The sequence below is a fragment of the Candidatus Spyradosoma sp. SGI.093 genome (assembly GCF_050314555.1).
GTDB lineage: Bacteria > Verrucomicrobiota > Verrucomicrobiia > Opitutales > UBA953 > Spyradosoma.
The window spans coordinates 113,961-169,912 of sequence record NZ_JBNPNH010000002.1; the positions used below are offsets into that span (position 1 = coordinate 113,961).

50 protein-coding genes, 1 other RNA gene and 1 pseudogene (2 of these 52 cut by a window edge) are annotated in these 55,952 nt (G+C 64.5%); 28 read left to right on the plus strand and 24 right to left on the minus strand.

Annotated elements, in window-relative coordinates; genetic code table 11:
• The 6 genes from ACQREB_RS02580 to ACQREB_RS02605 form a co-directional block, all read right to left on the minus strand.
• A protein-coding gene (locus ACQREB_RS02580) for a ComEC/Rec2 family competence protein (RefSeq protein WP_427764943.1) crosses the window boundary here: on the minus strand, window positions 1–1,667 show its 5' portion. 151 nt of this gene lie to the left of the window's left edge; the window shows 1,667 of its 1,818 coding nt (coding positions 1–1,667); the start codon lies at window positions 1,665–1,667; its stop codon lies beyond the left edge, outside the window.
• Window positions 1,655–2,191: a 2-amino-4-hydroxy-6-hydroxymethyldihydropteridine diphosphokinase gene (folK, locus tag ACQREB_RS02585; RefSeq protein ID WP_427764946.1), complete on the minus strand. Its 537-nt coding sequence runs from the start codon at window positions 2,189–2,191 to the stop codon at window positions 1,655–1,657. Before folK ends, ACQREB_RS02580 begins: the two co-directional genes overlap by 13 nt.
• Before the next feature lie 10 nt (window positions 2,192–2,201).
• Window positions 2,202–3,773, minus strand: coding sequence for a hypothetical protein (locus ACQREB_RS02590; RefSeq protein ID WP_427764949.1), 1,572 nt, complete (start codon window positions 3,771–3,773; stop codon window positions 2,202–2,204).
• Window positions 3,774–3,846: 73 nt separating this feature from the next.
• The gene (gene hisC / locus ACQREB_RS02595) at window positions 3,847–4,953 is read right to left on the minus strand and encodes a histidinol-phosphate transaminase (RefSeq protein WP_427764951.1); all 1,107 of its coding nucleotides are present in this window, start codon (window positions 4,951–4,953) and stop codon (window positions 3,847–3,849) included.
• A 590-nt stretch (window positions 4,954–5,543) separates the two neighbouring features.
• Window positions 5,544–6,476 (minus strand): PdxA family dehydrogenase, encoded by a 933-nt coding sequence (locus ACQREB_RS02600; protein WP_427764953.1) that lies wholly within the window; start codon window positions 6,474–6,476, stop codon window positions 5,544–5,546.
• A gap of 258 nt (window positions 6,477–6,734) precedes the next feature.
• Window positions 6,735–7,211, minus strand: coding sequence for a helix-turn-helix domain-containing protein (locus ACQREB_RS02605; protein ID WP_427764956.1), 477 nt, complete (start codon window positions 7,209–7,211; stop codon window positions 6,735–6,737).
• A gap of 139 nt (window positions 7,212–7,350) precedes the next feature.
• Between ACQREB_RS02605 and ACQREB_RS02610 the strand changes: the two genes are divergently transcribed.
• From ACQREB_RS02610 to ACQREB_RS02665, 12 genes are all read left to right on the plus strand, one after another.
• Window positions 7,351–8,352: an MDR family NADPH-dependent oxidoreductase gene (locus ACQREB_RS02610; RefSeq protein ID WP_427764958.1), complete on the plus strand. Its 1,002-nt coding sequence runs from the start codon at window positions 7,351–7,353 to the stop codon at window positions 8,350–8,352.
• Window positions 8,353–8,566: 214 nt separating this feature from the next.
• Window positions 8,567–8,911: a Nif11-like leader peptide family natural product precursor gene (locus ACQREB_RS02615; protein ID WP_427764960.1), complete on the plus strand. Its 345-nt coding sequence runs from the start codon at window positions 8,567–8,569 to the stop codon at window positions 8,909–8,911.
• Window positions 8,912–9,668: 757 nt separating this feature from the next.
• Window positions 9,669–10,010 (plus strand): Nif11-like leader peptide family natural product precursor, encoded by a 342-nt coding sequence (locus tag ACQREB_RS02620; protein ID WP_427764963.1) that lies wholly within the window; start codon window positions 9,669–9,671, stop codon window positions 10,008–10,010.
• A 79-nt stretch (window positions 10,011–10,089) separates the two neighbouring features.
• On the plus strand, window positions 10,090–11,199 hold the full coding sequence (locus tag ACQREB_RS02625; protein ID WP_427764966.1) for an IdeS/Mac family cysteine endopeptidase: 1,110 nt from the start codon (window positions 10,090–10,092) through the stop codon (window positions 11,197–11,199).
• Between the two features lie 149 nt (window positions 11,200–11,348).
• On the plus strand, window positions 11,349–12,749 hold the full coding sequence (locus ACQREB_RS02630; protein ID WP_427764968.1) for a radical SAM protein: 1,401 nt from the start codon (window positions 11,349–11,351) through the stop codon (window positions 12,747–12,749).
• A 362-nt stretch (window positions 12,750–13,111) separates the two neighbouring features.
• Entirely contained in the window at window positions 13,112–13,354 is a 243-nt protein-coding gene (locus ACQREB_RS02635) for a hypothetical protein (RefSeq protein ID WP_427764971.1), read from the plus strand.
• Window positions 13,355–13,483: 129 nt separating this feature from the next.
• Window positions 13,484–14,380 carry a hypothetical protein gene (locus ACQREB_RS02640; protein WP_427764973.1) on the plus strand — a complete coding sequence of 299 codons (897 nt, stop codon included), beginning with the start codon at window positions 13,484–13,486 and terminating at the stop codon, window positions 14,378–14,380.
• Window positions 14,381–14,591: 211 nt separating this feature from the next.
• Window positions 14,592–16,754 (plus strand): NHLP family bacteriocin export ABC transporter peptidase/permease/ATPase subunit, encoded by a 2,163-nt coding sequence (locus ACQREB_RS02645; protein WP_427764975.1) that lies wholly within the window; start codon window positions 14,592–14,594, stop codon window positions 16,752–16,754.
• 47 nt (window positions 16,755–16,801) lie between these two features.
• Window positions 16,802–19,444 carry an ATP-binding cassette domain-containing protein gene (locus tag ACQREB_RS02650; protein WP_427764976.1) on the plus strand — a complete coding sequence of 881 codons (2,643 nt, stop codon included), beginning with the start codon at window positions 16,802–16,804 and terminating at the stop codon, window positions 19,442–19,444.
• A gap of 221 nt (window positions 19,445–19,665) precedes the next feature.
• Window positions 19,666–20,814: an ABC transporter substrate-binding protein gene (locus ACQREB_RS02655; protein ID WP_427764979.1), complete on the plus strand. Its 1,149-nt coding sequence runs from the start codon at window positions 19,666–19,668 to the stop codon at window positions 20,812–20,814.
• Window positions 20,815–20,994: 180 nt separating this feature from the next.
• The gene (locus tag ACQREB_RS02660; RefSeq protein WP_427764980.1) at window positions 20,995–21,351 is read left to right on the plus strand and encodes a hypothetical protein; all 357 of its coding nucleotides are present in this window, start codon (window positions 20,995–20,997) and stop codon (window positions 21,349–21,351) included.
• A gap of 124 nt (window positions 21,352–21,475) precedes the next feature.
• Window positions 21,476–22,855, plus strand: coding sequence for a M20/M25/M40 family metallo-hydrolase (locus ACQREB_RS02665; protein WP_427764982.1), 1,380 nt, complete (start codon window positions 21,476–21,478; stop codon window positions 22,853–22,855).
• 30 nt (window positions 22,856–22,885) lie between these two features.
• On the opposite strand, the gene ACQREB_RS02670 is transcribed toward ACQREB_RS02665, so the two are convergent.
• The 4 genes from ACQREB_RS02670 to ACQREB_RS02685 all read right to left on the minus strand — a co-directional run bounded on the left by ACQREB_RS02670 (window position 22,886) and on the right by ACQREB_RS02685 (window position 25,777).
• On the minus strand, window positions 22,886–23,083 hold the full coding sequence (locus tag ACQREB_RS02670) for a hypothetical protein (RefSeq protein ID WP_427764983.1): 198 nt from the start codon (window positions 23,081–23,083) through the stop codon (window positions 22,886–22,888).
• Window positions 23,080–23,745 carry an RNA polymerase sigma factor gene (locus ACQREB_RS02675; RefSeq protein ID WP_427764984.1) on the minus strand — a complete coding sequence of 222 codons (666 nt, stop codon included), beginning with the start codon at window positions 23,743–23,745 and terminating at the stop codon, window positions 23,080–23,082. The genes ACQREB_RS02670 and ACQREB_RS02675 overlap by 4 nt, the downstream gene beginning before the upstream one ends.
• Window positions 23,746–23,778: 33 nt before the next feature.
• Window positions 23,779–25,140, minus strand: coding sequence for a protein kinase domain-containing protein (locus ACQREB_RS02680; RefSeq protein ID WP_427764987.1), 1,362 nt, complete (start codon window positions 25,138–25,140; stop codon window positions 23,779–23,781).
• Between the two features lie 76 nt (window positions 25,141–25,216).
• Window positions 25,217–25,777, minus strand: a complete 561-nt coding sequence (locus ACQREB_RS02685; protein WP_427764989.1) for a DUF4405 domain-containing protein — start codon at window positions 25,775–25,777, stop codon at window positions 25,217–25,219.
• A 942-nt stretch (window positions 25,778–26,719) separates the two neighbouring features.
• On the opposite strand from ACQREB_RS02685, the gene ACQREB_RS02690 reads away from it, so the two are divergent.
• Window positions 26,720–27,574 (plus strand): hypothetical protein, encoded by an 855-nt coding sequence (locus tag ACQREB_RS02690; protein ID WP_427764991.1) that lies wholly within the window; start codon window positions 26,720–26,722, stop codon window positions 27,572–27,574.
• A 539-nt stretch (window positions 27,575–28,113) separates the two neighbouring features.
• Here the strand turns inward: ACQREB_RS02690 and ACQREB_RS02695 are convergent.
• Window positions 28,114–29,295, minus strand: a complete 1,182-nt coding sequence (locus ACQREB_RS02695) for an iron-containing alcohol dehydrogenase (RefSeq protein ID WP_427764993.1) — start codon at window positions 29,293–29,295, stop codon at window positions 28,114–28,116.
• A 126-nt stretch (window positions 29,296–29,421) separates the two neighbouring features.
• On the opposite strand from ACQREB_RS02695, the gene ACQREB_RS02700 reads away from it, so the two are divergent.
• Window positions 29,422–29,586, plus strand: a complete 165-nt coding sequence (locus ACQREB_RS02700; RefSeq protein ID WP_427764994.1) for a MerR family DNA-binding transcriptional regulator — start codon at window positions 29,422–29,424, stop codon at window positions 29,584–29,586.
• A complete protein-coding gene (locus tag ACQREB_RS02705) occupies window positions 29,538–29,882 on the plus strand; it encodes a MerR family DNA-binding protein (RefSeq protein ID WP_427765540.1) in 345 nt (114 codons plus the stop codon). Before ACQREB_RS02700 ends, ACQREB_RS02705 begins: the two co-directional genes overlap by 49 nt.
• Before the next feature lie 18 nt (window positions 29,883–29,900).
• Here ACQREB_RS02705 and ACQREB_RS02710 read toward each other — a convergent pair whose 3' ends face one another.
• From ACQREB_RS02710 to ACQREB_RS02740, 7 genes are all read right to left on the minus strand, one after another.
• A complete protein-coding gene (locus ACQREB_RS02710) occupies window positions 29,901–30,260 on the minus strand; it encodes a hypothetical protein (RefSeq protein WP_427764995.1) in 360 nt (119 codons plus the stop codon).
• A gap of 16 nt (window positions 30,261–30,276) precedes the next feature.
• Entirely contained in the window at window positions 30,277–30,840 is a 564-nt protein-coding gene (locus ACQREB_RS02715) for a PepSY domain-containing protein (RefSeq protein ID WP_427764998.1), read from the minus strand.
• A 53-nt stretch (window positions 30,841–30,893) separates the two neighbouring features.
• Window positions 30,894–31,430 carry an SET domain-containing protein gene (locus tag ACQREB_RS02720; protein ID WP_427764999.1) on the minus strand — a complete coding sequence of 179 codons (537 nt, stop codon included), beginning with the start codon at window positions 31,428–31,430 and terminating at the stop codon, window positions 30,894–30,896.
• A gap of 2 nt (window positions 31,431–31,432) precedes the next feature.
• Window positions 31,433–32,431: an N-acetylglucosamine kinase gene (locus tag ACQREB_RS02725; protein ID WP_427765002.1), complete on the minus strand. Its 999-nt coding sequence runs from the start codon at window positions 32,429–32,431 to the stop codon at window positions 31,433–31,435.
• Window positions 32,432–32,549: 118 nt separating this feature from the next.
• Window positions 32,550–32,966 carry a hypothetical protein gene (locus ACQREB_RS02730; RefSeq protein ID WP_427765003.1) on the minus strand — a complete coding sequence of 139 codons (417 nt, stop codon included), beginning with the start codon at window positions 32,964–32,966 and terminating at the stop codon, window positions 32,550–32,552.
• 157 nt (window positions 32,967–33,123) lie between these two features.
• Window positions 33,124–34,344 carry a SufS family cysteine desulfurase gene (locus ACQREB_RS02735; RefSeq protein ID WP_427765006.1) on the minus strand — a complete coding sequence of 407 codons (1,221 nt, stop codon included), beginning with the start codon at window positions 34,342–34,344 and terminating at the stop codon, window positions 33,124–33,126.
• Between the two features lie 137 nt (window positions 34,345–34,481).
• Window positions 34,482–36,497, minus strand: coding sequence for a hypothetical protein (locus ACQREB_RS02740; RefSeq protein WP_427765008.1), 2,016 nt, complete (start codon window positions 36,495–36,497; stop codon window positions 34,482–34,484).
• A gap of 109 nt (window positions 36,498–36,606) precedes the next feature.
• Between ACQREB_RS02740 and ACQREB_RS02745 the strand changes: the two genes are divergently transcribed.
• Together ACQREB_RS02745 and ACQREB_RS02750 are read left to right on the plus strand one after the other, a co-directional pair.
• Window positions 36,607–37,416 (plus strand): ribonuclease HII, encoded by an 810-nt coding sequence (locus ACQREB_RS02745; RefSeq protein WP_427765010.1) that lies wholly within the window; start codon window positions 36,607–36,609, stop codon window positions 37,414–37,416.
• 59 nt (window positions 37,417–37,475) lie between these two features.
• A complete protein-coding gene (locus ACQREB_RS02750; protein ID WP_427765011.1) occupies window positions 37,476–38,741 on the plus strand; it encodes a type II secretion system F family protein in 1,266 nt (421 codons plus the stop codon).
• 69 nt (window positions 38,742–38,810) lie between these two features.
• Here the strand turns inward: ACQREB_RS02750 and ACQREB_RS02755 are convergent, their stop codons facing one another.
• The gene (locus ACQREB_RS02755) at window positions 38,811–41,747 is read right to left on the minus strand and encodes a family 20 glycosylhydrolase (protein WP_427765014.1); all 2,937 of its coding nucleotides are present in this window, start codon (window positions 41,745–41,747) and stop codon (window positions 38,811–38,813) included.
• A gap of 215 nt (window positions 41,748–41,962) precedes the next feature.
• On the opposite strand from ACQREB_RS02755, the gene hpf reads away from it, so the two are divergent.
• From hpf to ACQREB_RS02775, 4 genes are all read left to right on the plus strand, one after another.
• The gene (hpf, locus tag ACQREB_RS02760; protein ID WP_427765016.1) at window positions 41,963–42,322 is read left to right on the plus strand and encodes a ribosome hibernation-promoting factor, HPF/YfiA family; all 360 of its coding nucleotides are present in this window, start codon (window positions 41,963–41,965) and stop codon (window positions 42,320–42,322) included.
• A 107-nt stretch (window positions 42,323–42,429) separates the two neighbouring features.
• The gene (locus tag ACQREB_RS02765; protein WP_427765019.1) at window positions 42,430–42,861 is read left to right on the plus strand and encodes a hypothetical protein; all 432 of its coding nucleotides are present in this window, start codon (window positions 42,430–42,432) and stop codon (window positions 42,859–42,861) included.
• A gap of 102 nt (window positions 42,862–42,963) precedes the next feature.
• Window positions 42,964–43,914 carry a ribose-phosphate diphosphokinase gene (locus ACQREB_RS02770; RefSeq protein ID WP_427765022.1) on the plus strand — a complete coding sequence of 317 codons (951 nt, stop codon included), beginning with the start codon at window positions 42,964–42,966 and terminating at the stop codon, window positions 43,912–43,914.
• A gap of 82 nt (window positions 43,915–43,996) precedes the next feature.
• A complete protein-coding gene (locus tag ACQREB_RS02775; protein WP_427765024.1) occupies window positions 43,997–44,737 on the plus strand; it encodes a DNA alkylation repair protein in 741 nt (246 codons plus the stop codon).
• 330 nt (window positions 44,738–45,067) lie between these two features.
• On the opposite strand, the gene ACQREB_RS02780 is transcribed toward ACQREB_RS02775, so the two are convergent.
• The gene (locus ACQREB_RS02780) at window positions 45,068–45,595 is read right to left on the minus strand and encodes a peptidylprolyl isomerase (protein ID WP_427765542.1); all 528 of its coding nucleotides are present in this window, start codon (window positions 45,593–45,595) and stop codon (window positions 45,068–45,070) included.
• Window positions 45,596–45,827: 232 nt separating this feature from the next.
• Between ACQREB_RS02780 and ACQREB_RS02785 the strand changes: the two genes are divergently transcribed.
• From ACQREB_RS02785 to ACQREB_RS02805, 5 genes and pseudogenes are all read left to right on the plus strand, one after another.
• On the plus strand, window positions 45,828–46,337 hold the full coding sequence (locus ACQREB_RS02785; protein ID WP_427765027.1) for a GbsR/MarR family transcriptional regulator: 510 nt from the start codon (window positions 45,828–45,830) through the stop codon (window positions 46,335–46,337).
• A 196-nt stretch (window positions 46,338–46,533) separates the two neighbouring features.
• Entirely contained in the window at window positions 46,534–48,081 is a 1,548-nt protein-coding gene (locus ACQREB_RS02790) for a lipopolysaccharide biosynthesis protein (RefSeq protein ID WP_427765030.1), read from the plus strand.
• 216 nt (window positions 48,082–48,297) lie between these two features.
• A complete protein-coding gene (locus ACQREB_RS02795) occupies window positions 48,298–49,221 on the plus strand; it encodes a nitroreductase family protein (RefSeq protein ID WP_427765032.1) in 924 nt (307 codons plus the stop codon).
• Window positions 49,222–49,392: 171 nt separating this feature from the next.
• Window positions 49,393–49,560: pseudogene (locus ACQREB_RS02800) on the plus strand (4Fe-4S binding protein); the annotation flags it as partial.
• 150 nt (window positions 49,561–49,710) lie between these two features.
• Window positions 49,711–50,646: a Coenzyme F420 hydrogenase/dehydrogenase, beta subunit C-terminal domain gene (locus ACQREB_RS02805; RefSeq protein WP_427765545.1), complete on the plus strand. Its 936-nt coding sequence runs from the start codon at window positions 49,711–49,713 to the stop codon at window positions 50,644–50,646.
• Between the two features lie 188 nt (window positions 50,647–50,834).
• Here ACQREB_RS02805 and ACQREB_RS02810 read toward each other — a convergent pair whose 3' ends face one another.
• Together ACQREB_RS02810 and ACQREB_RS02815 are read right to left on the minus strand one after the other, a co-directional pair.
• Window positions 50,835–51,452, minus strand: coding sequence for a zeta toxin family protein (locus tag ACQREB_RS02810; protein ID WP_427765035.1), 618 nt, complete (start codon window positions 51,450–51,452; stop codon window positions 50,835–50,837).
• Window positions 51,449–51,643: a hypothetical protein gene (locus tag ACQREB_RS02815; protein WP_427765037.1), complete on the minus strand. Its 195-nt coding sequence runs from the start codon at window positions 51,641–51,643 to the stop codon at window positions 51,449–51,451. The genes ACQREB_RS02810 and ACQREB_RS02815 overlap by 4 nt, the downstream gene beginning before the upstream one ends.
• A gap of 129 nt (window positions 51,644–51,772) precedes the next feature.
• On the opposite strand from ACQREB_RS02815, the gene ACQREB_RS02820 reads away from it, so the two are divergent.
• Window positions 51,773–52,924 (plus strand): polysaccharide pyruvyl transferase family protein, encoded by a 1,152-nt coding sequence (locus tag ACQREB_RS02820; protein WP_427765039.1) that lies wholly within the window; start codon window positions 51,773–51,775, stop codon window positions 52,922–52,924.
• Window positions 52,925–52,937: 13 nt separating this feature from the next.
• Here ACQREB_RS02820 and rnpB read toward each other — a convergent pair.
• Window positions 52,938–53,325, minus strand: an RNA gene (gene rnpB / locus ACQREB_RS02825) — RNase P RNA component class A.
• Between the two features lie 59 nt (window positions 53,326–53,384).
• Window positions 53,385–54,542 carry a class I SAM-dependent rRNA methyltransferase gene (locus ACQREB_RS02830; RefSeq protein ID WP_427765042.1) on the minus strand — a complete coding sequence of 386 codons (1,158 nt, stop codon included), beginning with the start codon at window positions 54,540–54,542 and terminating at the stop codon, window positions 53,385–53,387.
• Window positions 54,543–54,650: 108 nt separating this feature from the next.
• Here ACQREB_RS02830 and leuC point away from each other — a divergent pair, with 108 nt between their 5' ends.
• A protein-coding gene (gene leuC / locus ACQREB_RS02835) for a 3-isopropylmalate dehydratase large subunit (protein WP_427765044.1) crosses the window boundary here: on the plus strand, window positions 54,651–55,952 show its 5' portion. It continues 105 nt past the right edge of the window; only the first 1,302 of its 1,407 coding nucleotides appear in the window; the start codon lies at window positions 54,651–54,653; the stop codon falls past the right edge of the window.

Genomic DNA, 55,952 nt, shown 5'->3' on the forward strand with positions numbered 1-55,952 from the left:
GCAAAGCGCGTCTCGGCATCCGCCGGAAGCGCCGCCGCCGTTCCCGCGAACGCCTCCGCGCAGAACATCAGCGCGGCGTCCGCGCGCCAGACGAGCTCCGCGAGCGGCGCGGCTCCGGGCACGCAGAAAAGCGCGGCGGAGACGAGCCCCGCGCTCAGCAGAATCCCGAGAAAGGGAATGAGCGCGAGATTCGCGAGGACCGCGATCGGCGTGAAGACGCCGAAGCTCGCCGCGACGAACGACGCGCCCGCGACGAACGTGCCGAGCGAGACCGCGAACGCCGCGCAAACCTTCCCCCAGAGCGCCGAAGCGAAACGCCGCGCGGGCGAGAGCGCCGCCGCGGGAACGTAGCGGAAAAGCCGCAGCCGCGAGCGCAGAAAATCGCCGAGCGGAACGCCGTAGAGGAAAATCGACGCGACGACGGCGTAGGAAAGCCGGAAACCCGGCTCCGCGAAAAGCGCCGGCTCCCGCCACAGCGCGAACGACGCCGACGCGACCAGCGCGTTCAGCGGCTGAGCCGGGCGCCCCAGCAGACGCGCCGCGAGCAGAAAGACGATCATCGTCCACGCGCGCATCGCCGACGGAGCCGCGCCCGTGAGCCGCACGTAGAACCACGTCACGCCGGCCGTCGCCGCCGCCGTGAACCAGAACGGCGCTCGGTTGTCGGAAAACGAGACCGGAAAAACTCGGGCATAGAAACGTTTTTTTGCTCCACCCCAACGCGGTGCCCGCGCGCGGGAACACACGGCGAAGATCAGCGCCGCGAAGAGCGAGACGTGCAGCCCGCTCACCGCGAAGATGTGCGTCGTCCCCGAAAGCGCGAAGTCGTCGCGCTGTTCCCGCGTCAGCAGCGAGCGTTCGCCCAGAAGCATCGCCGCGAGCGCGCGCTGTTCGCGTTCCCGCGGCGAATCCGGATCGACGAGCTTCGCGATCAGCGCCGCCTTCATCGCCGCGAAACGGCGGGAAAGCGCGGCGTCGAAGCCCGTCGCCGAATCCGAAATTTCGACGTGGTCGCCGCCCGTCGCCCGCGCGCTCACGCGACGGGAACGCAGGAAATCCCGAAAGCCCTCGGAAAGCCGCGCGTCGCCCGCCGCGTCGGCGACGAGGGCGCGCATCCGCAGCCGCGTCCCTTCGAGCGGCGCCGCGGTCGTTTCCGTCTTGCGGAAAACGTAGAAGACGCGCGCGCCGACGAGCGCCGAACAGTCCTCGGAAATCCCGCGCACGCGCGCCAGCCCGCTCCAGGATTTTCCCGCGGAACGGAACGGCGTCTCGACTTCGAGCTCGACGACGGCCTCCGTCTCCGGAAACGCGCTCCAGTCGACGAGGCGCGGCGCGTTCGCGCTCCACCACGCGCCGGCGAGAAAAAACGCCGCCAGCGGCAGCGCGAACGTCCAGACCTCGCGCGCGATTTTTCCGAAGCGGCGCGGGAACGCGGCTCCGTCCGCGAAGCACGCGCCGAGAACGGCGAGCGCGACGGCGACGCCCGAGGCGACGACGCACGCCGCGCGCGGGAGCGCGAAGCCGTTTTCGCACAGCGCGCACGCGGCGAGCTGCGGCAGGAGAATCCAGAGCAGCGGTGCGCGGAAATTCCGGAGCGGAGAACGTTTTTCCGCCGCCTCGTCCGTCCCGTCGGGGGCGTTCCCGAGCGCCGCCTTCAGCGTTTCCATGGGAACGTTCCCGCGCGCCTCACGCCGGACCGGTCCGCGGCGGCGAGCGCGTCGAGCGTCTCGCGGCGCAGCGTCCGCCACGGTTCGCGCGCGAGCCGGGCGCCGCCGCCTTCAAAGATTTCCGCGAGCGGTTCGAGCACGAACGCGCGTTCCCGCCAGCGCGGATGCGGGAGCGTCAGCGACGGCGTCGCGCGCGTCTCCGCCTCGAAAAAAATCAAGTCCAGGTCGCAGGTGCGCGGCGCGTTCGGGAACGGGCGTTCGCGCCCGAGCGCCGTCTCCGTCGCGGCGAGCGTCGCGAGCAGCCTCTCCGGCGTCGTTCCCGCGGGCGCGCTCAGCGCGGCGGCGGCGTTCAGAAAATCCGGCGCGCCCGTCGCGCAGCCGACGGGCGCGGTCTCGTAAAGCGACGACACGGCGAGCACGCGCGCGCCCGCCGCCTCGACGCGCCGCAGCGCCTCGCCGAGCGTTTCGGCGCGGTCGCCGAGATTGGCGCCGAGCGCGACGACGGCGATGCGTTCCGACGCCATGCGGGGAAAATCACTCTTCCGCTTCGGCGCGCGGAGAAACCTTGAAGAGTTCCTCGCCGACGCGCTCGCCGAGCTGAACGTTCAGCGTCATCGCCGAAACCTGCGCGTCGAGATAGCGCGCGAGCTGCGCGATTTCCTCCGACTTCGCGTCCGCCGCGGGAACGTCCTTCCTGAGCGGGCGGACGAAGAGCGCGGAATCGCCCGCGAACAGCATGTCGGAAACGGTTTCGAGACTCGTCGTCTTCAGCGCCTCGAAAAGCGCCGCGCCGTAAGGACGCAGCGCGTCCGGAAAATCGCGCATCGAGAACGCGGGCGCCTCCGCGGGCGTCATGCCGAGCGTCTTCGCGGTTTCGGCGAAGGGCTTGCCGGCGGCGACTTCCCCGCGGAGCGTCTCACCGAGCTCGCGCGCGCGCTCGAAGCGCGCCTTGCCGATTTCCGCGCGCTTCCAGTCTTCGGCGACGCGGGCGCGCACTTCGTCGAGCGCGGGAACGCGAGACGGCTCGTTGCCGCGGAAGAGAATCACCAGCGCGTTTTCGCCGTAGGGAATCGCGTCCGTACGCCAGAGCGTGGAATTGAGCGACGCCGTCACGTCGCGGAGAATCTCCGCGGGAACGGGCGCGTCGGCGGGAACGGAATCCGTCGGGAACGCCGGAATGTCCTTAAAGTCGAGCCCGGACGCCTTGACCGCCGCGTCGAAATCCGGCGCGTCGGGATTGAGCATGTCCTGCGCGAGCTTTTCGGCGAGCATGTCGGACGTCGCCGACGCGACCTGAAGCGAAAGGCGGTCCGCCTTCCAGCGGCGCGCCCAGCCGGCGCGGTTTTTCGCGAGCTCGGCGTCGAGCGCGGCGTCGTCGCGCAGGCTCTTGTCCTGCATCCGCGCGAACGTCTTCAGCTCGGCGTCGGTCGGCTCGGCGATTTTCGCGCGCGCCTCGGCGCTCGGCGCGACGACGGCGTAGGAAAGCCTGACGAGCGGCGCGATGCGGTAGCGCTCGGCGTTCGCGGCATAGAATTTTTCGAGCGCTTCGTCCGAGGCGACGGGCGAAACGGCGATCTTGTCCAGCGCGAGCGAGGCGGTCTCGACCGTCCACCGCGTGTTCAGCTCGCGCCAGCGCAGCGCGACGTCTTCGTCGAACGACGCGGGCGATCCCGAGAACAGCGCGTTGAGCGCGCCGATGCGCCAGGTCTGAATCAGAATCGTCTTGAGCGTGTCTTCGTCCATGCCGAAGCGCTTGGGATCCGGGAGCGCCTCGCCCTCGGCGAGCCCGAAAAAGCGCTGCGCGAACGCGCCGAATTCCTCCTGCGAAGGATTGGGAATCTGATAGGCGTCGGCGAGGTGCTCGAGCACGACGCGCTGCACGAGCGCCGCGCGGTACTGCGCCTCGCTCACGTCGCGACCCGTCGTCAGCGCGACCGCCTTGCGGTACACGTCAGCCTCGCGTTCGTTGAGCTTCACGCCGCAGACTTCGGGAGACCTGCGGAAGCCGAGCAGATCCATCGCGCTGCCCGAGCCCGTGTAGAACACGAACGAGACGACGATGATCACGAGAAGCAGCCCGAACATCAGCCGGTGGTGCTTCGCCATTGTGTTTTGAAAAAATCCGATCATGGGAAAAAGAAGACGTTGCTTGTTTTGTTTCCGGTCGCCCGAGAGCGCCTCAGCGCGTTCCCGCGAGAATCTCGCCGAGCGCCGCGAGCAGGCGTTCGTTCTGCTCCGGCGTGCCGACCGTCACGCGCAGGTGGTTCGGCATGCCGTAGCCCTTCATCGGACGCACGATGACGCCGCGCTTTTCGAGCTCGACGAACGTCTCCGCCGCGTTCGGCACTTCCGTCAGAATGAAGTTCGTGTGCGTCGGCACGTACTTGAGCCCGAGCGCCTCGAAGCCCGCGTAGAGCCGCTTCACGCCCGCGGCGTTCCCGTCGAGCGTGCGCTTCACGAACTCCGCGTCGTCCAGCGCCGCGAGCGCCGCGACCTGCGCGGGAAGGTTCGTGTTGAACGGCTGGCGAACGCGGTTCATCAGCCCGACGACCTCCTCCGAGCCGAACAGGTAGCCGATGCGGAAGCCCGCGAGCCCGTAGAGCTTCGAGAACGTGCGCGTGACGACGATCTTGCGCCCCGCCGCGATCAGCGGACGGAAGTCCGGCGTCTTGTCGGTGAATTCCGCATACGCCTCGTCGATGACGAGAATCACGTGCTCGGGCAGGCTCTCCGCGAACGCGAGCAGCTCCGCGGGATCGCACACCGTGCCCTGCGGATTGTTCGGATTCGTGATGAAGATGATGCGCGTCCTGTCCGTGACGGCGGCGCGCATCGCCTTCAGATCCGTCGAGAAATTCGGCATCGGCACGGGAACGGATTTCGCGCCCGCGAGAATCGTCGCGATCTTGTAGACGACGAACGCCTGTTCGCCGTAGATCACCTCGCAGTCCGGATTCAGAAACGTCTGCCCGAGAATCATCAGCGCCTCGTTCGAGCCGTTGCCGACGAAGAACTGCGACGGCTTCAGCCCCCACAGCGCGGCGAGACGGTCGCGCAGCGCGATCGTGCCGCCGTCCGGATACATGTTCACGCCGTCGAGCATCGCGCGCACGGCGGCGATCGCCTTGGGCGAGGCGCCGAAAGGATTTTCGTTGGACGCCATTTTGACGATGGAGTCCGGGTCCAGACCGAATTCGCGCGCGACGTATTCGATAGGTTTTCCGGGTTCGTAAACGGGCATTTTGTTCACGACCGCGTTGGCGAGATTTGTATAGGAAATCGACATAAATTTAAGAAATTCATCATGAGCGTTCCCGCCTCCCCGCGCAACGGAAATCTCCTCCCCGAACCTGCCGCGGGAACGCCGTCTCGGGGCGAAGACATTCCAGTCTTCTTTCCTGACCACGGAAGCTCACGAAAATCTCCACGGAAAAGCGCCGAAACGCCGGAGGCTCGAAACCGCCGCGCGTTCCCGTGAGCGTCCGCGAGGATTTCCGCGCGTTCCCGCGGCTATGAATACCGTGGCAAGTCCGAATTTTTGACCACGGAAAACACGGAAAAGCACGGAAATTTTTGGGGCAGACGTTCGCGGGAACGCGAATTTTCCCCGCAAAGACGCCAAGGCGCAAAGATTTTTGGAGAAATGACGCGGTTTTCACGGGAACGCTGGTCGAAATTCGTGAAAATTCGTGTCAATTCGTGGTTAAAAACTTTCTTTAACTTCCGTTGACTTCGCGGTCAAAAATCTTCGCGTTAAGACAAGACTCATATTTATTTTTTGCCAAAAACGTGATGAACAGCGTTCCACCACGATATTCATACCCGAGGGAGGAAAACGAAGCACACGTGAAATCCGCGTTCGCGGGCGCGAGAAAATCAGGCGCGGACAAGTCTGCGGGCGGCGCGGACGGCGCAGGCGAACGAGCGCGCGCTCGCGACGCCGCTGCCGGCGATGTCGTAGGCGGTGCCATGGTCGGGCGAAGTGCGGACGTGCTTCAGGCCGAGCGAGACGTTGACGGCGCTGTCGAATTCCAGCGTCTTCAGCGGCGCGAGCGCCTGGTCGTGGTAAAGCGCGACGACGACGTCGAATTCGCCGAGCAGCTGACGGCGGAAGATCGTGTCGGCGGGAACGCAGTCCGAAAGCCCCGGAAAATCCGTCCGCAGCGCGGCGAGCGTCGGGTCGATCCGGTCGCGTTCTTCGGTTCCGATTGCGCCGCGTTCGCCCGCGTGCGGATTGAGCCCGCAGACGCCGATGCGCGGGAGCGCCGTCGCCCCGGGTTCCGCGAACGCGCGCGCGAGAAAATCCGCCGCGGCGACGGCGTTCCGCAGCGTCTCCGCCGTCAGCGCCTCGGGAACGTCGCGGAAAGGAATGTGCCAGGTGGCGAGCGCGACGCGCATTTTTTCGCCGACGAACGCCATCACGGGAACGCCGCCCCAGCGCGCCGCGAAAAATTCCGTCTGCCCGGGAAACTCGTAGCCGACGCCGTGCAGCCCCGCCTTGTTCACGGGAGCGGTGACGACGCCCGCGAATTCGCCCGCGAGCGTTCCCGCCGCCGCGCGTTCCATCGCCTCGAGCGCGACGCGCTGCCCCGCTTCGTTCGGCGCGCCCGGCGAAAGACGGAAATCCCGCGGACCGACGGCGACGCCCGCGCACGGCAGCGAATCGAGCCACGAGCGCGGGCCGACGGCGACGACGCCCGACGCTTCCCGCGGATTTTCCCGCAGCCAGCGCGCGATGATTTCCGGGCCGACTCCGGCGGGATCGCCGCAGGTCAGCGCAAGCGGCGGAAATTTTTCGGGAATGTCCATGAAGCCATTATCCGGCGCGGACGCGGGAAAATACAATCTCAAAACGATTCTTCTTTTTTTGTGTTCGATCTGCCGGGCAAAAAAGCCGCCCGAGCGTTCCCGCAGGAAAAATGCCGTGAAAAGAACGACGCGGGGAGAAGACGCGCGCATCTCCGAATCGAAAGCGGGAAGCGAAGTCGAAGAAAACCTTTCAAAAAACAAAAAAAACGGCGGGAGCATTCCGCGCTCCCGCCGTTTTCGTTCAAAACGTTTTCGGCTTCAGGCTTCGGGCGTTTCGATTTTCGCCTTTTTGATGCCGTAAACCGTGTTCACGGAAATGTTGAACTTCGCGGCGAGCTCCTTGGTGGAGACGCCTTCCGCGCGCAGTTTCGCGATTTCGGCGCGTTCTTCGTCGGAAAGTCCGTTGCCGGGACCGCGGCGCGCGCACTTTTTGCCTTCCGGCTTCTTTTCGACGGCGAAAAGCTTGCCGCGCTGCTGCGGCGAAAGCAGCTTTCCGAGGTCGCGGACCAGATCGACCATGCTCGCGTAACCGAGTTCTTCGGGGAGCTTGGCGAGCTTTTCCTGAAGGGCGGCGACGGCCTGTTCGCGTTCGCGCTTTTCTTCCATTTCTTTTTCGAGGCGGGCGCGAATGGCGGCCTTTTTGCGCTCGATTTTTTCCTGCGCTTTCGCGAGTTCGGCGGCTTCGAAAGCCGCGATCTGTTCGTTGATCTTGGAATCGATTTCGTTGTTTTCCATAAGTGATTAAAATAAAAGCACCTTTTCCGTCGCGCTTGCAATTTTAAATTTCAATGCGCGCGACGTTTTCTCGAGCGGGCGCGCGCGGGAACTCCATTTTCGTATGGCGCTTTCGGCGGGAACGCGGTTTCATTGGGGCATGATGAAAACGCAAGCCCTCGTTTACGAAGAAACCGGAAAACCCCTCGAAGTGCTGAAGCTGCGCGAGATCGACGTTCCCGCGCCGAAGGCCGACGAGATCACGATCGCGCTCGAAGCCGCCGTCGTCCACCCCTCCGACATGGGCATGATCGGCGGCACCTACGGCCGCCTGCGCGAGTTGCCCGCCGTCGCCGGGCGCGAGGGCGTCGGGCGCGTCGCCGCCGTCGGCGCGGACGTGAAGGGCTTCGCCGTCGGCGACCGCGTGCGCATGCCCGAGGACGCCGGCGCGTGGCGCGGCGCGATCACCGTTCCCGCGGCGGAGGCGGAACGCGTTCCCGCGGACGTTCCCGCGGAGCTCGCGGCGATGGCGTTCATCAATCCGCAGACGGTGTGGCGCATTCTGCACGATTTCGTCGAGCTCCGCCCCGGCGACTGGGTGCTGCAGAACGCGGGCAGCTCGGCGCTCGGGCAGTGCCTCGTGCAGATCGCGCGCGCGCTCGGGCTGCGCACGGTTTCGCTCGTGCGCAACGTCGAAAAATGGGAGCCGATTCTGAAAAAACTCGGCGCGGACGCCGTGCTGCCCGAGGAAAAGGACTCGATCAAAAAAATCGTCGAAATCGTCGGCGGCAAGGCGAACCTGCCGAAGCTCGCGCTGAACTCGATCGGCGGCGAAAGCGCGGCGCGCCTCACGCGCATGGTCGGCTTCGCGGGAACGATCGTCACGTTCGGCGGCATGACGGGCGATCTCATCCGCTTCCCCACGCGCGAATTCATCTTCAACGACCTGCGCCTGCGCGGATTCTGGATGGACCGCTGGAACCGCTCCGCCTCGCCCGAGGCGCGCGCGGAAACGTCCGCGAAAATCTTCGAAATGATGCGCGCGGGAACGCTCACGATGGCGGTGGACGCGACGTATCCGCTTTCCGAATACGCCGACGCGATCGCCCGCGCTCTCGAAGGCGGCCGCAACGGCAAAGTGCTCTTCGTCGCCGGCGCCTGAGCGCGGACACGCGGAGAAAACCGCGAATTCAAAGAAAACGTTTTCCGGGGGAAACGACGATTTTTCGCGGCGAAAAGGCGCTTGGGCTGCCGCCCTGCCCTGCGGAAATCCGCGCGCGAAAAATTTTCTGAAAAAATTTTAAGATTTTCGGGAGTCGTTCGTTTTCCGTGCAGAAAACATTTTCAATCAACATTCAATTCAAGGAACAAAAACCATGGCAAAAGAAAACGTCATCAAGTTTTATGAACAGCTCAAAGCCGACAAGGCGTCGGCGGAGGCACTGAAAAAGGCGGTCGCGGACGCGTCCGTCGAGGCGACGCTCGCGTTCGCGCGGGAACGCGGCTTCGAGTTCACGCTCGACGACGTGAAGGCGGCGAACGCCGACGCGCTGAAGGAGCTCACGCCCGAACAGCTCGACCAGGTGAACGCCGCGGGCGCGGGCGCGCTGTGCGTCTTCGTCGGCTTCGGCTGGGGCGGCGGCAGCTACTCGGACTACGGGCAGAGCGTCTGCTACGTCGTCGGCGTCGGCTTCGGGCCCTCCTGGGAGACTGACGAGTGACGCCGTCCCCGCGGATTTTTAGAGGGGAAGCGCCGGCTTGCGCCCCGACGGGGCGAAACAATCGTAACCCCAAGCGCGCGGCGAAGCGCGCGCTTGGGGAAAATTCCTCACATGAACCGCGCCTGAAAGGCGCAACTGACCGCGAAGCGTCCGAAGTTTTCGCAAGGCGGCGTTCCCGCGGATTTTTTGGGGAAGCGACATTCCTGTCGCTTTTCGGAATCCTTAAAAAGGAATTTTCTTTTGGAGGGATTTCATCAAGCGACTGGAAAGTCGCTTCCCCGAAACGCGTTGGGGGCGAAGACATTCCTGTCTTCGTTCCCGCGGCGGGCGCACATTTCCAAGCCCCGAAGGGGCGACAATTGCTTAGCGTAGGGCAAGCGAGCGCAGCCCTACGAAACCGCAAAGCAAACCGATGCGCCCTGAAGGGGCGCAATTGCCGGTGAAAACCCGCACGTTCCCGCGACGGAGACGTGGACGTCTCCGCCCCCAAGAGCGCTCCCGCAATCGCGCACTTACAGCGCGCATAGGTTTTCGCATTTTTTCGCAGGGTTAAAACCCTGCGCTGAGCGATTCCGCCCCGTCGGGGCTTCCACTATCCGTTATCCGTCATCAATTATCCGTTATCCATTATCCGTTCCCGAATCCGCCGGGCGAAAAAATTTTCAAAAAAAATCAAAAATTTTTTAAGATTTTCCGGATTCGTTCGTTGTCCCTGCAGAAACATTTTTCATCCAACCATCAAGAACCAAGGAAAACAATGTCCAAAGAAACAGTCGAAAAGTTCTACAACATGCTGAAAAGCAACGCCGGCGAAGCGGAAGCGTTCGAGCGGGCGGTCGTCGCCGCCGACCCGAAGACGAAGGAAGAAGCGGCGGTCGCCGTGATCGCGTTAGCGAAGGAGCGCGGCTTCGAGTTCACCTACGACGACCTGAAGGCGTTCGCGAACGCATCCGTGGCGGAAATGACGCCCGAGGAATTGGACAAGCTCTTCGGGGGCGACATCGGGTTCAATCCCGCCGACCTCTACAATCCCATGGCGGGAAAGAACAAGGGCGGATTCGGCGGCACTTCCAGCGGCGGCGCCAGCGGAAGCTGGTAAAACGCTTCGCGCGCGGGAACGCCGAAATTCGCGTTCCCGCCTCAAAAACTTTTAATTCAACTTCAAAGAAACCGAAATCATGATTTCGACATCCAAAAACTTACTGCTTTTCGCCGCGGAAATCGCCGCGGCTTCGCTCGTTTCCGCGGGAACGCTCCGCGCGGAGACGATCTTCGCGAACGACGTCACCGTCGACACGGACGCGTTCGACGTGTCCGGAAAATACACCGGAGGCTCGGGCTGGTACGACGTGAACAAGCTCTGGGTCGGGGAAACCGCAGAAGGCCTCTCTTGGGACGAGACCAACGCGCCTGACGCGATTGCGGACTCCGACATCGACAAGGACGCCTCCATGTGCTGGGCGGCGACGGCGAGCAACATGATCCAGTGGGGCTACGGGCAAGTCGCCGCGGGAACGTTCGTCGCGGGAACGCCCGCCGGCTACGACGCGTCGCGCGCGTTCGCGGCGCGGCAGCAGCTTTCCGTCTATAAGACGTTCTGCGAAAACTGGACGGACGATGGGAACACGATCGCCAACGGCCTCGCGTGGTGGCTCACGGGCGACGACGAGTTCGAGCTCGTCGCCGGCGACTCCTCCGTGCTGAGGGACGGCGCGACGGGCGGCGCGTATCTCGCGAACGCCTCGGACATCAGCCTCGCCTCCTACATCGAAAGCATCGAACTGATCGACGGCGACAACGTGAGCGGCGCCTACTCGCTCGCGGAGCTTTCGGACGGGTTCAAGGAAAGTTTCGGGAGCCAGGGCGGCGTCGTCGGGCTCGCCATCAACATCTACAATCAAGAGGAAGGCGACGTCGAAGGCGGGCACGCGATCACGTGCTGGGGCTGCGAGTTCGACGAGGACGGGTTCCTCTCCGCGCTCTACGTGACGGATTCCGACGACTGCGTGAGCACGGACGCGTATTCCGCCGACGCCGACGCGAGCGCGCTCGAAATGGTGATGCGCAGACTTGACGTAACGTTCATCGAGAACGACGACGCCGACGATTCGAACGAATATGGAATCGCGTATCTCTTCGATTACGTTCTGGGCGTCGATTACCGCATCGACACGGTGGTGACGTTCAGCCCGCTTGGGCTGATTCCGGAGCCGAGCGCGTTCGGACTGTTCGCGGGAGCGTGCGCGCTGGCGCTCGCGGGAACGCGGCGGAGGCGGAAGGCGCGGTGAAGCGCTTCGCGCTGTTTATGGTTTAGGGTTTAAGGTTTATTTTCTCTGAACCATAAACAGCTCCGAAGGAGCTCTAGGTAATCACTTGTCACCCGTCACATTCTTTCTTTTTCCCGAAAAAAATCTGATTCAGACTTGCAGGAAATTTTATGCAGAACGGACAATTCTTTAAGCTGAAGGACGGCTTCGCGCTGCGCGGCTGGTCGGACGTGCCCCAGGCGGTGCAGGAACTGCGCAGCGGGCGCGCGCTCTTCGTGCCCAAGGCGGCGACGGACGCGGTCGAGCTCGCGATGAACGGCATTCCCGCGGACTCTCCCGTGATGCTGCCGACGCACCGCGAAGCGCTCGCGAAGCTCGTCGACTTCGGCGTCGGCGAACGCACGGCGGAGCCGGTCGCGCCCGCGCCGATTCAGCGTTTCCGCAGGGCGGACAATCTCTACGCGGCGATGGTGCACTGGTCGATCACGGGGCGCTGCAATCTGCGCTGCCGGCACTGCTTCATCGAGGCTCCGGACGCGCATTACGGCGAACTTTCGCTCGCGGAGTGCGCGCGCATCATGGACCAGGTCGTCGAGGCGGGCGTGAGCACGGTTTCGCTGACGGGCGGCGAGCCCTTCGTGCGCCCGGACTGGAAGGAATTTCTCGCGGAGCTGACGCGGCGCGAGCTGCGCGTCGAGCGCGTGTACACGAACGGGCTCGTCGTGACGGGAAAATGGCTGGACACGTTCGCGGCGGTCGCGCCCGGGAAGCATCTTTTTTCGCTGAGCTTCGACGGACTCGGGCATCACGACTGGCTGCGCGGGCGCGCGGGCATGGAAAAGCGCGCGATCGAGGCGGTGCGCCTGCTGCGGGAACGCGGCTACGCCGTGGAGATCGAGACCCCGATGTGGCGCGACAACCTGCCCTCGCTGCCGGCGACGGCGGATCTGCTCGCGGAGCTGGGCGTCCGCAACTGGAAGCTCTCGCCGATGGTCGCGAACGGCGCGTGGAAGCCCTACGCGGCGGCGCACTCGGCGACGCGCACGGAGATCGTCGACGCGGCGGTCGCGCTGCTGGAGCGCTTCGAGGCGCTGGGGCGGCCGTTCTCGCTGCAGATCGCGCACTTCTACGCGTTCGACAAGAGCAAGGGGCGCGCGTTCGAGCCGGCGGCGCACGGCGCGTGCGGGCTGAGCGAGGAGCGCGTGCTGAATCTGCCCGTGTGCGGCTGCATGCGGCTGCACCCTTACCTGCTGCCGACGGGAACACTGATGCCGTGCATGCCGCTTTCCAACTGCGGACTGGACGAGGAAATGCCGAATCTGCTGCGGACGCCGCTGCGGGAAGTGCTTCAGCCGGGCTCGGCGCTGTTCCGGCTCGCGGACATGCGCGTGCGGGATCTCTTCGCGAAGCGTCCGGACAAATGCGCGCGTTGCGAACACCGGCTCGAATGCCGCGGCGGCTGCCGCGCGTGCGCGCACCAGGACGGCGACCTCTACGGGCCGAGCGCGGACCTGTGCGCGTATTTCAAGGGCGGCGTGCGGGAGAAGTTCGCGAGATTCGTCGGAAAGTGACAGATGATGGATGAGGGATAATGGATGAGGGGTGATGGAGAGTGCTGAGAGCTGGTAACTGGGAACCGGAGAAATCTTTTCAAAAAAAACACTGCTCCAGTCACCAGTTACCAGTTACCAGCTACGAGCCTCTTGCCCGAAAACATGATTTCGCTTTTTCATCTTTCGACCCCCCCCCCGACGGGGGCTTTTACAGTGCCGAAATCTTTTCAAAAAAAACACTGCTCCAGTCACCAGCTACCGGCTACGAGCCACCGCCCCGAAAAAATTCGCGTTCGTTCGTGTTCATTCGCGGTTTCCTTCCTCCGTTTTCCCCGCTTTCCATTTGGGCGGAATCGTGATTTCATAGAGCGCATCGACTCATGAACGACAAAATCCAATTCTCGCAGAAGGCGCTGGAAAGCCTCGAACGCGGTACGCGAAGCCGCGCGCTCACGAGCGTCAAGGCGCGCTGGACCTGGTTCATGCTCGGCTCGATCACGCTTTTCTTCGCGGCGATGATCGTCTGGGGATTTTACGGGAGCATGGTCGAGAGCGTCTCGGGAACGGGCATCACGCTGCTCGCGGACGGCGTGCACCCCGTCACGGCGAAGAGCACGGGGTAGCTCACGCACCTGAACATCCGCTCGGGCGCGGTCGTTCACGCCGAGCAGCCCGTCGGGCAGATCTACGACGCGGAAACGCTCTTCAAAATCCGCAAGTTCGAGACGGAATACAACCTGCTCGCCTCGGAAGTGGATTTTCTCAAAAGCGGGCTGGAGCGGCTCACGGCGCGCAAGATCGACGCCGACAAAGAAAAGGCGAAGGTGCTCGAAGCGCTCACGCGACTGCAGGAAGACAGCCGCGCCCGCGCGAAGGACGTCGCGGAGATTTATTCGCGCCTGCTCAAGAAAGAGGCGGCGACGAAGATCGAATACTACCAGGCGCTCGACCAGAAGGCGCAGGCGGAAAGCGCGTTCGCCTCGACGCTGTTTCAGGCGATGGACAACGACGTCACGCAGCAGGACCTCATCTGGCAGCAGGAGCAGCGTCTGCTCGAACTGCGCCAGCAGCTGGAGCAGAAGAAGCGCGACCTCGACCTCGCGCACAAGCTCTACCGCGAGGCGGCGCTCGTGACGGCGGACTTCGACGGGACCGTGCTCGAAGTCTTCAAGGAGGAAGGCGCGTACGTGCAGAAGGGCGAGCGGCTCGCGCTCGTCGCATCGGACGCGAGCCGGGGGATTTATCTCGTGGGCTTCATTCCCGCGACGGAGGGCAAGGAAATCCGCAACGGCATGAGCGCGTATTTCGCTCCCGCGGCGGCTCCGGCAGCGCAGTTCGGCTACCTGAAATGCGTCGTGCGCGAAGTGAACCGCACGCCCGTGAACGCGGAATCCGTGCAGGCGGAGCTGATGAACTCGACGCTGACGCAGATGATTTCCGGGCAGACGGCGATGCTGCGCGTCGTGCTGGAGATTCTGCCGGACTCGAAGTCGGAATCGGGTTTCCGCTGGACGACGCGCAAGGGCTACCCGGGCAAGATTCAGAACGGAATGCTCGGGACGGTGATCGTGAACACGTCGTACCGTTCGCCGGCTTCGTACGTGATTCCCGCGATCCGCGAATGGCTCTTCGAGACGAACAAGAAGTGAGAGCGGAAGAACGCGGAAACGGAAAAAGGGAACCACGAATGAACACGAAAAAACGCGAATTTTTTTGGGAAAGTGACTGGGAGCCGGCGGCTTGGAACTGGAGATCACCGAAGTTTAGCCTCCGGCAAAACTTCATTGAAAACACTTTTCCCGCACTGCTCCGGTCACCAGTGACCAACTACGAGTCACTTTCGTCCCTTCCCGGTTCCCGATGAGCTTTTTCAGCCGCAGAAAAAAAACGCCGACCGTGCTTCAGATGGAAGCCACGGAATGCGGCGCCGCGAGCCTCGCGATGATCCTCGCCTACTACGGCCGCTGGGTGCCGCTGGAAAAACTGCGCACGGAATGCGGCGTCTCCCGCAACGGGAGCAAGGCGAGCCGCGTTCTCGCCGCCGCGCGCGCGTACGGGCTCGAGGCGCGCGGGTTCCGCGTGCTCACGGACGCGCTCGACAAACTGCAGGGCCCGCTGATCCTGTTCTGGAACTTCGAGCACTTTCTCGTCTATGAAGGGCGTTCCCGCGACGGAAAATATTTTTACCTGAACGATCCCGGCGTCGGCCCGCGCACGGTCGAGCGCGAGCTTTTCGAAAAATCCTACACGGGCGTGGCGCTCGAGTTCAAAAAGACGCCGGCGTTCCGCAAGGGCGGGAAGCCGATGAGCGTCCTGCGCTCGCTGCTGCCGATGCTCTCGGGAACGAAGAGCGTGATGGCCGCCGTCGTCTGGGGCGGGCTGCTGCTCGTGGTTCCGGGCGTGACCGCTCCCGCGCTGCTGCAGATCTTCGTGGACAAGGTGCTGCCCGAGCGCGGCGAATGGCTCGTGCCGCTGCTGCTGTTCTTCCTGCTCACGGCGGCGCTCCAGGCGCTGCTGACGGGGCTGACCGACCTCGCGCTGCGCCGCGGCGAACTCCAGCTCGCCGTGAACAAGACGATGCGGATGATGGACTGGCTCTTCCGCCTGCCGACGGGATTCTTCCTGCAGCGCTCCGCGGGCGACCTGCAGACGCGCATCGGGCTGAACTCGACCGTCGCGAACACGGCGTTCGGCACCGTCGCCGACAACGTCGTGAAGTTCTTCACGGCGCTGTTCTTCCTCGCGCTGATGTTCCGCTTCAGTCCCCTGCTCTCCTGCGTCTCCGTCGGGTTCATTCTCACGGACCTGTTCTTCCTGCGCGTCGTGAACCAAAAGCGCCAGGTGCTGAACCAGAGCCTGCTGATGCTGCGCACGAAGATGCTCTCTTCCGTGATGGGCGGCGTGGCGAACATCGAGAACATGCGCGCCGCCGGCCGCGAAAACACGATGTTCGCCCAATGGACAGACCAGCTCGCCGAGCTCAACCGCAAGCAGCTCCAGTTCCAGACGACCGTCACCTGCTTCAACCTGCTGCCGACGTTCCTCGACGCGCTCGGGAACGTCCTCGTGCTCTGCGTCGGCGCCTGGCTCGTGATGAACGGCGAGCTCTCGCTCGGCGCCCTCTTCGCGTTTCAGACGCTGACGACGAGCTTCACCACGCCGTTCACCGCCCTGCTCATGTCCGGCGCGGAGCTGCAGACGCTCAAGGCGGACATCGAGCGCCTCGACGACGTGTACAAATACGAGCCCGAGAACGTCTTCCGCGCCGAGAGCGACGGCGAGCCGAAAATCCTCGACCGCGCGTTCTTCGAGATGCGCGACGTGACGTTCGGCTACAGCCGCATGGACCCGCCGCTGCTGGAGCATTTTTCGATGAAGGTCTCGCCCGGGCGGCGCGTCGCGCTCGTCGGCGCCTCGGGCTCGGGCAAGTCCACGCTCGCGAAGCTCGCCAACGGCACGCTCGTCCCGTGGAGCGGCGAAATCCTGCTCAACGGCAGAAAAATGGGCGAATACACGCGGGAGGAATACTACGCGATGGTCGGCACCGTGGACCAGAGCATCATGCTCTTCTCGGGAACGGTCGGCGAAAACCTTACGCTCTTCGCGCCGACCTGCGACGCCGAGGCGCTGCAGCAGGCCGTGCGCGACGCCGCGATCGAGCGCGAGCTCACCGCGCGCGGCGACATGCTCGAACAGCGCGTCGCCGAAAACGGCAAGAACTTCTCCGGCGGTCAGCGCCAGCGGCTCGAAATCGCGCGCACGCTCACGCACCGCACGCCGCTGCTGATTCTGGACGAGGCGACGAGCGCGCTCGATCCCGTGACCGAGGTCGAGATCGACCGCGCGATCCGCCGCAGCGGCTGCGCGTGCATCGTCGTCGCGCACCGCCTGAGCACGATCCGCGACTGCGACGAGATCATCATGCTCGACCGCGGGAAAGTCGCCGAGCGCGGCACGCACGAGGAGCTGATGCGGCTCGGCGGCGCCTACGCGAAGCTGATGAAGACGGAAGGAGGCGAGTGAAAATGGAAAACGAAAAAGATTTTTCGGGGAAGCGACTTTCCTGTCGCTTGTCGGAAACCTCTTCCGAAGAAACCTTCTTTTCGGAAAATTCGCGAAGCGACAAGAATGTCGCTTCCCCGGGAAGGCCCGTCCGCGTCGTTTCCGGCGAGGCGAATCTTTTCCTGATACGCCGCGAGGCGGACGGCGTCGAGGGCGAACGCGCCTTCGTCGCGACGCTCGCGCCGGGCGACGCCTTCTTCCCCGAAACCCCGCTGAATTTCGCGCCCGAAAACGCGCCCGCGGAAACGTGGGCGCTCGGTCTCGTTCCCGCCGCCGCGGACGCGCTCGCGACCGAGCCGCTCGTCGCCGAATCTCCCGAAGAACTCGCCGCCGCCCGCGACGCCTGGCGCGGACGCGTGCGCGCCGGATGCGGGCTCGCCGCGCGCGGGCTGCCCGCCGCCGCGGACGTTCCCGCCCTGCTCGCCGCGCTGCTGCGTTTCCGCGGGAACGCGCGCGAGGCGCGGCGTCTCCGCGACGCGCAGAACCGCGGCCTGACCGAGCTCGCGCTCGAACGCAAGCTCGAGGCGCTCGGCGCGACCGCCGGAATTTCCCTGCAGGAAGACGCCGCGCGGGTACGCCCGTCCGACGCGGTCGATCCGCTCCTGCCCGCCCTGCGCGAAATCGCCGAGCGCTACAATCTCGACGCCTCGCACGCCGAGGCGATTCTCGAAGAGAGCGCGGGAAAGCCGATCCGCCGCCGCCTCGCCGAGTTCGCCGATTCCGCCGGCTGGCGCATGCGCGCAATCGCGCTCGCGGAGGATTTCCGCGACGTCTCCGCGCTCCCGCTGCTCGCGTTCCGCAAGGACGGCGCGCCGCTCGTGCTCTTTCTCGACGCCGAGGCGAGCGCCTACAAGGATCCCGCGAAGGGCGGGAAGAAACGCCCGCTCACGCGCGCGGTCGCCGAATCGCTCGACGGGAGCGCGTTCTGCTTCTACGAACCGTTCCCGCGCGCCGGGCGCACGCGCGCCGGGCTGCTGCGCTTCCTGCTGCGACGTTCCCGCCCCGTGGTCGCGACGATCGTCGCCGCCGGGCTCTTTTCCGGGCTGATCGGGCTCGTCGTGCCGATCGCGACGCAGTACGTGACGGCGGAAATCATTCCCGCGGGCGACCTGCCGGAGCTCGCGCAGCTGACGGCGCTGCTCGTCGTGCTCACGGCGTGCCGCGTCGGCGTCGGCGTCGTGCCCTCGCTCGTCACGATGCTCTTCAGCGCGCAGCAGTTCGAGCGCTTCCAGGCGGCGACCTACGACCACATTCTGCGCATTCCCGTGAACGCGTTCCGCCGCGCCGATTCCGGCGACATGACGCAGCGCGTGCTCGGCGCGACGCAGGTGCTGAACGCCGTGTTCGGCGTGATCTCGCAGCAGTTCGTCAGCTCGCTTTTCTCGATCGTGAGCCTCGCGATGATGTGCTGGTACAGCTGGAAGCTCGCGCTCGCGGGCGCGGCGATGGCGCTGCTCTACGCGTTCGTGTTCTTCCGGCTCTCGCGGCGCAATCTCGTGCCGCTCGCCGAACACGCCGCCGCCGCGGGAAGAATGAACGGCCTGCTCAAGCAGTTCTTCGACGGCATCGGAAAAATCCGCTCCGCGGGCGCCGAGCGCCGCGTGCTCTCGCGCTTCACGGACGATTTCGGCGAGATGACGCGCCGACAGTACGCGATCTCGCGCAACGGCTCCTGGCAGAAGCTCGCCGCCGCGACGTTCCCGATGCTCGTCTCCGTCGCGTTCTACGCGCTCGCGGGCGGCTTCCTCGACGAGACGCTTTCCCTGCCCGTGTTCCTCGCCTTCATGGCGGCGTTTCAGACGTTCCAGACCGGGCTCATGGGATTTTCCACGGGCTTCTGGACGCTGCTCGCCGTCAAGCCCGAGATCGACCGCATCATGCCCATTCTCGAAACCGATCCCGAGGACGACGCCAAGCGGCAGAAGCCGGGAACGCTCACGGGCAAGGTCGAAGTCTCGCACGTGAATTTCCGCTATTCGCCGGAATCCGCGCTCGTGCTGCGCGACGTGTCGTTCCGCGCGGAGCCGGGCGAGTTCGTCGCGATCGTCGGTCCCTCCGGCGCGGGAAAAAGCTCGCTCGTGCGCCTGCTGCTCGGCTTCGAGACGCCCGAGACCGGCGCCGTCTATTATTCCGACAAGGACCTCGCGCGGCTCGACCTCGGCGCCGTGCGGCGGCAGATGGGCGTCATTCTGCAGAACAACCGCATCCTGCCCGCGTCGATTCTCGAAAACGTCGTCACGGGAACGGACTGCTCGACCGCGGACGCGTGGCGCGCGCTCGAGCTCGCCGCGTTCCGCCGCGAAGTCGAGGAAATGCCGATGGGCATTCACACGATGGTGACGCCCGAGACGATTTCCGGCGGGCAGCAGCAGCGCATTCTCATCGCGCGCGCGCTCGTCGGCGCCCCGCCCGTCGTCGTCATGGACGAATCGACGAGCGCGCTCGACAACGTCTCGCAGGAAATCGTGAAGTCGAACATGGAAAAGCTGCGCATGACGCGCATCGTCATCGCGCACCGGCTTTCCACCATCGTCAACGCCGACCGCATCTACGTGCTCGACAAGGGGCGCGTCGTGCAGGTCGGCTCCTACCGCGAACTCGCCGCCCGCGAAGGCGTCTTCCGCCGCCTCGTCGAGCGCCAGATAGCTTGAGAAGAAAGCGGCAGGTTTCCGGCGACAAGCGACAAGAGCAATGAATAAGGAACAATCAAGGAACAATCGACGATGAACGACGCGGCGACGAAGACAGTTTCAAAATCCTTTCGGCGAAGCCGAGCGCAAGGCGTTGTTCATTATTCGCCGTTCGCAGTTCACCGCCTTTGTCGCTTGTCCGACTCCCTTTCCCCCTTCCCTCCTTCACCTTACGCCTTTTTATGAAAAATTCTTTCATCGCGCTTTTCGCCTGCACCACGTTGTTCTTCCTGCTCAACGCGCTCGGGCTCTTCGAATTCCGCTCGTTCATCGACCGCAACCACCGCGCGCGCTTCGTGCGGGAACGCGTCGAGGGCGTCCGCGCCGCGCCCGACGTCGTCCGCATCGCGTTCGCCTACGACGCCTCCGACATTCCCACGCGCGAGGCCGCCGAGGGCGTCATGCTCGCCGCCGAGCTCCGCAACGCCGAGCGCGGGAACGGCGCGCCGCGCATCGAGCTCATCGTCCGCGACGACGCCTCGACGCTCCCGAAATTCGCCTCCGCGATCCAGGATTTCTGCGACGACGCGTCCGTCGCCGCCGTCATCGGGCCCTTCGTCTCCGGGCAGATTCCCGCGGCGCGCGCGCTCACGCAGTTTCACGGCATGCCGCTGGTCTCGCCGATCACCGTCCGCTCGGAAAAACTCCCGCCGCTCGACGCGGACAACTTCGTCACCTTCTTCCCGCGGCTCGAACAGTGGACCGCCGCGATGCTCGACCGCATGGAGGCGACCGGCCACAAGAACGTCGTCCTCGTCAGCCCCGAGCCCGGCACGTACGGCGACATCTTCAGCACGGCGCTCGAGCGCGAAATCCGCCTGCGCGGCGGCCAGCTCTTCCGCCTGAACTACCAGGTGCCCTTCCGCCGCAAAAAAATCTCGCAGACCATCGGCAACTACATCGGCGGAAAATTCGCCGACACGGTCTTCTTCGGCGGCACCTACAACGATTTTCCCGAGCTCGAAGCGCTCCTCGAAGAGCGCGGGATCGACCTGCCGATCTACGGCTCCGACGCGCTTTTCGTGCCGCAGATCTTCGCCGCGAAGAAACGCAATCCGCTCTTCCTGCCCGAAGCCGAAATCACCCCCAGCCGCGAGGATTTCCGCGAACTCTTCGAAAAACGCTACGGGAACGCGCCGAGCTACCAGGCCGTGCTCGGCGCGGAAACGCTCTTCGCGATCGCCGACGCGCTCGCCGTTCCCGCCGACTACGAGCCCGACGCGCTCGTCGAAACGCTCAAGACCGCCTCGGACGAGCTCCAGAAGCGCGTCCGCATCCGCATCGTGGAGCTCCACGGGAGCAGCGAACAACTGACAGTGAATAATGAATAACGCCTTGCGCTCGGCTGCGCCGAAAGGATTTTAAGACTGCCTTCCTCACCGCGTCATTCATTGTTCATTATTAATTATTCATTATTAACGATCAGTTCTTCCAAAACGTTCCTCCGCAAAAAAAATTTTAAGATTTTCCCCGCTCATCCGTTATCATAGACAGAAAAGCCCGACGCATTTATGAAAGACGAAGAAAATTACGACGAAGAAGCCGAACTCGCGGGAATCGACCCGCGCGAGCTTGAGGCGCTCAAGTCCGGCGAATACAATTTCGTGGACAAGCTGATGAAGGCCGCGTTCTCGGAAACGGGCCGAATCCCGTCGCTCGACGAAATCATCGCGCGCGCGAGACGGCGCGAAGAGGCGCGGAAACGCGGCGACCCCTGCGACTGCGACAACCTTTTCGAGTTCGACTTCGAGGAGCTGACCGAGGACTCCCTCGACGCCCTTTCCGCCGCCGGCGAAAAATCCCCCGACGACCTCCCGCCCTCGCCCCTCGACGACGCCTCCTCCTCCCGCCGCCCCCGCAAAAAATGACCTCCCCGCGGGAACGCGGGCGGCGGGAACGCGCGGATTTTCTCGCCCTCCCCGCGTCCCGTTTTCCGCCGGGCGCCTTGCTTTAAGCTTTCCAAGGCGGCGCGGAGGGGTTCAGAATGCGGGCATGAAAATGAACATCGTCGACGTCGTCAAAGACTACATACGTTTTCCCGGCATCTCCGCTGATCCGAACGCGCGGCAGGGCATCGCCGACACCTGCGGCTTTCTCGCCGCGCTGCTCGAAAAGGCGGGCGCGCGCGCGGAGATCGTCCCCACGGCGGGCAACCCCGTCGTCGTCGGCCGCGTGAACGCCGGGCGCGCGGATCTGCCGCACGTCATCGTTTACGGGCATTACGACGTGCAGCCCGTCGATCCGCTCGAACTCTGGGAAACGCCTCCGTTCGAGCCGTGCCTGCGCGACGGAAAAATCTTCGGCAGAGGCGCCGCGGACAACCGCGGCCCGCACGCCGTCTCCGTCGTCGCGCTCGCGAACCTGCTCGAGCGCAGACCGGATCTGCCGCTGCGCGTCACCTTCGTCTTCGAGGGCGAAGAGGAAATCGGCAGCGGCTCGTTCCCGCAGTTTCTCCGCGAACACGCGGCGGAGCTCTCGGAGGCGGATTTCGTGCTGCTTTCGGACACGGAAAGCCCCGCCGCGGACAAGATCGCGATCACCATCGGGCTGCGCGGCGTCGTCGGGCTCGAACTGCGTCTCGAAGGGCCGAACGCCGACCTGCACTCCGGCATTTACGGCGGCGCGGTGTACAACCCGCTGCAGGCGCTCGCGGAAATCTGCGCCTCGCTGCACAATCCCGACGGCTCGGTGAACGTTCCCGGATTCTACGACGGCATGCGCCCGCCCGCGGACTGGGAACGCGAAGAGCTCAAACGTCTGCCGCAGACGGACGAGACGCTCAAGGCGTTTCTCGGCGTGGACGCGCTGCACTGCCTGCCCGGCTACGACGGCGCCGAGGCGGTCCGTTTCGCGCCGACGCTCGAGTTCAACGGCATGGGCGGCGGCTATCTCGGCGAAGGCTCCAAGACCATCGTTCCCGCGGGCGCGTTCGCGAAGATCACCTGCCGGCTCGTTCCCGGCATGGATCCCGCGGACGTCTTCGAAAAGGTCGCCGCCGCGATCCGCGCGCGCGTTCCCGCGGGCGTCCGCGCGAGCATCGAGCGCATGCAGTCCTGCCCGCCCTACTACGTCTGCCCGCCGAATCGCCCGAACTCCGACCCGGAGATGAATCCCGCGCTCGCGCGCGCCTTCGAGGCCGCGCACGCCGTCGTCACGGAGCTTTTCGGCAACCCGCCGATCTACACGCGCGACGGCGGCTCGATCGGCATCATCGAGGCCTTCCGCAAGATCTGCGGGCTGAACGCGCTGATGATCGGGCTTTTCCTGCCGGATTCGCGCATCCACTCGCCGAACGAAAACGCGGACGTCGCCCTGCTCGAAAAGGGCGTGAAGGCCTACGAGGCGATCTACGAAAAAATCGCCGCGCGCTGAACCCGGAACCCGCGGAAGCGCGTTCCCGCGTCACTTCTTCCTGAGACCGCGGGCGATTTCGAGCGCGATTCTGCGGTGCGCGGGGCTCGCGCGCAGGCGCGCCGAGGATTCGTAGGCGGATTTCAGCTCGGAAATCATGCGCTCCGCCGCGGCGCGTTCCCGCGCCGTTTCCGGTGCCGCGTTTCCTTCCGGCTTCGTTTGGGGCGTTTTTTCCGTTTCGTCGTTCATGCCGTCAGCTCCTTGAAGTTTTCGTCGCGGGAAAGCGTTTCCCGCAGGCGTTTCGTGATGCGGTGCACCGCGTTGTTGACGACGTTCGGCGACACGCCGAGCTCGCTCACGACGCGTTCGACCGGCAGCCCTTCGAGCTTCACCATCTCGAAGGCGACGCAGGTGTTCGGCGCGAACTCGCCGCGGATGCACGTGTAGGCGTCGAGCAGAATCGCGCGGCGGAACGCGCGCAGCTCCTCGGCTTCGAGCTGCTCGGTCTCGCTCGTCCCGCTTTCCGCCGCCGCGCTTTCCGCGCGGGATCGGGCGTCGCCCTCGTCGTCGTCGAGCGATTCCGCGGGCGCGCCTCCGTTTTTGCGCAGGAAATCGACGACGCGGCGGTCGCACACCGTCTTCAGAAAAAAGCGGAAGCGGGATTTCTCCGCGTCGTAGCGGCGCGCGGCGAAGATTTCGTTGAGCGAGATCACGACGTCGGCAATCACGTCGTCCGTCACGCTCGCGGGAACGCCGTAGAGCCCGCGCCGATAAAAGGAGTTGCACACCATCACCTTGATCGTCGCGTGATAGATGTCGAAAAAATCCCGCCACGCGCCGTTCCACGCCGCGTTCTGCTCGGGCGCGATCAGCTTTTCGAGGACGGTCTTCGGTGTCTGCGGAAATTCCATCTGAAAGATACATTCGCGGGAACGCGGGAAAAATCACGGCTCGGCGGCGAGTTTTTTCGCCTGCGCGAGCCTTTCCTCGACGTAGGCGCGGTAGGCGGAATCGTCGGCGAGCTCGCGTTCCATGCGCGCGACGGTTTCGCCCAGGTTCGCGAGGCGTTCCCGCGCGATCTTCACGTGATGAGGCAGATTCCGGTCGCCCGAGGCGCGGGCGCGGATTTCGTCTTCGGAGAGGCGCGCGAGCGCGAGGTCCTCCGCGAAGTCCTTCTTCAGGTCTTCGAGAATCTCCCGGCGGCGTTCCCGCCAGGCCGCGCGGCTGTCCACATAAATTCCGCGCGCCTCGTCGCGCAGCCCCTCGGCGGAAACCTTCGCGAAAACCGCGTCCGCGACCGCAGGCGGCTCGGCGGAGGGATACGCGAGCGCGTAGTAAATCCGCGTTCCCGCGAGGACGGCTCCCGCGCCGAGCGCGGCGGCGACGGCGCTCGCGAGCGCTCCCGCGCGGAAGAATTTCCGGCGCGCGGTCTTTTCTGCGGTCGTTCTGAACGCGCGGGAACTCTCGAAATCGTCCGAGAGCACGGCGGCCTTGAAGTCCGCGAGCGTGACGAAGCGGTCCGCCGGATTTTCCGCGATCGCGCGCAGAACGCAGCGGTGCAGGTGCAGGCGGTGTTCCCGCTCCGCGTCCGAAAATTTTTCCTCCGCGCCTTCGGGAAAAAGGAACGCGGCGCGGCCGATCGCATCGGGCAGGTTGCCGGTCGCGAGCGTGTAGAGCGTCGTCGCGAGCCCGTAGGCGTCGGGATTGCCGCCGCTGTTGAGGAACCACGACGGCGCGGCGAAGAGCGGCGTGCCGAGGCGGCTCAGCGAACGGCGGTCGCGCTCGAGCAGACTGAAGTCGGCGAGCTTCGCCCTGCCGCCGAAAAAGAGCACGTTCGCCGGCTTGATGTCGCGGTGCAACAGCCCGTGCCCGCCGAGCGCGATCGCGGCGTCGAACACCGGCGCGATGATTTCCGCGATTTCCTCGCGGGAAAACCACGGCGCGACCGGGCGTTCCCGCCGCCTCTCGATCAGATTCCAGAGCGATTTTTCCTGCCAGCGGAAATCCGTCGGTGGGAACGCGGACGGCGTTTCGAGCGCGTCCGCCAGCGGCATCGCGAAATACGCCGTGTCGTCCTCGACTCCGTAGTCGAGGATTTCGACGAGGTTCTCGCGGTCGGGCAGCGCCGCGTATTTTTCGACGGCGCGGCGTTCCCGCTCGGCGTCTTCGCTGCGGATGAGCTTGAGCGCGACGAAGCCCTCCGCGCCGTCGCGCCGCGCGAGATGCACGCTGCCGAACCCGCCTTCGCCGATTTTCCGCAAAAGCGTGTAGCCGCCCGTCCGCCTCCGTGCGCCGTGTTCGTCCATGGCTCGAAACTATACCACATCCGCCCCGGACGAAGAAGTTTTTTGGAGACTCGTCCGCGCCCGTCCGCGGCGAAAATCATCTGCGCGCGCGGGAACACCACGCGCCGAGGAGGAAGAAGAGCGCGGCGACGGCGGCGTAGTCCGCGAGAAAGCGCGGGAGCGCGTCGCCGAACGCGAAGGCGTCGAAGGTTTCCCGCGCGAAAAGTTTTTCCGGGAACGCGCGGCGGAAGAACGCGAGCACGCCGAAGGCCGCGACCGTTCCCGCGAGCGCGAAAAGGCACGCGCGCGGGAACGCCGTTTTCAGGAAACCGCCGGCGGGAACGTCGCCGGAGACGCGCCGCGGCCGAAGCCGAAGGATTTTTCTCGCCGCGCCCGAGAAAAACGCCGCGTGCAGCCCGGCGTGAAACGCGCCGAGCACGAAGAGCCACGCCGCGCCCGCCGTGTGCAGCTTCCGCGCGAAAAGCCCTTCGCCCGACGGCACGAACGGGAAAAGCTCGCCCGAAAGCATCGCCCCGCTCGCGGCGACGGCGACGAGACTCGCCGCGAGCGCGACGTTCAGCGCGAACGTTCCCGCCGCGCGCGCCTTCCGCGTTCCAGCGAACGCGGCGAAGAGTTTCTGTGCGATCGGTTTCTTCATCGTGCGGAAAATGCTACGACTTCGAGTTTACTCTAAGTCAAGGGATTTTTTGAAAAAACTCCAGGGGAAGCGACTTTCCAGTCGCTTTTCGGGAATCCTTCAAAGGAAATTTCCTTAAAAAAACTTCAACAAGCGACTGGAAAGTCGCTTCCCCGAAAAGCGTATGATTCTCCAAAGAAAAAATTTCGCCGCGCGGCGTCCTCTCGTCGCCCCGGCGGGGCGAAACAAGCGTAACCCCATGCGCGCGGCGAAGCGTGCGCTTGGGGAAAATTCCTCACATGCGCCGCGCCTGAAAGGCGCAACCGACCGCGAGGCATTCGAAGTTTTCGCGACGCGGCGTTCCCGCGGGGCAGTTGCGCTTTTCAAGCGCGCGTTTTTTCACGGCGCGCCCCCAAGCGGCGTTGCCGCATGGGGTTATGTTTGCTCCGCATTTCATGCGGGAACGCGTTTTGGGGGCAGGCATTCCTGCCTTCGTTCCCGCGGCGCTCGCTTCTCCGCGGACTAAATTCCGCCGCGCGGCGTCCGCGCGTTCCCGCACGCTTCAGCTCACGCCCCGTCGGAGCTTGCACTATCCACTATCCGTTATCCATTATCAATTATCCGTCATCAATTATCCGTTTTTCGTTCCCGCGCGCCGGCTCGCCGCCCCTTGGGGCTTCTTCTGCGGGAATCCGCGAAATCCGCGGGAGATTTTCAGAACTCTTCTCGCCCGGAAAATCGCCCTTCCGGAAGGCGTCATGCGAATAACTCGCCGCGGACGCCCGGATTCGGCGGCGTTTCAAGGTCCGAAATGCCCGCCCGTGCGTTCGCGCTTGCCGCGCGTTTTTTTTTGCAAAATGCCTTGGACTCGAAAACGGGGCGTCTGCGTCGCGGAAACGCGATGTTCCCGCAAGCGCGCCTTTTCGGAAAAATTCAACAAAACTCCTTATCAAAAATCATTCCATGAAATCCAAAATCTCTCTTGTTCTTTTTTGCGCGGCGGCGGGCGTTCCCGCCTTCGCGATCTCTTCGACCGTAAGCTACATCGATGAAAACGGAGCCCCGCAGAATATTTCGTTTGACTCTTCTTGGTCAAACGAGGGAAAGGTTTCCCAAGTCGAAATCAGCGTGCACCCGAACTACGTGTATGACCCTGAACACGATTATTCGTACGTGGTGGCGGCGGAAATCTATAACTACGGCACCATCGAGGGGCTGACGCTGAGCTCCGCCGAAGACGGCGCCAAAGCGAACTTCACATCGTTTTCAGGTTCGACGCTATGCGGGAACATTTCCATTTCTTCCGGATCGGAGGAATGGCAATTACACAACATCTACGGAAGCATCGGAGCGGGAACGCGGTTTTCCGTCAACGGAACGCTTAACGCTCTCTACCTGCACGGAGAGCGCTGGGACATTTCGGCGGAGGACGCGGCGAGCGACGTCGCGCTGATTTCCGGGGACGGGTATCTGGGCATGAATCCCAGGACAACGCTGACGCTCAACTTCGTGACCGAAGAAGCGCTGAAAAGCACGGATTCGCTCAATCTGATTTCGGGAACGATAAGCCTCAAGGGGGGGGTACTACGGGAATTTCGCGGGGATCGACATCGCGGTGGGCGGCGTCGTGCTCTCCGATTACGAAGCGAACCTGGTCCTGGACACGGCGAGCGCGGATTTCGGCAAGGTGCTGATTTCGCAGATTCCGGAGCCGTCGTCGTTCGGGCTGCTGGCGGGCGCTTTCGCGCTCGCGCTCTGCGCCTCCCGCCGCCGTCGTCGTTCCCGCTGATTTTTGGAACCGCGAATTTCCGCGAATGAACGCGAATTTTTTTGGAGGGTAAGCGTCTCGCTTGCCCGCGAAAACCGAAAACGGAAATTTCAAGTCCGCCCCGACGGGCTTGCACTATCCATCATCCGTTATCCATTATCCGTTTTCCGTTCCCGCGGGGCAGTTGCGCTTTTCAAGCGCGCGTTTTTTCGCGGCGCGCCCCCAAGCGGCGTTGCCGCATGGGGTTATGCTTGTTCCGCATTTCATGCGGGAACGCGTTGGGGGCGAAGGCATTCCTGCCTTCGTTCCCGCGGCGCTCGCTTCTCCGCGGACGAAATTTCGCCGCACGGCGTCCGCACGTTCCCGCGACGGAGACGTGGACGTCTCCGCCCCCCCCAGACGCGTTCCCGCAATCGCGCGCTTACAGCGCGCATGGTTTTTCGCGTTTTTCGTAGGGTTAAAACCCTACGCTGGACAATTCCGCCCCGACGGGCTTGCACTATCCATCATCCGTTATCCGTTTTCCGTTCCCGCTAAAAAAAAAGGGCGACCGAGACGGCCGCCCTTCGTCACGCCGAATCGGGAAGCTTCAGCGGAAGGATTTTTCGTAGATCGCGAGGCAGTCGGCCTCGGAAAGCGGCGCGGGATCGCAGGCGAAGAGCATGCCCATCGCCTCGCGCGCGTTGCGGACCATCGCGGGAAACTCGTCGCGCGAAATGCCCCAGTCGGACATCTTCAGGTCGGCGACGCCGCAGTCGCGCTGCAGCTTCGCGAGCGCGGCGAGAAAGTCCTCCGGCTTGTCGGCGGCGGGCATTCCCATGACCTGCGCCATCTTCACGAAGCGTTCCGGGCTCACGCCGAGCTCGATGAAGCGCGCGTAGTAGGCGAGCGAAATCATGATGAGGCCCGCACCGTGCGGCAGATCCTGGTGGAACGCGGAAAGCGCGTGCTCGAGCGAGTGCTCGCTCGTGCAGGCGCCGACGCACATGACGGTGCCGGAAAGCGTGTTGCCCCACGAGACGTGCAGGCGCGCCTCGGCGTCGTTCCCGTCGCGGACGGCGCGCGGGAGCCAGCGCGCGACGTGCTCGATCGCCGTGAGCGCGTACATGTCGCTCATCAGATTCGCGTGCGCGGAGATGAACGATTCCGTCGAGTGAAAGAGCGCGTCGAAGCCCTGATACGCGGTGAACTTCGCGGGAACGGTGCGCGTGAGCTCGGGATCGACGACGGCGAGCACGGGGAAGAGCGCGGGATCGAGCAGCGCGGTCTTTTCGCGCGTTTCGGGGTTGGTGATGACGCCGCCACAGTCCGTCTCCGAGCCCGTGCCGGCGGTCGTCGTCACGGCGACGATCGGGAGCGGGCGCACGGCGATCGGCCTGCCCTTGCCCGTGCCGAACGCGACGTAGTCCCAGAGGTCGCCTTCGTTGGTCGCGACGACGGCGACGCCCTTCGCGGCGTCCATCACGCTGCCGCCGCCGAGCGCGACGATGAAGTCGCAGCCGTTTTCGCGCGCGGCCGCGCCGCCCGCCATGACGGCGGACTTGAGCGGATTCGGTCCGACCTTGTCGAAGAGCGTCCACTCGACGCCGGCGCGGCGCAGCTGGGCTTCCGTGCGGGCGAGCGTTCCCGTCGCGCGCACGGATTTTCCGTCGGAAATCATCAGCAGCGCCTTTTTTCCGGGCATCGGCTGGTCGCCGAGTTTTTCGAGCGTTCCCGCGCCGAAGAGCGTGCGCGTGGGAACGTACATGTCGTAGCTTGTTTTCGTTTCCATAATCTTCACGATGATGTCCCCCGATGCTACAAGTTAGAGCTTACTCCAAGTCAAGGATTTTTTTGAAAAAAAACGAAAAAAAACGTTCGACTTGGAGCGCGCTCGAAGGTGTATTCTCGGAGAACCATGGAATACACGATCTCGCAGGCGGCTGAAAAATTCGGCATCACCGCGCACACGCTGCGCTTTTACGACAAGGAGGGACTGCTGCCCTTCGTCGACCGCGGCGCGGGCGGGCGCGCATCTTCAAGGACGGAGACCTCGGCTGGCTCCGCATCATCGGCTGTCTGAAGGAGACGGGAATGCCGATCCGCGAAATCCGCGACTACCTCGACCTGTGCATGAAGGGCGACAAGACGCTGCAGCGGCGTCTCGAAATCATGCGCGAACACAAGGCGAAGATGCAGGAAAAGCTCGCCGAAATCAAAAAATACATGAAGGTGATCGACTTCAAGTTGGACTACTACGAAAAGGCGATCGCCGCGGGAACGGAGGCGGTCCACCGCGACAAGCCCGAACCCGAAACCACCGCCGAAGCCGACAAGCGGCGCGTCGCCGCCGCCCGCCGCTCCCGCGCGAAGAAGTGACGCGGGGCGAAGCGGGAATCATTCTTCGGAGATTTCCGGCTCGCCGCGTCCGGGAAGCGGCTCGAAGACGACGAGAACTTTTCCGTCCGCGAAGGCGAAGCGGTAATTCGTTCCCGCGACGACCTGCGTCGAGACCTTCACGGGAACGCGCACGGCGTATTCCGTTCCCGACGCGGCGCGGGCGAAGACTTTGAGCGCGTCCGCGGGAACAGGCGAAATCCATTCGCCGTAGGCGCCGCAAAGCGCGATTTCCTCCGCCTCGTCGAGAACGCTCCCGGCTTCCGCTTCGTCGCCGCGGCAGCCGGAAAAGCCCGCGCACGCGGCGAAGACGAGCGCCGCCGCGAAGAGGTTTCCGGGAGAAATTTTTCGCGTCTTCATACGGCGGAGCTTTTTTTCAGACGAGGAAAAATCCCGCCGCACAGGCGAGCGCGCCGAGCACGAAAGAAACCGCGAGCGAACGGCGGCGCGCCTTGTTCTTCCACGCAAAGACGAGCCCGCTCAGATACGCGATCAGCATCGCCGCGCCCGCGCCGACCGCCAGCACGCGGAAATACGTTCCCGCCTTGCCTTTGTGGACGAGCATCAGCTTGTCGAAGAGACCGGGCGTGACGATTTCCGCGCGCATCACGTTCCCCGCGTCCTCGGCGCGGCGCCCGCGGCCGAAGCCGCCGCGTTCTTCGGGAAAGCGGACGTGCATTCCGAACGCCGAGCCGTAGCACGCGACGCCCTTGCGCACGGAAAATTCTGCGGGAACGGAGACGCCCTGCTCCTCAAGCGCCTTTTTCGCCGCCTCGTAATCGCGCGCTGCGACGCCGGGCAGCTCGCGGACTTCGACGGTCTCCGTCGTGCGCACGCCGCACAGATAAAGCGCTCCCGTGAGCGCGAACGCGCACAGCAGCGGCAGGAAAAACAGCGTCGCGTAGAGGTGCGCCGTCAGACAGATTTTTTGCAGATTCATGGCGAAGGAGGTGATGAAGGTTATAAGGTTATGAGGTTATGGAGATTATGAGGTTACGAGGGTTGTGAAAGTGATTTTTTCGTCGGATTTTCCTTCGCGCGCGCGTGGCGGGCGAGCCTGCGCATGAGCGCCGCGCGCAGCGGTTTCGCGACGATGAAGCCGCAGCAGTTTTTCGCGCCGCAGCGGCACGGATGCTCGAAGAATCCGGCGAGCCCGAAGCCGTAGTCGAACGAAAGCTCCTCGCCCGCGGCGATCGCGCGCGTCGCGACGATTTCCATGCGGCGTTCCCGCGCGTCCCAGACGGCCTCGCAGTTTTCGTCGCAGGAATGGTTGATGAAGCGCGCGGGGTTGTCCGCGACGACGTCCGTCGCGTCGATGAAGCGTCCGTCGCCGATTTCGAAAAAATACACGGGCGCGCCCGCGCCGCCTTCGCGGGAACGCGCTTCGGCGCGGCGTTCCAGCGTTTCCGCGTCGATGAGCTCGCCGCGGTATTCGGCTACGCGCGTTCCCGCCGCGATCGGCTCGACGGCGAAGACGCCGCTGCCGTGAATCGGCGAGGAACGGACTTCGATGCGGGCGGGCGCGTTCACGGTCAGGCGATCTGGCGGAAGGAATTGCCGAGGCGCAGCTGCACTTCGGGCGTCACCGCGACGCCGCCGAGCGCGAGCGCCTGAATCGCGGCGCCCACGACGGGCTGCAGCTTCGGGCGCACGATCTCGCAGCGCGGGAAGCGCTTTTCCAGCGCCGTGCGGAAGATCGTCGCGCAGGGTTCGTTGAGAATCACGCCGCCCGTGATGCCCAGGCGCAGCGTCTCCGAAGGCATGTCGAGCCTGCGCGCGACGGTCTCGACCATCGTCGCCAGATCGTCCATCGCGCCTTCGAGAATCTTCTTCGCGACCGCGTCGCCGGCGAGATACGCCTCGTCGAGGAAGACCGCGAGCGCGGCGATTTCGTCCTTGCTCATCGGTTCGCCGGGGTGCTTGAGGCTGTCCTGGTGCAGGCGCTGCGAAATCTGCCCGACTTCGGAAATCTGCAGTTCGCGGAAGAACGTGTCCTTCAGCGAAGTGGGTTCGCCGCGCCCGTCCGCCGCGCGCACGGCGGCGGTCAGCCCGCGCCGCGCGAGGTCGAACGCGCCGCCTTCGTCGGAGACGTGGAAGTCGTAGCCGCCGGTCTCCCACTCGCGTCCGTCGTCGGAACGCCCGTAGCACTTCGAGCCCGTTCCCGCGATGAGCACGATGCCGCCGCGCGTCCCGAAGGTCGCCGCGCAGAGCGAGCGCGTGTCGTTTTCGACGCGGAAATTCGCGATCTTCACGTCGTCGAACGCCGCGATCTTCTCGTGGAGCGCGCGCGCGGAAACGCTGTCGTTCACGCCGGAAATGCCGAAGAATCCCGTCTCGAAGACGGGGGGCGTTCCCGCGGACTTCGCGGCGTCCACCACCGCGCGGTGCAGGTTTTCGAGCGCCTTTTCCGCGCCGACGCTGTTGGGATTGGAGGCGCCCGCGAGCGCGTAGCCGCGGCAGATGCCGTCTTCAGAAACGGCGAGCGCACGCGTCTTCGTGCCGCCGCCGTCGATGCCGATGTAGTATTTCATAAACGGGAAGGTTATGGAGGTTATGAAGTGATGGAGTTATGAAAGTTGATTGTTTTTTCGGCGAAAGCGAGCGCGGCGAACTTCATCATGGCTTCGCCCCGCCTCCACGGACGCCGCGTCAGCGCTTCGTCGTCAGAATCTGTCCTTCGACGACGTTCCCGTCGAGCACGCGCCCGCCGACCGTGCGGCGTTCCGCGGTCTCGACGCGCACGCGCGCCGTCGGCGTCAGGTCGAAGCGGCGCACGGAAAGCTCTTCGCCGACGGCGACGCTTTCGCCCGCGTAAAGCTGCGCGACGAACAGGTGCGCCTCGGGATCGCTCATCACAATGATGCCGATCTCGCGGTTTTCGGGAAGACCAGCGTTCTCGACTTCGGCTTCCGCGGCGGAAGCGAAGGCGGCGACGGACGCGACGGCGCGCGCGGCGTCTTCCGTTCCCGCGTCTTTCGCGGGCGCGGGCGTTTCACGGGAAGACGCGCAGCCCGCGGCAAGCGCGGCGCAGAGCGCGAAGGGGAAAAAACGTAAGGAGGAAATCATGACGAAAAAAGTGACGACGTGATGAGGTTATGGAGTTATGGAGTTATGAAGTTATTTGCTTTCCGCGGAACAACGATTTTTTGAAGACTTTTCGGCGAAGCCGAACGCAATGAACTTTCGAAACTTCATAACCGCCATAACTTCATGACTTCGAAGTTCAGAACATCTTTTTGATGCGGACGAGCGCGTCCGCGAACGCGTCGATCTCGGCGAACGTGTTGTAGAACGCGAACGAGGCGCGCACCGTTCCCGCGACGCCCAGCGCCTTCATCAGCGGCATCGCGCAGTGATGGCCGACGCGCACGGCGACGCCGAACGTGTCGAGCAGCGTGCCCAGGTCGCTCGGGTGGACGCCGTCCACGCCGAAGGAGATCACGGAAGCCTTTTCCGGCGCCGTGCCGTAGATCTTCAGCCCGTCGATCGCGCTCAGCTTTTCCGTCGCGTAGGCGAGCAGCGCGGCTTCGTGCGCGGCGGCGGGAACGCGGATCGGCGAAAAATAATCCAGCGCCGCGCCGAGCCCGACGGCGCCGCAGATGTTCGGCGTTCCCGCCTCGAAGCGCTCCGGAATGCCGCGGAAGGTCGTTCCCGCGAAATCGACCTTTTCGATCATGTCGCCGCCGCCCTGATAAGGCGGCATGGCTTCGAGAATTTCCGCGCGCCCGTAAAGCACGCCGATGCCCGTCGGCCCGAAGACCTTGTGCCCGGAAAAGACGAAGAAATCGCAGTCCAGGTCGCGGACGTCGACGACGCCGTGCGCGGCGGACTGCGCGCCGTCCACCAGCGCGAGCGCTCCCGCGGCATGCGCGGCGGCGACGAGCTCCTTCACCGGGTTGACGGTGCCGAGCGCGTTGGAGACGTGCGCGACGCCGACGATCTTCGTGCGCGGCGAAAGCAGATTTTTCCACGCCGCGACGTCGAGCGAGCCGTCCGGCAGAATCGGCGCGGCGACGATTTTCGCGCCCGTGCGCTCGGCGATCAGCTGCCACGGCACGATGTCGGCGTGGTGCTCCAGCGTCGTGAGCAGGATTTCGTCGCCCGCGCGCAGATTTTTCGCGCCCCAGCTCGCGGCGACGAGATTGATCGCCTCCGTCGCTCCGCGCGTGAAGACGCATTCCCGCGGTTCGCGCGCGTTGATGAACGCGGCGACGCGTTCCCGCGCCCGCTCGAACGCGAGCGTCGCGGACGCGCTCAGATGATACAGTCCGCGGTGAATGTTCGCGTTGGAGCACGCGTAAAAATCGGCGACGGCGTCGATGACGCGCCGCGGCTTCTGGGCGGTCGCGGCATTGTCCAGATACACGAGCGGGCGTTTTCCCATGCGCGTCGCGAGCAACGGGAAATCGGCTCGAATTTTCTCTACGTCAAATGATTCGGACACAGTGCGGGAAAGTTTCTCACTCGCCCGCCCGCTTCGCAACCGATAATTTCGCCCCTCCCGCCGCGAGCGCGCGCGAAAAAAAATCCCCGGCGGGAACGACCCGTCGGGGATTTTTCGCGAAGGCGCGAGAACGCGCCTCACTGCTTCGCGGCGTCGAGGACGAGCACCTGCAGCGGCTCGAGCTCGACGAAGATTTCCTTCGCCGCGGGAACGACGCGGGACTTGAAGAGCTCCGCCTCGTCCGCGTAGGCGGCGGACAGCCTGTATTTCGCGGAGGTTTCGGACTTCGGGAGCTCGAACGCCTCGGCGAGCGAGAATCTGATCTTCTTCTTTTCCGCGGAGGAATTGCGCAGGTAGAGCGTGCCGTCGCCGGCGCGCCACGCCGCGAACAGGTAGGCCTCCTTCGAGGTCGGATTGCCCTTCACCCAGTGCACGTCCACGAGCGTCTTGGCGTGTTTTTTCGCCCACTTCACCGATTCCGCGAGCTGGTCCCAGAACGGCGTTCCCGCGACCATCTTGTAGTCCACGTAGATTTCCTGCAGGTTCGGGCCGAGCGCGAAGTAGGAGCGGATTTCGCGCTTCATGTCCGTTCCCGCCTCGGCGCAGTCCTTGCCCTGGAACTGCGAGCCGAGGACGATCCCGTGGTGCATCGCGGAGTTGAGCGGGTAGAGCTCGCACTTTTTCGAGAAGCAGTTGATCGCCTCCTGGTCGCGGAACGTCATCCACTGGTCGCGCTTGTCGCCCACGTCCTTGCAGTACCAGAAGACGTCGGCGGTGCCGTTGCGCCAGGTGCAGTCGATGTGGTTGAGCCAGAACGGCGACGGCCAGGTGCCGACGGTGACGTTGAGGAAGAGCTTCGGGTTCGCCTTGCGCAGCTCGCCGGCGATTTCGCAGAGGCGCATGAAGTGCATCGACGCGCCCTCGCCCGCCTTGTCCCACTTGAAGTAGTTCACGCCGTCCTTCTTCACGAGGTCGGTGCATTTGCCGAGAAACCACTTGCAGTAAAGCGGGTCGGCGAGGTCGAACGCCTCGGCGTCCGGCGCGAGCCCGCCGATCTTCTTCGCGCTCGCGATGCGCTTGTCCGTGTCGAAATAACCGCCCAGCGGCGAAATCCAGATGCCGAAGTTGGACTTGTATTTCTTCGCCGTCTTCGTGAGGTTTTTGAAGCCGTTGGGGAACTTCGCGGGCGTGGGCGACCAGAGCTCGCCCGTGACCGGGTAGTCCCAGCCGTCGTCGAGCACGACGGAATCGAGCGTCACGCCGCGCGCGCCGAGCTCCTTGCCGTACGCCTCGAAGCTGGCGAGAATCTTTTCCTCGGTCGGGTTCAGCCCGTAGTCGTACCAGCAGTTGTAGTGGAGAAAATGCTGCGAGGGCGCGGCGCGTTCGCGTTCGAGGTAGTAGTTGAACGCGCGGCGGCGCTGATCCTTCGGGAAATACCCGAGCATGGAGGAGAATTTCAGCTCGGACTTCGGCGCGAGCGTCAGATTCACCGGCAGAGTGAGCGCGACCGTCCTGGCGTCGATTTTTTCGAGCTTGAAGTTCGGCGACTCGATGCCGCCGATCACGTCGTCGGCGAACGCGACGGGCGCGCCCGCGACCTTGCCGACGGTCTTCGCCGCCTCCGCGTCGTCGAGCGCGAACGTGCCGAAGCGCAGCGACGTGAGCTTCAGCGGCTTCGTTCCCGCGTTCACGAGCTTGAACGTCTGCGAGACGTAGGGCGATTTTTCGCGGAGCGTCGCCGACCATTCGACCTTGAGCCCGCTCGCCTTGTCCTCAAAAAGGCGGGAAAGCACCTTGCCCTGCTCCGCCAGCGCGTCCGCGTGGCGCACGGCTTTTTTCGGCGCCTTGAAGTCCGAGGCGGAAACGGCGCCCGCCGCGAACGTCGCCCACTTTCCGTCGATCTGGACGGAAACGAGCTCCTTCGCCTTCAGTTTCTTCAGCGAAGCCTTCGGGAACGAGAACGTGCCGGAAGAGACGTTGAAGCCCGCGAGCGCGTTCTTGATTTCGCTCGGCGTTCCCGCGAGCCTGCCGAAGCCGTCCGGCGACGTCCAGTCGACGGGAACGTCCCCGAGCTTCGTGATTTCTCCCGAGAACGCCGTCAGCGACGCCAACGCCAGTCCGCCCAATGCGGCGAGTATAGGTGATTTAACCATGACGGCGCATCATACGCGCTCCCGCCCGTCCCCGCAACCGCAGAAACCGGAAATCGCGGCGGGCTCGCGGCTTGCGTCCGCGGGCGCTTCGCGTTAGGCTTCGCCGTAAATGGCTTCGCGTTCGCTCATCAGATACGACCTCAGACGGCTCGGCGACGCGCCGGGAATCGTCGGCGTGGACGAAGCCGGGCGCGGCTGTCTCGCCGGCCCCGTCGTCGCGGGCGCGGTGTGGGCGCTCCGCGGCTTCTACGAAGTCTCCACACCCGTCCGCCGCGCGGCGTTCATCAACGACTCCAAAAAACTTTCGCCCGAAACGCGCGAGGAAGTCTTCGCGCTCGTCGAGCACTGGGAAAAGTCCGGCGCCCTGATTTTTTCCGCGGGAACGGCGAGCGTGCGCGAAATCGACGAGCACAACATCCTCGGCGCCTCGAAGCTCGCGATGCAGCGCGCCGTCGCCGGCGTGCTCGAAAAATTCTCCGCGCGCGCTCCCGCAGGAACGCCCTGCCCCTTCGCGAGCGCGGGCGCGGACGACGCGCCGCTCTTCTGCAAAGGCACCGCGTTCCCGCTGATGCTCGTGGACGGGCGCCCGCTCACGTCCTTCGCGTGGCGGCACGAAGGGCTTGTCAAGGGCGACGCGACGAGCCTCGCCGTCGCGCTCGGCTCCATCGTCGCCAAGGTCACGCGCGACCGCCTCATGCGGGAACTCGACGCGGAATTTCCCGGCTACGGCTTCGCGACGCACAAAGGCTACGGCACCGACGCGCACGTCGCCGCGATTCTCGAGCGCGGCGTCACGCCGCAGCACCGCACGCTGTTTCTGCGGCACCTCGCCGCGACGTCGCCGCACGCGATCGCGGGGCTGGAGCACGTTTTCCGGCAGGAGGATTCCGCGCCGCCGCAGAGCGAATTCAATTTCTGAGGACGAAACTTTTTCGCCCGCGTCGCGTTTTTCGAATACATTCAATCCGCCGCAATCCCGTGCCCGCGTTCGATTACACAGCCCAGACCGCCTCCGGCGAAACCGCGTCGGGAACTCTCGAAGCGCCCGACCGCCGCGCCGCCGCGCAGCGTCTCGCCCGCCGCGGACTCTCGCCGACGCGCCTCGTTCCCGCGGACGCCTCCGGGAACGCCGCCCCGAAAGCCGTTCCCGCGGAGCCGCTTTCCGACGTCGCCGAAGACCATCCCGCCCTGCGCAGAAAACGTCTTTTCGGCGCGCACCCGATCGCGCGCAGCTTCATGGAAAAGCTCCACTCGCTCATGTCGAGCGGGCTTCCCGCGGGCGACGCCGTCAAGCTGCTCGGACAGCGCGTCTCCGATCCGCCGCTGCGCGCCCTGTGCGCGCGCGTCTGGCGCGACCTCTCCGAAGGGCTTTCGCTCGCGGGCGCGATGGCGCGCTTCCCCGCGCTCTTCGAAGCGCCCGACGTGCGTCTCGTCGAGGCGGGCGAAGCCGCGGGAACGCTCGCGCCCGTCGTGAAGCGCCTGCTCGACCACTACGCCGCGCGCGAAGGCCTGCGCGCGAAAATCCTCGCGAGCATGATCTACCCGCTGTGCATCATCGCGCTCGCGTGCGCGGTCATCGCCCTTTTCGTGTTTTTCCTGATGCCGATGCTGCAGGACATGATGACGAAGCTCGGCGGCGAGATGAACGTGTTCACGCGCGTGCTCGTCGGGCTTTCCGAGGCGCTGCTCTACGGCGCGCCGCTCACCGCGCTCGCGCTCGTCATCGCGTATTTTTCGCTGCGGAGCTGGCGCGAAAGCGAGGAAGGCCGCGCGAAGACCGACGCGTGGATTCTGCGCACGCCGCTCGTCGGCGGCATCGTCGCCCACGTCGAGGCGGCGCGCCTGTGCTCGCTCGTCTCGACGCTGTTGGAAAACGGGCTGAACACGCCCGACGCGCTGCGCATGGCGGAACGCGCTTCCGCCAACCGCGTCGAAGGCGGCCGCATCGCCGCCGCGCGCCGACTCATCTCCGACGGCGCGTCCTTCGCGAACGCCTTCCGCCGCCACGACGTGCTGCCGCAGATCGATCTCGACGTCGTCGCCGTCGGCGAATCTTCGGGAACGCTGCCCGCCGCGTTCCGCCAACTCGCCGAGGAGCACGAGAAATCGCTCGACGCCGCGCTGCGCCGCCTCGTCGCGACGCTTTCCGCCGCGCTGCTCGGCTCCGCCGTCGCGATCGTCTTTCTCTGCCTGCTCAGCATCGTGCTCACGATTCTTTCCGTCTCCCAGTCCGCCGCCCGCTGAGCGACGGCGCAAAAAAAGCGTTCCCGCGAAACGGACGGGAACGCTTTTTTGACGAACGGGCGGGAACGCTCACTTCGCGCGGAGGGGGTAGATTTCCGCGAGGGTGCCGTAGCCGCCGACGCCGTCGAGGATGACGAGCTTCAGCGCGGTCGCCGTGCGCGGAGACGCGAACGCGATTTTCTTCAGCGCGCGCGAGGGATTTTCGTCCGCGAACTCGCTGACTTTCTCCCAAGCGCCGTCGCCGTTCTTCGCGAAAAGCTCGGCGCGCTTCACGTTCCCGTTGTCGCCGCTCTGCCGCGGCAGGAAGGCGAAGCCCGAGAGCGCGGTCGGCTTCGCGAGCTCGACGACGATTTCGAACGGCGGCGCGTCGCGGGTCGGCGCGTAGCGGCTGTGCCAGTAGGTGTCCGTGTCCTCGTCGACGAGCGCGGAGGCGTCGCCGTCGGCGCCCTTGCCGTGTTCGCTGCTGGCGGAGACGCCGCGGATCTCGTCGGCGGGAACGGCGTCTTCCGTGCCGGGCTCGACGATGCGGGCGATCTTCAGCGAGGCGATTTCGACGTTGCCGCCCGCCGCGCCGATGGTTTCGAGCGGGAACACGAAGGTCGAATACTTATGCGATTCCGGGAACGCGTCGCGCACGGGCGAGCCGATTTCGACGCCGTCGGCGAAGAGCGTCAGCGTGCGGTTTTTCGCGACGAGCCGGAGCGCGACTTCTCGGTCCACGGGCAGCGCGTAGTCGAACGCGTAGCTCCACGTGTCTCGCGTGATGCCGACCTTGCCGTCCTGCGCGCGCACGGCGAGGAACGTTCCCGCCGGGCCGGAGAAGATCGTCTGCGCGCCGACGGATTCGCCGACGCGTTTCACGCGGAATTCCGCGACGTAGTCCGGTGCGAAGCCCGCGAAGCCGGTGGCGACGCTTTCGCCCGCGGGAACGGGCTCGGCGAGCTCGAACGCCGCTTCTCCCGCGGCGTTCTTCACGGAGTATTCCGGATTCGTCAGCGGCGGGAACGCGACGGCCTTGACCAGGCGCATGAAGTCGCGGTAAGACGCGTCTTCGCCGGAGTTCCAGGTCTTTTCGGCGAAGACGGCGCAGCTTTTGCGGATGCGGTCGAAGAGGTCGAAATCCGTCAGCCCCTTGTCGCGGCGGAACGAATTGTCGTTCCAGAGCGCCCACTGCGCGCCGAGCATTTTCGGCATGCCGGGAACGACGCCGACGAAGTCGAACGTGTGCGGGTGCCACGTCTGCGAGTAGAGCCGAGGCAGGTTCAGCAGGTCGCCGTAGCCGCCGACGTTGCCGATGCCGTTGGGCACGACGTAGCTCGTCGCGTCCACGATGTTGACGAGGTCGAAGCCGTGCTCCAGCGCGAGATTCGGGTCCTGCCAGCCGAGATTCCACACGTCGATCTGCGCGCCCGTGCCGTCCACGGGCGTCTTGCCTTTCTTCACGGAAAGGCTGCCCCAGAGGCGCGGCGTGCGCCCGCGCGACTTCACGTATTTGAGCATCGCGTCGGCGAACGCGCGGTAGTCCTCGGCGTTCCCGTAATACTCGTCCGTGCCGATGTGCACGACGGCGTCGCGGAACACGGGCGGCTCGCCGTTCTTGCCCGGGAGCAGGTATTCGTCGAAGACGGACTGCACGAACGCGAGCGTCTCCTCGCGGAACGTCCTGCCCGTGGCGGGATCGAAGACGGCGTCGGACGCGTCGAGCATCGCCGTGCGCTCCACGTCGTGCGGCTTGGTGACGGCTCCGCGGTACATCAGCTCGGGGCGGACGCGGACGAAGCTCATCGCGTGCCCGGGAACGTCGAGCTCGGGAACGATGTTCACGCCGTAGAGCTTCGCCTCGTCCATGAGCACGCCGAATTCCTTTTTCGTGTAAAAATGGTCGGGCGCGGTGAGCGGCGTGCCGTCCTTGCCGACGACGTCGGATTCGAGGCGGAACGCGGTCGGCGCGGCGGCGAGCACTTCGGCGGCCGCGGCGGATTTCTGCTCGGCGGAGGCGTCCTTGCCGTTCGGCGTCGCCGTGTATTCGTGCAGCCAGATGTAATTGTCGTTCAGATGCAGCTGGAAGTCGTTCAGCTTGTAGTAGGACATCGTGCGCATCACGTCGCGCACCGCCTTCAGCGACGCGGGCTTGCGGCCGACGTCGTACATGAAGCCGCGCAGCGGATACTGCGGATAATCGACCGCGAAGCCGCACGGGAACGTGTTTTCATGGCGGCGGAAGACCTGAAGAATCGTGCGCGTGCCCCAGAACGCGCCGAGCGGATCCGAGGCGGCGACGACCAGCGCGTCTTTCACGGAAGCGATGCCGTAGCCTTCCTTGCCGAGGAACGCGATTTCGGGATTCTCCGGAGCGACGATGAGAACGATGTCCGCCTTGCCGCCGCGCGCCTTGTCGAGCACCGGCACTTCGCGGCCGAAGATTTCGGAAAGCTCCGCCGCGAAAAGTTCCGCGCGTTCCCGCAGTGAGGGCTCGCCGACGTCCGCGACGGACGCGGGAACGACGACCGCGAAATCTTCCGCGGGAACGAACGCGCCTTCGCCGCCGAACCATTCCTGCAGCGCGGGAACGACGGCGGGCTTGGCGTTGCGCGCCGCGACGGCGGGCGCCTTCGCGAAATTCGCGTCCACGGGAACGGCGACCTCGAACGTTGCCGTCTGCGCCGTCGCGCCGGAGGCGTCGCTCAGCGCGAACGTGAGCTTCGTCGTCTTGGGCGAAATCGGGCGGCGGATTTTCCCGTCGAACCCGACGAGCTGCTCGTAGGTCGTGCCGACGATCTTCGCGCTCACGCCCGCGGGAAGATTCCTGTAGGCGAGCGTCTCGCCGGAGAGGTCGAGATTGTTTTCCGGCGAAAACGCCTTCGCGAGTTCCGCGACGGAGACCGCGGGCGCGGCGGCGGCGTCCTGCGCGAGCGCGGGAACGGCGCCGAAGGGAAGATTTTCCGCGCCGGCGAATCCGGCGAGAGCGAGCGCCGCGAGCGCGGCGGCAAGGGTCGTGTCTTTCATGCGTTGTTTTTTCTGAGGATTCTGGAGGTATCGAAAGCGCGCATCTTACGCAATCCGCGCCCGCATTTCAAGCGCGCGGCGGGAACGCGTTATAGTGTTGAGTTTCGGCGCGTTTTCTGCTCCAATGAAGACAGTTCGGGAAATTCCCGGATTCTTGCCCCGGAAGACGGGACAAGCTCCTAAACCCCAAACCACAGGAGTAAAACACAATCCCCATGAACGGAAAAATCAACATCAGCGGCATCAACCTCGATCTGACGGACGCGCTCAAGAACTACGTCACCGAAAAAGCTTCGAAGCTCTTCGAGCACAACGACCGCATCATTCGAGCCAATTTTGAACTGGAATTCATCCCGACGAAGGATCCGAAGAACTCTTTCGTCGCCAAGGCCTCCCTCGAAATCCCGGGTCCGAACATCATTCTTTCCATCACCTCCGACGACCTCTACAAGTCGATCGACGAGCTGATGGACAAGCTGATCCGCCAGATCCGCCGGGCGCACCGCCTCGAAAAGGAAAAGCGGAACCACCCGCAGGAAATCGAAATCGGCGACGACATTCCGAAGACGAAATGAGCCTTCGCCGCGAAAAGTCCGTTCCCGCCGCGGGAACGGGCTTTTTTCGTTTGCCAAGTCCCCGAAAAAAAATTCTGATAACGCCAAGTTTTCCAACGCAAAATTCCATGAAAAAATTCCTTACCGTTTCTCTCCTCGCCGCCGTCGCGGCGCTTTCCGGCTGCGTTTCGACCACGGTCGACGTGCCGGAGGAAAAGTTCCGCTCCGAAGCGAAGTGGACCGGGCGCACGCTCGAAAACGTCCGCTACTACGGCGTCTCCGCCGAAGAAATCCGCGAGGCCGCCATCAAGGCGATCCGCAGCCTCAATCTCTATTACGCGGGCGACACGCCGGGCCGTTCCGGCTACGAGCTCTACGCCTGCGGACCGCGCTTCACGAAGATCACGATCGACGTGACGCTGCGCGCGCCGAAGGCCGGCAAGAACGACCTCGAAACGCCGCCGCAGTACGTCGAGGTCGCCGTCGTCTACGGCACCATGGGCGACAAGGAAAAGTCCCGGGAACTCGTTTCCCTCATCACGAAGAATCTCGGCAGATAAGAACCGGGCCTCGTCGGAGAAAAAACTGCGGGAACGCTCCCGCGGTTTTTTAATTTACCGCGCGGCGCTTCGAGCGTATCATCGCATTTCTTTCCTTCAAACATGTCCGAATCTCCCATGAAAATATTCACCGGCAATGCCAATCCCGCGCTCGCGCGCGAAATCTGCGAAACCATCGGCGTCCCCCTCGGCGAGGCCGACGTCACGCCGTTCCCGGACGGCGAGACCTTCGTGCAGATCAAGGAAAACATCCGCGGCTGCGACGTCTTCGCGATTCAGCCCACGTGCAATCCCGCCAACGATCACCTGATGGAACTGCTCATCATGATCGACGCGATGAAGCGCGCCTCCGCGAAACGCATCACCGCAGTCATTCCCTTCTTCGGCTACGCCCGCCAGGACCGCAAGGACCGCCCGCGCGTGCCGATCACGGGCAAGCTCGTCGCCAACCTGCTCACCGCCGCGGGAGCGAACCGCGTCCTCGCGCTCGACCTCCACGCCCAGCAGATTCAGGGCTTCTTCGACATTCCCGTCGATCACCTCTTCGCCTCGCCAGTCTTCTACGACTACATCAAAGACAAGCCCTTCCTGAAGGACGCGACCGTCTTCTCGCCGGACATCGGCGGCATGAAGGCCGCGAGCGCCGTCGCCAACCTGCTCGACCTGCCGATCGGCTTCGTCGCCAAGCGCCGCGTCTCCGCGACGACCGTGCAGTCCACCAACCTCGTCGGCGAAGTCGAAGGCCGCAACATCATTCTCGTGGACGACATGACGGAAACGGCGGGAACGCTCTGCTCCGCCGCGAAGCTGCTCCGCGAAAACGGCGCGAAGTCCGTGCGCGCGCTCGTCAGCCACTGCATGCTCAACGAAATCGCGTACCAGCGCCTCGCCACCGGCGCGCTCGACGAAATCATCACGACGAATTCCGTTCCCGTGGATTCGCGCGGGCTGCCGATCACGGTGCTCTCCGTCGCCAAGCTCATCGGCGAAGCGATTCAGCGCATCCACTCGAACAGCTCCGTCACGAGCCTCTTCAAGATCAAGGGCTACTGAGGAAAGAGAGCTTAAAGATCAAAGAAAGGCGTTCCCGCGGAAAAACTCGCGGGAACGCCTTTTTCGTGCGAAAATGCGGAGCATGAAAAACGCCGCGCAACAGATTCTCGACGCCCTGAAGGCCGCGGGAACGCCGGAAAAAGCCGCCGTCCTGCGGCGCTTCTTCAAGACCGGTCCCGGTGAATACGGCGAAGGCGACCGCTTTCTCGGCGTGACCGTTCCCGCGACGCGCGCGGTCGCGAAGGCGCACGCGGACGCGCCGTTCGCCGAGCTCGAAAAACTGCTGGAAAATCCTTTTCACGAGGCGCGCCTCTGCGCCCTGCTCGTTCTCGTCGAGCGTTTCCGCGCCGCGAAACGCGACGCGCGGGAACGCCGCCGCGTCTTCGAATTCTACCTGGCGCACGCGAGACGCTGCGACAACTGGGATCTCGTCGATCTGACGGCGCCGAAAATCGTCGGCGAATTTCTCGCCGAAAGCCCGGACGCGCCCGAAGCGGATCCTCGGGAACGCGAAAAGCTGCTCTTCCGGCTCGCGGAAAGCGACTGTCTCTGGGAACGGCGCATCGCCGTCGTCTCCGCGCTCGCCTTCATCCGTCGCGGTGATTTTTCGATCACGTTTCGGCTCGCGGAAAAGCTCGCGACGGACGCGCACGACCTGATGCGCAAGGCGAACGGCTGGATGCTGCGCGAAGTCGGCAAGCGTTCCCGCGCCGCGCTCACGGCGTTTCTGGAGACGCGAGCGGCGACGCTCCCGCGCACGACGCTGCGCTATGCGATCGAGCATTACGCGCCCGCCGAGCGCACCCGCTGGCGCTCGCTGTGAACGCGCGCGATTCCGAGAAGAATTTTCGGCGCAAGTCAAGCAAACAATCATTACATTTTTTTAATGTTTGATCGCTTGCTTTTCGACTCGGAAAAGGGTTGCCTGTAAATCGGAAACGCGGCGCGGACGCGACAAGCTTTCGCGCGGCAATCTGACGGACGCCGCGCGTTCTCCGGTCTCTATCAGGCTGGCGCCGTCCGGGCGCGTCTAACGACGCGTCCGGACGGTTTTTCTCTTCCGAAACCGCCCTTCCTCGCCCCCCCCTCTCTTTTCCCCGCAAAAAAACGCCGCCGGGGACGAACCTCGGCGGCGTTTTCGGAAGCAGGCGGCTTATTTCGCGGTCTTCGCTTCGGCGGCGGGAACGATCTTCACGCTCACCAGCGCCTTGCGCTCGATCGGCGAAGAACGCTCCGGACCCGTGCACGGCACGGACGCGATTTTTTCGAGCACTTCGTCGCCCGAGACGAGCTCGCCGAACGCCGTGTACTGGCGGTCGAGAAAACGCGCGTCGCCGTGGCAGATGAAGAACTGCGAGCCCGCGCTGTCCGGATGCTGCGAACGCGCCATCGAGATGACGCCGCGCACGTGCGGCTTAGTGTTGAACTCGGCGCGGATGCAGTAGCCCGGTCCGCCCGTGCCCCAAAGCGCGCGCTTGGACGCGTCCTTCGTGAGCGGATCGCCGCCCTGGATCATGAATCCCTTGATGACGCGGTGGAACGCCGTGCCGTCGTAAAAGCCTTCGCGGGCGAGCTTTTTGAAATTTTCGACGGTTTTCGGCGCGACCTCGGGCCAAAAACGAATCACCATTTCGCCGTCGCTTGTCGTCAGCACGGCAACTTCTTCTGTTTCGTTGTTCATAACTTTTTGCTTGGAAAAATCGTTCGCGGGAACGCCGGTCTCGACGGCTCCCCGCTCGGAACACGCGGCGAACAGCGCGACGGAAAGCGCGGCGACGCCGACGCGGAAAAATGCGGAAATCTTCATGCCGCCATTTCACGGCTTCGCGGGAAGGCTGGCAAGGCAGAAAACGCCCGCCGCGCCGCGCTTTTCCGCTTGCGCGGCTCCCCCGAAAAATTCAAATTGTTTAAAAATGTCAAAAACAAATGACACAAATGAAGAATCGCCCGCGCCCGCGCTGGAGGCGTGGGAGCTCGCCGTGGTGGACGTGTTCGTGCGCGCGGCGGACATGTTCGGCATGCGCCGCAGCGTCGGCATGGTGTACGGCGCGCTTTACTGCGCGCGCGAGCCGATTTCGACTCAGGCGCTGCAGGACCGCCTCGCGCTTTCCCGCGGCGCCGTCGTCGAAGCCCTGCAGTTTCTGCGTCGGCTCGGCGCCGTGCGCGTTCACCTGAAGATCGGCGAACGGCGCGACTTCTTTTCCGCGGAGACCGATCTGAAGAAATTCGCGCGCGGCTTTCTGAAGGAAATCCTCGAGCCCGCGCTCGAAAAGGCGGAAATCCGCCTCGAACAGGCGCGCGACTCCGCGGGAACGGCCTCCGCCGCGACTTCCGATTTCGCGCGTTCCCGCATCGACGAACTCGCCCGCCGCAAAGCCCGCTTCGCGGAAATTCTTCCCCTCCTCGAAAACCTCCTCGACTGACGCGGAAAAAGGAACCACGAATGGACGCGAATTTCCACGAAATCATTTCCTTCCGAGGAAGCGACTTTCCAGTCGCTTTTCGGAAACCATTTTCAAAGAAATTTCTTTCGGAGGGCTTCCGCCAAGCGACAGGAAAGTCGCTTCCCCAAAAGCGTTCCCGCGAGGCTGACCTGCGGAAAATTCTCTTAGACCGCTCATGAACGTCTCCGAAAACAACCGCCGCATCGCCAAGAACACGCTCGTGCTCTACGCGCGCATGGCGTTCACGATGTGCCTGGGCGTGTTCACGACGCGCGTTCTGCTGGGCGCGCTCGGCGTCACGGACTACGGACTCGTGAACGTGCTCGCCGGCGTCGTTTCGATGTTCGGATTCCTTTCGGGGACGATGTCCACGGCGTGTTCCCGCTTCTTCAACTTCGAGCTCGGACGCAAGGACTTCGTCCGGCTGAAGCAGACCTTCAACCTCACGCAGATGATATACGTCGGTCTCGTCGTCGTGCTGCTTCTGCTTTCGGAGACGGTCGGGCTTTGGTTTTTCGAGAACAAGGTCGTCGTTCCGCCGGAGCGCGCGGACGCGGCGTTCTGGTTTTTCCAGTTTTCCGTCTTCACGTTTCTGCTGAGCACGCTTTCGATTCCGTATTCTTCGCTGATCGTTTCTCACGAAAACATGAAGGCGTTCGCGTGGATCACGATCTTCGAGGCGTCCGCGCGTCTCGGCATCATTTACCTGCTTTCGCTTTCGAGCTTCGACCGGCTCGCGTTCTACGGCGCGCTGATGATGCTGGTCGGCGTCGTGCATTTTTCGCTGAACTGGCTGGTGTGCCGCCGCAGTTACGCGGAATCGCGCACGGGCTTTTTCTGGGAGAAAAAACGCTTCGTCGAGCTCGTCGCCTTCGGCGGCTGGAACCTGTGGGGCGCGATGTCGGGGCTGTTCACCAACGTCTTCATCAACGTTCTTCTGAACAATTACTTCGGTTCCGCCGTGAACGCCGCGCGCGCCGTGGCGCAGCAGGTTTCGGGCGCGGTCACGTCGTTCACGCAGAATTTTCTCACGGCGACGAATCCGCAGATCGTCAAATATTACGCGGCGGGCGAAATCTCGCAGTCGCAGCTGCTCACGATGCGCGCCTCGCGCATGGGCTTTTTCCTGCTTTTCTTCATCGCGCTCCCGGCGTGGCTGCTGATGCCGTTCGTCCTCGAACTTTGGCTCGACCCCGTTCCCGCGCACGCGCTCTGGTTCACGCGGCTGATTCTGATCCAGGTGCTCATCGACGCGTTCTCGTATCCGCTGATGACTCAGGCGCAGGCCTCAGGCAAGGTCGCGCTCTATCAGAGCGTCGTCGGCGGCGTGCTTTGGCTGACGCTCCCGATCGCGTGGGTCGCGCTGCGCTTCTTCGCCGCGCCGCCGGAGTCCGTCGCGTGCGTCTCCATCGGGATTTCCTGCGTATGCCTTTGGCTGCGGCTGATTCTGATCCGGCGCTGCGCGAAGCTCTCCGTCCGCGCTTTCGTGAAAAAAACGCTCGTTCCCGCGGGCCTCGCGGCGTGCGCGGCCGCGGTCGTTCCCGCGGCGCTCGCCCGCTTCGTCGTTCCCGCGCCGGGCTGGACGCAGTTTTTCGTCGTCGGCTTCGCGTGCGTGTTCTGCACCGTTCCCGCGATCGCGCTTCTCGGATTCACGCGCGATGAACGCGACTCGATTTTCAGACTCGTGCGTTCGCGCCTCGAAAAAAGGAGGCTCCGCCGATGAACACGACGCATCTTCCGGAGAAGCGACTTTCCAGTCGCTTCTCGAAAAACTCTTTCAAGGAAATTCCTTTCGGAGGGATTCCGGCAAGCGACAGGAAAGTCGCTTCCCCCAAAGCGTTCCCGCGAACCGCGCGTCTTGGGGGCGAAGACGTCCACGTCTTCGTCGCGGGAACGAAGACAGGAATGTCTTCGCCCCCATATTTTTTTTGAAAATCTCATGAAAAAGAAAATCAGACAACTCCTCAAACGCGTTCCCGGCGTGAAAGCCGTTTACCTGCTCGCGTGCCACCTCATGCTCGACCGCTGGCGCATGCGGGAAATGTTCGCCTACGACCGCGCGCGCTTCCTGAAATTTTCCCCGCATTCCCGCGAAACCAAGGCGGGCGCTCTCGCCTCGATCGTCATGACCTATCACATCGTCGAAAAAGGGCTGACGATGCCGGACATGCGTCTCGGGTTCGGACGCGAAATGCTGCTCGGCCTCGTCGCCGCGCTCAACGATTTCGCCGACCGCTACGGCACGGACGAAGCGCAGTTCCGCGCCGCCGTCGCCGTCGTCGCCGAATACCGCAAGGTGCACGCGGACGCGGGATTCGCGCTCGACGAAGAACGCGTCCGCGCGATCGATTCTCTGCTCGCGCGCGTTCCCGTCGAACCCTCGCGCCAGATCGAGATGACGCGGGAACGCTACTTCGCCGACCTCGACGCGCCGTTCGAGACGTTTTCCGCTTCGCGCCATTCCGTGCGTCATTTCGCGGGAACGGTCTCGCTCGAACAGATCCGCGCCGCCGTCGCGCTCGCGAACAACGCGCCCTCCGCGTGCAATCGCCAATACGTGCGCGTGCACTGCGTGAGCGACCATGAAAAAATCCGCGAATGTCTCGCGCTGCAGAACGGCAACCGCGGGTTCGGTCATCTCGCGGACAAGCTGCTGATTCTCACCGCCGACCTGCGCGCCGTGTGGGGCACGGAGCGCAACGACCTCTTCACGAACGCCGGGATTTATCTGATGAATCTCTGCTACGCGCTGCACAAGAACCGCGTCGCGCACTGCATGCTGAACTGGTCGGTCCCGCCGAAGACGGACCGCGCGCTCCGCCGGCTTTTAAATACCCCCCCCGATTTCTGCATAGCCGTTTAGAAGATTCCGAAACCGTCGTCGTATTCATCGCCTGCGGCGGCGTTCCCGAGAAGTTCAGGCTGGCGTCTTCGCCGCGAAAATCCGTCGAGGAAACGCTTGTGCTTCACTGACTGAAAACCGCGCTTTCGCGGGAACGGGACGTCGCTCCGAGGCGCAACCCGTTCCCGCGAAATGATTGTTCTCCAACGAAAAGAAGATTGCTGCGGCTGCCATGCCTGCGAAACCGTCTGCCCGAAAAACTGCATCGCGATGCGCGAGGATTCCGAGGGATTTCTCTACCCGGAAACCGACGCGTCGCTGTGCGTCGACTGCGGGCTCTGCGAAAAAGTCTGCCCCGTCGTCAACCGCGGGCGCGCGTTCGCGTTTCCTGTTCTTGAGGAACCGGCGGTCTTCGCCGCGCGCTGCGCGAGCGACGGGCTGCGCCTCGCTTCCGCGTCGGGAGGCGCGTTCACGGTGATCGCCGAGCGCGTGATAAGAAACGGCGGCGTCGTGTTCGGCGCGCGCTGGAACTCGGATTTCACCGAGGTCGTGCACGACTTCACGGAAACGCTCGAAGGGCTCGCGGCGTTTCGCGGGAGCAAGTATCTGCAGTCGCGCGTCGGCGGCGCGTTCCGCAAGGCGCGCGAATTTCTGCGCGCCGGACGCGAAGTGATGTTCACGGGAACGCCGTGCCAGATCGCGGGGCTGCGGCGCGCGCTGCGCGCGGATTTTCCGAACCTGCTCGCCGTGGACATCGCGTGCCACAGCGCGCCGTCGCCGAAGGTCTGGCGCGCGTTTTTCGCGGCCCTGCGGGAACGGGAAAAGCTCGGCGCGGTCGCGGACGTGCGCTTCCGCAAAAAAGTTTTTGACGCGAAGCTCGGCGCGTGGAACTGCGCCATGCTTTCGGTCGAGGACGCCTCGGGCGGGGAATTTCTCGCGCCGCTTTACGCGACGCCTTTCGGCAAGGGCTTCGGCTCGGGACTGTTTTCGCGCCCGTCCTGCCACGAGTGCCCGGCGAAGGACCGCACGAGCGGAAGCGACCTCACGCTCGGCGATTTTTGGGGCGCGGAAAAATATTTTCCGGATCTGAAGACGGGCGAAGGACTCTCCGTCGTCGTGTGCGGCACGGCGCGCGGGCGCGCGGCGTTCGAAGCGGCGAAGAGCGGTTTCGGGGTGCTGCGCGAAGCGACCTGGGCGCAGGCCGTTCCCGCGAACGGCGGACTGAAGAACGAAACGCTGCGGCACCCGAAACGGGCGGAATTCTTCGCGGCGTTCGCGCGGGCGGGAACGCCGGGCGAGGCGGCGTGCCTCGTCGCAAAATTCACGCGGACGCCGTTCCCGCGCCGCGTTCGCGCTTTCGCGTTCCGCTGCGCGCGCTTCATTCTCGCCCGCACGGGAACGCTCGCCCTCGCGAAAAAACTTCTGCGCGGAGGAACCCGAGAATGAACGCGCGCCCGCAGAAATGTTTCTCTTCCGGGGAAGCGACTTTCCAGTCGCTTTTCGGGAACCTTTTTCAAGGAAATTTCTTTCTGATGGATTTCATCAAGCGACAGGAAAGTCGCTTCCCCGAAAACGGCGCGTCGTTCCTTGGGGGCGAAGACGTCCGCGTCTTCGCCGCGGGAACGTGCGGAAAGTCATTTCTCCAATGCGTCGTAAATTTCCGCGGCCCAGGCATGGTCGGACGGCCGCGGATATTTTTCGACGATGTGCCCGCACCGAGTCCTGAAAATCGGAATCCATGCGGGAACGCCTCCGGCGATTTCTTTGGAATTGTCGTAAAAATATGCCCTGTCTGCAAAGCGAGCGACGCGGAGCGCATTTTGAATGGAACGGGCGTAACGGCTGACGATTTTTTCTATCGGCACGGCGTGACCGCCGTCTTCCATCCGGGAGACGATTCGCGCGGCGTTGATTCGCGGGTGGTCGGTTCCGACAAAAAACATGCGGACGAAATAGCCGCGCGCCTTCGCCCGCTTCAGAAAATCGACTTTATCCTGCGTCGAAAGCACGGTTTCGAAGGCGAAGTCTTTGCCTTCGGCGAGCAGGCGCTCACGCAACTCGCTCGCATAGCGCGCTGCGGAAAGCACGGCGGCTGGATTGTTCCAGTCGCCGAAACGTTCCCGTGCGATGTCGTCCGGGTTGACGTATTCGCAGCCGACCATCCATTTGTGCCGGAGGTCGCGGAACTGCTCCGTGATGGAGGTTTTCCCGGAGCCGTTCGGCCCGGCGACGACGATGAGACGCGGCTTCATGCTTTTTCCGCGGCGACGCGGGAGATGATTTCGTGGAGCATCCTGCGGAAACGTTCGTCGCGCAGTTTCGCTTTGCGCGCGATTTCCTCGCGGGCGCGGGTCATGACGCGGTCGAGTTCCCGCAGATCTTCTTCGGAATCCGCGAGGTCGGTTTCGTCGCGCGGTGCGCGCGTCTGTGCCTGGTCAATCATGGGGCGGATTGTATCTGCGGCGCGCGCGTTCCCGCAAGAAAATCCCAAAGGCGTTCCCGCGGATCCGTCTTTCAAGAAATCCGCGTTCGGACGCGCTGATCCGCGGTTCCCGCACTCTTTTTTGATGAAATGAAAATCGGCATACTCACTCAACCTCTTCACACGAATTACGGCGGGCTGCTTCAGGCGTTCGCGCTGCAGAAATTTCTGCGCGACATGGGGCACGAGGCGCTGACCGTCGATTACGCGCGGCGGGCGCGTCCGTGGCTCGCGCCGTATTATTTCGCGCGGCGCTGCGTCGGGAAGTTCCTGCGCGGGCGCGGCGGTCCGCTTTTCCCGAAGCCGCCCGCGGCGGGAGCGGGGCGGCACACGGCGCGCTTCGTCGCCGAAAACATCCGCACGACGCGGAGGCTCGCCGCGCCCGCTCGTTCCCGCGATTTCGCGGAGTACGCGTTCGACGCGTTCGTCGTCGGGAGCGACCAGACGTGGCGCCCGGCGTATTCGCCGCACATGCCGACGTTTTTCCTCGATTTTCTCGCGGCGGACGACGCGCGGACGCGCCGGGTCGCCTACGCGGCGTCGTTCGGCACGGACGCGTGGGAGTTTTCGCCGGAGCTGACGCGCGCGTGCGCGCCGCTGGCGAAGCGTTTTCACGCGGTTTCGGTGCGCGAGGATTCCGGCGTCGCGCTCTGCGAAAAATTCCTGGGCGTCCGCGCGGAGCACCTGCTCGACCCGACGCTGCTTCTGGACGCGGCGGACTATCGCGCGGTCGTCGAGCGCGACGAGGCGCGCGGGCTTCTGGAAAAGCGCGTTCCCGCGCGGCGCGTGTTCGCGTACGTGCTGGACGCTTCGGCGGAAAAATCCGCGGCGGTCGCGCGCGTCGCGGAAACGCTCGGCGCGGAGGCGGAGGAAATCATGCCGCCCGCGGCGGCTCTGCGCGCGGGGACGGCGGCGTTCCCGCCGGTGAGCGCCTGGCTGCGCGGCTTCCGCGATGCGGAGTTCGTCGTGACGGATTCGTTCCACGGCTGCGTGTTTTCGATCATCTTCAACCGCCCGTTTCTCGCGCTCGGGAACGCGGCGCGCGGCATGGCGCGGTTTTCGTCGCTGCTGAGACAGTTCGGGCTGGAGGAACGGCTCGTTTCGCCCGCCGAGTTCGCGGCGCTCCCGCAGGAACGCTTCGCGGCGCTTCTCGCCGCCTCGCCCGACTGGGCGCGCGTGAACGCCGTCCGCTCCCGCGAAATCCTCCGCTCCCGCGCCTTCCTCGAACGCGCGCTCGCGTAGCGGGAAAAAAGAAAAGCCTTCAGGGGCTGTAAGCCGGATTCTGTGCCGCGGACCGCTCGCGCGGGAACGCGGCCGCATTCATTCCTCTAACCGCCTCGCGGCGGCTTCGCCTTTCGGCGATGCGACAGACCCGTGAGCGTCGGACGGGCAGCCCGCTCACCTATTTTGTCTTGCACCGGATTGGGTTTGTCGTGCCTCGTTCGTCGCCGTTCGAGCGGTGAGCTCTTACCTCGCCGTTTCACCCTTGCCGAGCCGAAGCCCGGCGGTCTGTTTTCTGTGACACTTTCCGTCGACGAACCTTGCGGCGCGCCGCCCTCGCTTTCACGAGGAATCCTGCCCTGCGGTGTCCGGACTTTCCTCTCGAAAACTCGCGTTCCCGAGCGAATGCGCGCACCCTGAAGACTTGCCGCAATGCTCGCGCGGAAACGCCGTCTTTGCAAGCACGAAAGCGCCCGCGCGTTCACTCCGCCTGGACGATCAGACCTTTGAGGTAGCGGCTTTCGGGGAAATTCAGCAGCGAGGGATGGTCGGCGGGCTGCCCCGTGACTTCGAGCAGGCGCACGTCGCGCTTCGCGTCGCGCGCGGCGGACGAGACGACGTCGAGAAAAAGCTCGTCGCCGACGCGCTGCGAGCAGGAATACGTCGCGAGCACGCCGCCGGGCGTCAGCATCTTCAGCGCGCGCAGGTTGAGTTCCTTGTAGCCGCGCAGGGCGCCCTCGAGCGCGTCCTTGGAGCGCGCGAACGGCGGCGGGTCGAGAATGACGAGGTCGAAGCGGCGGTCGCGGTTTTCGCCGAACCAGTCGAAGAGATTGGCGCTCTCGAAGCTCGCGTTCCCGATGCCGTTGCGCGCGCAGTTTTTGCGGCACGCCTCGATTGCGGCGTCGGAGACGTCCACGCCGAGCACTTCCGCGGCGCCGGCGCGGGAACACTGCATCGCGAATCCGCCCTGATTGCAGCACGCGTCGAGCACGCTGCGCCCTTTCGCGAAGGCGCGGGCGACGCGCGAATGCTGTTCCCGCTGGTCGAGATAAAAGCCCGTCTTCTGCCCGTTCGCGAGGTCGAGAAAATACTCCAGCCCGTCGATGCGGAACCAGCGCGGCGCGTGCGCGCGGTCGCGCCAGAACGAGACGCGGGAATCGAGCCCCTCGAAGCGGCGCGTCGGCGCGTCGTTGCGGAAGATGATTTCCGCGGGAGCGAACTTCGCGTCGAGCCATTCGGCGACGAAGGGCAGCTGCCTGTCCGCGCCGACGGTCAGCGCCTGCACGACGAGCGTGTCCTCGAACTTGTCCACGACGAGGCCGGGCAGCGAGTCCGCCTCCGACCAGACGAGGCGGCAGCACGCGGGCGCGTTCCCGCGTCGCGCGACGGACTTTTCGAGCGCGGCGGCGAGGAAATCCGCGTCCCATTCGCGGACGACGCGCGAAAAGCGCCGCCACACGATCTGCGACTTCCCGCTCCAGATGCCCGCGCCGAGCGAGTTGCCGCGCGCGTCCAACAGTTCGGCGGCGACGCCGTCCTCGATTTTCGGCGGTGTCTCGATTTCTCCGGAAAAGACCCACGGATGTCCGCGGAGCACGCGCGCGGGGCGCTTGGCGAGTTTCAGGCGAATCTGTTTCATGATGCGGGAACGCTAAACGGAATTTCGCCGTTCGACAAAAAAAATCAGCCGTCCGCGCGGGCGTTCTTCATTGCGGGAACGCGCGCGCGGGCTTAGATTTTTCCGCTTATGGGTAAAACGCTTTTCCAAAAAGTCTGGGACGCGCACACGGTCGCGACGCTCCCGAACGGGCAGACGCAGCTCTTCGTCGCCGTGCACTACATTCACGAAGTCACGTCGCCGCAGGCGTTCGGCATGCTGCGCGACATGAAGCTGCCCGTCATGCACCCCGAACGCACGTTCGCGACGGTCGATCACATCGTGCCGACGACGAGCGTCGCCGAACCCTTCGCCGACTCCGTCGCGCAGGAGATGATTTCCGAGCTCCGCAGGAACTGCCGCGAAAACGGCATCCGCTTTTTCGACACGAACACGGGCGCGCAGGGCATCGTCCACATCGTCGGTCCCGAGCAGGGCATCACGCAGCCGGGCAAGACGATCGCCTGCGGCGACTCGCACACGGCGACGCACGGCGCGTTCGGCGCGGTCGCCTTCGGCATCGGCACCTCGCAGGTGCGCAACGTGCTCGCGACGCAGACGCTCGCGTTCTCGCCGCTCAAGGTGCGCCGCATCAACGTGAACGGCAGGCTCGCGCCCGGCGTCACGGCGAAGGACGTCGCGCTGCACCTCATCAACCTGCTCGGCGTGGACGGCGGCATCGGCTTCGCGCACGAATACGGCGGAAGCGTGTTCGACGCGTTTTCGATGGACGAGCGCATGACCGTCTGCAACATGGCGATCGAGGGCGGCGCGCGCGTCGGCTACGTCAATCCCGACGAGACGACTTTCGCCTATCTCAAAGGCCGCCCCTGCGCCCCGAAGGGCGAGGAATGGGACGCCGCCGTCGCCCGCTGGAAATCCTTCGCGAGCGATCCCGACTGCGTCTATGACGACGTCGTGAACGTGGACGCCGCCGACATCGCGCCGACCGTCACCTGGGGCATCACGCCCGCGCAGAGCGTTCCCGTGACCGCGGCGTTCCCGCGCCCCGAGACGCTCCCGCCCGCCGACGCCGCGACCGCCGAAGAGGCCTACCGCTACACGCACTTCACGCCGGGCGCTTCCGTCGCGGGAACGAAGATCGACGTCGCCTTCATCGGCTCGTGCACAAACGGGCGGCTCTCGGACTTCGAGCTAGTCGCGAAATACCTCAAAGGAAAAAAGGTCGCTTCGGGCGTGAAGGCGCTCGCCGTTCCCGGCTCGCAGATCGTCGCGGCGCAGTGCGAAAAGCTCGGCATCGCCGAAATCTTCCGCGAAGCGGGCTTCGAATGGCGGCTCGCGGGCTGCTCGATGTGCCTGGCGATGAACCCGGACAAGCTCGTCGGCGACCAAGTCTGCGCGAGCTCGTCCAACCGCAACTTCAAGGGCCGC

What these genes read in the sequence shown, in the direction of transcription:
- ACQREB_RS02765 (WP_427765019.1), top strand. Translation starts at nt 42,430, where the DNA reads ATGAAAAAATTCCTTACCGTTTCTCTCCTCGCCGCCGTCGCGGCGCTT.
- ACQREB_RS02630 (WP_427764968.1), top strand. Translation starts at nt 11,349, where the DNA reads ATGCAGAACGGACAATTCTTTAAGCTGAAGGACGGCTTCGCGCTGCGC.
- ACQREB_RS02700 (WP_427764994.1), top strand. Translation starts at nt 29,422, where the DNA reads ATGGAATACACGATCTCGCAGGCGGCTGAAAAATTCGGCATCACCGCG.
- ACQREB_RS02745 (WP_427765010.1), top strand. Translation starts at nt 36,607, where the DNA reads ATGGCTTCGCGTTCGCTCATCAGATACGACCTCAGACGGCTCGGCGAC.
- hisC (WP_427764951.1), bottom strand. Translation starts at nt 4,953, where the DNA reads ATGTCGATTTCCTATACAAATCTCGCCAACGCGGTCGTGAACAAAATG.
- ACQREB_RS02680 (WP_427764987.1), bottom strand. Translation starts at nt 25,140, where the DNA reads ATGGACGAACACGGCGCACGGAGGCGGACGGGCGGCTACACGCTTTTG.
- ACQREB_RS02590 (WP_427764949.1), bottom strand. Translation starts at nt 3,773, where the DNA reads ATGGCGAAGCACCACCGGCTGATGTTCGGGCTGCTTCTCGTGATCATC.
- ACQREB_RS02635 (WP_427764971.1), top strand. Translation starts at nt 13,112, where the DNA reads ATGAACGACAAAATCCAATTCTCGCAGAAGGCGCTGGAAAGCCTCGAA.
- ACQREB_RS02610 (WP_427764958.1), top strand. Translation starts at nt 7,351, where the DNA reads ATGATGAAAACGCAAGCCCTCGTTTACGAAGAAACCGGAAAACCCCTC.
- ACQREB_RS02600 (WP_427764953.1), bottom strand. Translation starts at nt 6,476, where the DNA reads ATGGACATTCCCGAAAAATTTCCGCCGCTTGCGCTGACCTGCGGCGAT.
- ACQREB_RS02685 (WP_427764989.1), bottom strand. Translation starts at nt 25,777, where the DNA reads ATGAAGAAACCGATCGCACAGAAACTCTTCGCCGCGTTCGCTGGAACG.
- ACQREB_RS02710 (WP_427764995.1), bottom strand. Translation starts at nt 30,260, where the DNA reads ATGAAGACGCGAAAAATTTCTCCCGGAAACCTCTTCGCGGCGGCGCTC.
- ACQREB_RS02675 (WP_427764984.1), bottom strand. Translation starts at nt 23,745, where the DNA reads ATGGAATTTCCGCAGACACCGAAGACCGTCCTCGAAAAGCTGATCGCG.
- ACQREB_RS02660 (WP_427764980.1), top strand. Translation starts at nt 20,995, where the DNA reads ATGAAAGACGAAGAAAATTACGACGAAGAAGCCGAACTCGCGGGAATC.
- ACQREB_RS02820 (WP_427765039.1), top strand. Translation starts at nt 51,773, where the DNA reads ATGAAAATCGGCATACTCACTCAACCTCTTCACACGAATTACGGCGGG.
- ACQREB_RS02655 (WP_427764979.1), top strand. Translation starts at nt 19,666, where the DNA reads ATGAAAAATTCTTTCATCGCGCTTTTCGCCTGCACCACGTTGTTCTTC.
- ACQREB_RS02730 (WP_427765003.1), bottom strand. Translation starts at nt 32,966, where the DNA reads ATGATTTCCTCCTTACGTTTTTTCCCCTTCGCGCTCTGCGCCGCGCTT.
- hpf (WP_427765016.1), top strand. Translation starts at nt 41,963, where the DNA reads ATGAACGGAAAAATCAACATCAGCGGCATCAACCTCGATCTGACGGAC.
- ACQREB_RS02645 (WP_427764975.1), top strand. Translation starts at nt 14,592, where the DNA reads ATGAGCTTTTTCAGCCGCAGAAAAAAAACGCCGACCGTGCTTCAGATG.
- ACQREB_RS02775 (WP_427765024.1), top strand. Translation starts at nt 43,997, where the DNA reads ATGAAAAACGCCGCGCAACAGATTCTCGACGCCCTGAAGGCCGCGGGA.
- ACQREB_RS02605 (WP_427764956.1), bottom strand. Translation starts at nt 7,211, where the DNA reads ATGGAAAACAACGAAATCGATTCCAAGATCAACGAACAGATCGCGGCT.
- ACQREB_RS02715 (WP_427764998.1), bottom strand. Translation starts at nt 30,840, where the DNA reads ATGAATCTGCAAAAAATCTGTCTGACGGCGCACCTCTACGCGACGCTG.
- ACQREB_RS02830 (WP_427765042.1), bottom strand. Translation starts at nt 54,542, where the DNA reads ATGAAACAGATTCGCCTGAAACTCGCCAAGCGCCCCGCGCGCGTGCTC.
- ACQREB_RS02780 (WP_427765542.1), bottom strand. Translation starts at nt 45,595, where the DNA reads ATGAACAACGAAACAGAAGAAGTTGCCGTGCTGACGACAAGCGACGGC.
- ACQREB_RS02620 (WP_427764963.1), top strand. Translation starts at nt 9,669, where the DNA reads ATGTCCAAAGAAACAGTCGAAAAGTTCTACAACATGCTGAAAAGCAAC.
- ACQREB_RS02810 (WP_427765035.1), bottom strand. Translation starts at nt 51,452, where the DNA reads ATGAAGCCGCGTCTCATCGTCGTCGCCGGGCCGAACGGCTCCGGGAAA.
- ACQREB_RS02770 (WP_427765022.1), top strand. Translation starts at nt 42,964, where the DNA reads ATGTCCGAATCTCCCATGAAAATATTCACCGGCAATGCCAATCCCGCG.
- ACQREB_RS02695 (WP_427764993.1), bottom strand. Translation starts at nt 29,295, where the DNA reads ATGGAAACGAAAACAAGCTACGACATGTACGTTCCCACGCGCACGCTC.
- ACQREB_RS02725 (WP_427765002.1), bottom strand. Translation starts at nt 32,431, where the DNA reads ATGAAATACTACATCGGCATCGACGGCGGCGGCACGAAGACGCGTGCG.
- folK (WP_427764946.1), bottom strand. Translation starts at nt 2,191, where the DNA reads ATGGCGTCGGAACGCATCGCCGTCGTCGCGCTCGGCGCCAATCTCGGC.
- ACQREB_RS02615 (WP_427764960.1), top strand. Translation starts at nt 8,567, where the DNA reads ATGGCAAAAGAAAACGTCATCAAGTTTTATGAACAGCTCAAAGCCGAC.
- ACQREB_RS02790 (WP_427765030.1), top strand. Translation starts at nt 46,534, where the DNA reads ATGAACGTCTCCGAAAACAACCGCCGCATCGCCAAGAACACGCTCGTG.
- ACQREB_RS02670 (WP_427764983.1), bottom strand. Translation starts at nt 23,083, where the DNA reads ATGAACGACGAAACGGAAAAAACGCCCCAAACGAAGCCGGAAGGAAAC.
- ACQREB_RS02785 (WP_427765027.1), top strand. Translation starts at nt 45,828, where the DNA reads ATGTCAAAAACAAATGACACAAATGAAGAATCGCCCGCGCCCGCGCTG.
- ACQREB_RS02690 (WP_427764991.1), top strand. Translation starts at nt 26,720, where the DNA reads ATGAAATCCAAAATCTCTCTTGTTCTTTTTTGCGCGGCGGCGGGCGTT.
- ACQREB_RS02665 (WP_427764982.1), top strand. Translation starts at nt 21,476, where the DNA reads ATGAAAATGAACATCGTCGACGTCGTCAAAGACTACATACGTTTTCCC.
- ACQREB_RS02740 (WP_427765008.1), bottom strand. Translation starts at nt 36,497, where the DNA reads ATGGTTAAATCACCTATACTCGCCGCATTGGGCGGACTGGCGTTGGCG.
- ACQREB_RS02815 (WP_427765037.1), bottom strand. Translation starts at nt 51,643, where the DNA reads ATGATTGACCAGGCACAGACGCGCGCACCGCGCGACGAAACCGACCTC.
- ACQREB_RS02795 (WP_427765032.1), top strand. Translation starts at nt 48,298, where the DNA reads ATGAAAAAGAAAATCAGACAACTCCTCAAACGCGTTCCCGGCGTGAAA.
- ACQREB_RS02755 (WP_427765014.1), bottom strand. Translation starts at nt 41,747, where the DNA reads ATGAAAGACACGACCCTTGCCGCCGCGCTCGCGGCGCTCGCTCTCGCC.
- ACQREB_RS02625 (WP_427764966.1), top strand. Translation starts at nt 10,090, where the DNA reads ATGATTTCGACATCCAAAAACTTACTGCTTTTCGCCGCGGAAATCGCC.